Here is a 57,671-nt window from a genome sequence, read left to right as displayed (position 1 = left end):
ATTCAGTGTCGGGGCGAGGAATTAATGTGGCAGAGGAAACACTCAATGGCAGGGACCAAAACTCGCGCTCCCCGACTAAATAGGCAATCGGCTCCCCCTGTTCACGACGGGCCGCCAAGGGTTCCAACACCGCCAACTGCTCGGCGGTAAGGGCTGTTTCACCGAAAGCCAGTAAATAAGTTCGCGCCCGCCCGGTGACAAAACTCAGCAGAATCTCGGCATCGCGCTTCGGACTATCACTTTGGCTAAAACGGGCTGCCGTTAACGACAGCCAGTGCTGATAATCCATTAGTCTTGCTCGGACAACGCAGAGAGCTGATCCGCTTGATATTCCTGCACAATCGGCTGGATCAGCATATCCAATTTACCTTCCATGACTTCATCCAGACGATAGAGTGTCAGGTTGATACGATGGTCAGTCACGCGCCCTTGCGGGAAGTTATAAGTCCGATTACGGTCAGAACGATCGCCAGACCCTAACAAGTTACGGCGCTCGGAGGCCTCGGCCAGTTGGCGTTTTTGCATTTCTGCGGCGCGAATACGGGCGCCCAACACTGACATCGCCTTGGCTTTGTTCTTATGCTGCGAGCGCTCGTCCTGGCATTCCACCACAATTCCGGTTGGAATATGGGTGATCCTAATAGCCGAATCGGTGGTGTTAACGTGCTGACCACCCGCACCTGAAGAACGGAAAGTATCAATACGCAAGTCACCGGCGTTAATTTCTGGCATTTCAGCCTCTGGGATTGCCGGCATCACCGCCACCGTACAAGCGGAGGTATGGATGCGACCCTGCGATTCGGTTTCTGGCACGCGCTGAACACGGTGGCCGCCCGATTCAAATTTTAATTGGCCAAAGACACCGTCACCGGACACCTTGGCAATCACTTCTTTATAACCGCCATGCTCACCTTCACTGGCGCTCATGATCTCTACTTTCCAGCGGCGAGCTTCGGCGTAGCGGCTATACATGCGGAACATGTCACCGGCAAAAATAGCCGCTTCATCACCCCCGGTTCCAGCACGGATTTCCAGGAAGCAATCGCGCTCATCATCTGGGTCTTTGGGCAGCAACAGAACTTGTAGTTGCTGTTCCAGCTCTTCACTGCGAGCTTTAGCTTCTTTCAGTTCGTCCTGCGCCATTTCGCGCATTTCGGGATCTTCGAGCATCATTTCTGCCGCTTCGATATCATCTTGCACACTGCGCCATTCTTTAAAACAGCGAGTGACATCCGTCAATTGCGCATATTCACGTGATAACGCGCGGAAACGGTCTTGGTCGGCAATAACATTGGCATCGCCAAGGTGCGCTAACACTTCTTCGTGGCGCTCTTGTAACGCTTCCAATTTAGCAACAATAGAAGACTTCATCCGTGGTTTTAAACCCTGTAATTAGAGGAAACTAGTGCTGATCCAGCCCAAGGCTGTCGCGTAATAATTGTAACCGCTCCATATCGCCATCACTGGCAGCTTGCTGGAGGGATTTGGTGGGGGCATGAATCAGGCGGTTAGTTAGCTTGTGGGCCAGTTCATTGACCACCTGTTCAACATTAGCACCCTGTTCAATGGCGGCTAATGCTTTTGCCGTCATCTCACTGCGGACCTGTTCAGCTTGTGAGCGGTAATCACGAATAGTTTCAACCGCCCCTTGAGCGCGTAGCCAGGTCATGAAATTCATGCTTTCTTGCTGTACTATCGATTCGGCCTGAACAGCGGCAGCCTGACGTTGCGCCATATTGTGCTGAATAATCGCCTGTAAATCATCAACACTGTATAAATAGGCATTCGACAGTTTACCCACTTCCGGCTCAATATCACGCGGCACCGCGATATCGACAAACAGCATCGGCTGATTGCGGCGGCTTTTCAGTGCCCGCTCCACCATTCCTTTACCAATAATAGGCAATGGGCTGGCGGTGGAACTGATAATAATGTCAGCGTCGGCCAGACGGGCATCAATTTCTGGCAAAGTAATCACCTCAGCCCCAACCTCGGTCGCCAGCGCTTGAGCGCGCTCACGGGTACGGTTCGCGATAATCATATGCTTGACTTGGTGCTCTCGCAGATGGCGAGCGACCAACTCAATGGTTTCACCGGCACCCACCAGCAACACATTCAGTTCAGAGAGTGACTCAAAAATTTGCCGCGCCAATGTACAGGCCGCAAACGCCACTGAAACAGCGCTGGCACCAATTTCAGTTTCGGTGCGTACCCGTTTCGCCACAGAAAATGTTTTTTGGAATAACCGCTCCAATTCCCCAGAGAGCGATTGCTCGCGCTGAGATTCCGCAAAGGCTTTTTTTACCTGCCCCAGAATTTGTGGCTCGCCCAATACCAAGGAGTCCAGCCCACTGGCAACGCGCATCAGATGGCTCACTGCGTCATTGCCATGATGCCAATACAGGCTCTTTTTCACTTCATCCGGGCTGAGTTTATGATAGTTACACAGCCAGGTGATCAGTTGTTCATGCAGGTTTTCTTGCTGTTCTACGCTAAGGTATAACTCAGTTCGGTTACACGTAGACAACACGACACCGCCCTGCACCAACGGTTGTTGGAGCAAGCTAGCGAGTGCCTGATCGATCGATTCCGGTGAAAATGTCACTCGTTCACGTAACGATACAGGTGCGGTTTTGTGGTTAATGCCTAATGCAAGCAGAGTCATGAGAACGGCTTCGAGTAATACTGATGTTAGTATGGATTCTCGTCTGAACCGCATTCTACTTGATGCGCGAGATCAATAAAAGTCACAGTGCAATATCCTAACTATTATCATAAATTATGCTTAAAAATTGGTTATCCGCTGTACAACAATATTGCTTATACCCAATACAAAAGAGAACAAAATATTGACGCTCCGCTTTCAGGTCGCTAGCGTGAACAAAAATGATGTCCTTTATTAAGACGTATCAACCGGATTTGCTTTATCATTGAGTTGCTTTATAAAACGTGCCGCCAGTGAAAAACCTGCGGCCGATAGGATTTATACCCATATGCCTCAGCGTAAAATCAGTTTTTATCGCCTGCTTCCATTAGCTACTCTGCTGTTGGCAGCCTGTAGCACCACGCCGCCATCGGGCCCAGCGACCAGCCCGACATCGCCACAATGGCGTCAGCATGAACAACAATTACAGCAATTGAGCCAATTTCAAACCCGGGGTGCTTTTGCTTATCTTTCAGAAAAACAAAAAGTTTATGCCCGCTTCTTCTGGCAACAAACCGCCCCTGAGCGCTATCGCCTGTTGCTGACCAACCCATTGGGTAGCACTGAATTGGAATTACTGGTGCAGCCGGGAGTAACTCAATTGACTGACAATCAGGGCAAGCGCTATGTCAGTAATGACCCGCAAGAAATGATTCAAAAATTGACTGGAATGTCTATTCCACTGGCAAGTTTACGCCAATGGATTCTGGGGCTACCGGGCGATACTACCGATTTCATCCTCGACGACAAATACCGCCTGAAACAACTGACTTATCAACAGAATGGCGTAACTTGGGTGGTTAATTATCAAGAGTACAATACTCAAGTCACACCCGCATTGCCGAGCCGTATGGAATTGAGTCAGGGCGACCAGCGCATCAAACTGAAGATGGATAACTGGACGGCCAAATAGATGACTCACACCAAGCAACATATTTGGCCTTCGCCCGCAAAATTGAATTTGTTTCTTTATATCACCGGGCGACGTGCTGATGGTTATCATCAATTACAAACGTTGTTCCAGTTTCTCGATTATGGCGACGAACTGACGATTGTGCTGCGGGACGATGAACAAATTCGGTTATTAACCCCGATTCACGGTGTGGAAAACGAGCAAAATCTGATAATCCGCGCGGCGCGGTTACTGCAACAACACCCCGGTGCGACAACAGTACCTCGGGGGGCGGATATTAGCATCGATAAACGTTTGCCAATGGGTGGCGGGTTGGGTGGCGGTTCATCCAATGCCGCGACGGCGTTAGTTGCACTCAATACTCTGTGGCAATGTGGTCTATCTGATAAAGAATTAGCCGCTCTTGGCCTCAAGTTAGGCGCTGATGTGCCCGTTTTTGTTCACGGTCATGCAGCCTTTGCCGAGGGAATTGGTGAAAAGTTGTCCCCCGCCGAACCTGTAGAGAAGTGGTATTTGGTCGTTCACCCCGGTGTAAGCATCCCAACGCCTATTATTTTTTCCGATCCTGAATTAAAAAGAAATACGCCAATTCGCCCACTGGCGGCGCTTCTAAGCGCTCCGTACGCAAATGATTGCGAACCAATCGCAAGAAAACGTTTTCGCGAGGTTGAACAGGCTCTTTCATGGCTGTTAGAATATGCTCCGTCACGCCTTACCGGAACCGGAGCTTGTGTCTTTGCAGAATTTGACACGGAGTCATCGGCCCGGCAGGTGTTAAGTATTGCCCCGGAGTGGTTGCACGGTTTTGTCGCCCGTGGCGTGAATGTTTCGCCATTGCATCGCGCACGCTCTGGGAAATTTGAAAGCGGTGAGTACAGATATACCCGATAGATTTCGAGTTGCAGTTAGGCGGCAACTGAATGAGCCCAAGGAGTTGAGATAACTCAATGACTTGGTTGAGTGAGGGCAGCCAACAACCCTGTATCTTGAAATACGACAGGTATAACGATGTGCAGCAAGGGTCTAGATCACGCACCACTGACCTGAGTTTGTGAAAATACCTGTCTTACTTGTTTGAAAGTCGGTCCATAATGTTTTTTTTGACTTTAAATACCCGTATGTATATTGCAATCAGTATGAATAATCGCCCGTGATTACTGATCTGACAATATCTTCTCTGGACGCATGCCTGAGGTTCTTCTCGTGCCTGATATGAAGCTTTTTGCTGGTAACGCCACCCCGGAACTAGCACAACGTATTGCCAACCGTTTGTACACCAGTCTTGGTGACGCCGCTGTAGGTCGTTTTAGCGACGGCGAAGTGAGCGTGCAAATCAACGAAAATGTACGCGGTGGTGATATTTTCATCATCCAGTCCACCTGCGCACCCACGAACGATAACCTGATGGAACTGGTTGTCATGGTTGATGCCCTGCGTCGCGCCTCCGCAGGCCGTATTACTGCTGTTATTCCTTACTTCGGTTACGCCCGTCAGGATCGCCGTGTGCGCTCCGCTCGTGTACCTATCACTGCCAAAGTTGTTGCCGATTTTCTCTCAAGTGTTGGGGTTGACCGCGTATTGACAGTGGATCTTCATGCTGAACAGATCCAAGGCTTCTTTGATGTTCCGGTTGATAACGTATTTGGTAGCCCAATCCTGCTGGAAGACATGTTGCAGCAGAATCTGGAAAACCCAATTGTTGTCTCACCAGACATTGGTGGCGTTGTTCGCGCCCGAGCCATCGCAAAATTGCTGAACGATACTGATATGGCGATTATCGACAAACGCCGTCCACGCGCTAACGTTTCTCAGGTGATGCATATCATCGGTGATGTCGCTGGTCGTGACTGCGTGTTAGTTGACGATATGATCGATACCGGTGGTACTTTGTGTAAAGCGGCTGAAGCTTTGAAAGAACGCGGTGCCAAGCGTGTATTTGCTTACGCGACTCACCCGATCTTCTCTGGTAATGCGGTTGAAAACATCAAACACTCCGTGATTGACGAAGTGATTGTTTGTGACACTATTCCGTTATCAGCTGAAATTAAAGCATTGAAAAATGTGCGAACTCTGACACTGTCCGGTATGTTGGCTGAAGCCATCCGCCGAATCAGTAATGAAGAGTCGATCTCTGCGATGTTTGAGCATTAATATTCGGTAATGGATATCTCTGCGGCACTATTGGGCCGCAGTTAGCTGTGATGAGTCTCTCTTGGCCATCATCGTGGGGTATCCATAACGGATATATGATGAATGAACTATACCCTAAATTATTCGAGTGGCAGGAAAGCGGCCAACGCACATGCAGCTTGAAGTATGACGAGTATAAAGCAGATAAAGAAAAACCCGTTGAAGCAGATGCAACAACGGGTTTTCTACTTTTGCTCTATAGGTTCTTGATCAATAGGTTCTTGGGGCGTCATTCACTCCTCCTGAACGTCAGCTCAATGTAAAGCTGTGATAACAGGTTACGGTTTGTCATACGTCACGGCCAATACTCAAATTTTATGAGTGGTGCTGGTTATTACGAGTACAGCGTTTATCAAAGTGCTTAACCCACCAATAGCGGTCTGCGACTTCTTCACGCCCGCCAATACGAGCGCCGACCAACCATAACAATGCACCAACAAAAATGCTCATTACTGCACCATGGGCGAAGAATTGTGGTAAGCCGAACTGAGTCACTTCAGCCAAAATTGAGTAACCTACCCCAACGACCATGGTCACTAATCCCAGCCCCATCAGCACATTGCCCAGCCTTGCTGCGGTTTTACGTTTCATAAGCCACCTCCACTTGAGTTGCCAATAAATAATCACTTCGCTAAGTATTCAAAAATACTTGCTTAATGCGATTATTCATGTCCACCTAATAACTCAGTATAGTCAGACGGCCAATGAAAGTGTTGCGCTGACGATCACATCTAAGGAATATATTTCGACAAATCTTTACACTTTCCAGACATTTGGCATCGAAATTGAATTATTCCATAGATTAACTATTCACATATTGAACTATTAATTCCAAATAAATTCATATTGGCAGTTTTGTCATTACGCGCCATGACGGGTAAACTGTCTCACTTTAATTCCTTTAGTAATAGCGAATGACGACGTGAGCAGCATTAAATTAATCGTTGGACTAGCAAATCCGGGCGCTGAATATGCCCAAACTCGCCATAATGCGGGGGCTTGGTATGTGGACTTATTGGCGCAGCGCCATAACCAACAACTGAAAGAAGAGAGCAAATTCTTCGGTTATACCGCACGGTTAAACCTGGCGGGCCAAGATGTGCGCTTACTGGTGCCGTCTACATTTATGAATTTAAGTGGCAAGGCGGTTGCGGCGATGGCTGGGTTTTACCGCATCTTACCGGAAGAAATTTTAGTCGCACATGATGAACTGGATATTCCACCCGGTGTGGCAAAATTGAAGTTGGGAGGGGGTAATGGTGGCCATAATGGCCTGAAAGATATTCAGAGCAGGCTCGGCAATAATCCCAATTTCTATCGTTTACGCATTGGCATCGGCCACCCTGGTGATAAAAGTAAAGTCACCGGTTTTGTTCTCGGTAAACCGCCTGCTAGCGAACAAACCTTAATTGACGACGCGATTGATGAGTCTATTCGCTGTACTGAAGTGCTGTTGAAAGAAGATATCACCAAAGCAATGAATCGCCTGCATTCCTTTAAAGCCACGGCATAGCGGTTCGCCCGTTCCCCGGAAAGCGCCGGTGCACCGGGGAAGTTACTTCCCACTTTATTCGTTTTTATTGCACAACGCATTGATTCCCTGCTGGCCTTCATCGGTCAGGACAACACTGGCAATAATCACTCTAACGCGCCCGAGAAAATGATTACTTTTGCCGTCATATTCATTCGCGATATCTTGTAGTGTGTCGCTGCAAAAAAGCTTCTCCCAATCAGCCGCTTTTTTCTTATTATCAGATAAATCGTGGCTACGCTCGAATTTGTCATTTATGGCAGTGAACGTCAGTTGAACACTATCAAAATCCTCATACAGCGTCTTTTTTTTGTAACCCACATATCTCACGCTTTTACCTGATTGATTTTCTATCTGCACGCCATATTGGTCTACTAACTGGGCAAAAGTTGGCCCCGACGGTTCGGTATCTGCCGTCAGAAACCGCATGCCTAAAATACCTAGCGCACCCCCACATAAAATCACTATCAACCATTTATAAATATTCATTTCCATGGGGATAATCCAAATTCAGTATGCAGACCCTAATGAATTGTTATCGGACATTAATCAGAAAACTTCAGAGAGCAGAAGCGTGATCTCGGGCACAGAGTTAGAAAAATCAAGTACCTATCGTCCATTACGACAAAAGCTATATCCACAACGAAAGAGCATGATCGAGATAAATCGTCATTATGTGTATAATGGCGGCATAAATTTTGATTACATCGGCCAGTTAAATCTAACTGGTTGATTTTTAAGTTATTTAAGGTGATATAAAACATGGGATTCAAATGCGGTATTGTGGGCCTGCCTAACGTTGGTAAATCCACCCTGTTCAACGCGTTGACACAAGCGGGTATCGAAGCAGCTAACTTCCCGTTCTGCACCATTGAACCCAATACGGGCGTGGTGCCAATGCCGGACCCGCGTCTGGATCAACTGGCCGAGATTGTTAAACCTCAGCGCATCTTGCCAACGACCATGGAGTTCGTTGATATTGCCGGTCTGGTCAAAGGGGCGTCCAAAGGCGAAGGTCTGGGTAACCAATTCCTGACTAATATTCGTGAAACTGAAGCTATTGGCCATGTGGTACGTTGCTTTGAAAATGACAATATCATCCATGTTGCTGGCAAAGTTGATCCAGTGGATGATATTGACACCATCAATACTGAATTGGCTCTTTCCGATTTGGAAACTTGCGAACGTGCTATTCATCGTGTGCAAAAGAAAGCCAAAGGCGGCGATAAAGACGCTAAAGCTGAACTGGAGGCATTGGAAAAATGTCTGCCACATTTAGAAAATGCAGGCATGCTGCGTGCGTTGAACCTGACAGCAGAAGATAAAGCGGCAATCCGTTATTTGAGCTTCCTGACACTGAAACCTACGATGTACATTGCTAATGTCAATGAAGATGGTTTCGAAAATAACCCCTATTTGGATCAAGTACGGGCTATCGCTGCGGGTGAAGGTTCTGTTGTGGTGGCCGTTTGTGCTGCCGTTGAATCTGATATCGCTGAGCTGGAAGATGAAGACCGTGCTGAATTTATGGCCGAGTTGGGTATTGAAGAGCCTGGTCTGAACCGGGTGATCCGCGCCGGTTATGAACTGTTGAATCTGCAAACCTACTTCACCGCCGGTGTTAAAGAAGTTCGCGCCTGGACCATTCCTGTAGGTGCTACAGCTCCACAAGCCGCAGGGAAAATTCATACCGACTTTGAAAAAGGCTTTATCCGGGCACAAACTATCGCATTTGACGACTTTATTACCTACAAAGGTGAGCAAGGTGCGAAAGAAGCTGGGAAAATGCGCTCAGAAGGTAAAGAATACATCGTAAAAGATGGCGATGTGATGAACTTCCTGTTCAACGTCTAAACAACTAACTTCTGTTGTCTCATGAGGTTTCGCTAAATCTCATGAGAATCGCAAAAAAACCATAAAATCCACGCAGTTGCGTGGATTTTTCATGTCTTTTTATCAAAATTTGCGACCAGAAATAAGGACAAAGGCAGTATAATGAATACATAAAGATACATTATGCTCGCTGCTACCCAATGCCGTACGATCAAACCTAAACAAAAGCTTACCTGGCACCGTGGATGGCCGTCCCCCACTTTTGCAGCAGGCTTTCAGATTATTAAGTTTCTGGCGAGTCATCAGCCATTAAAATTCAATCACAACAGCGAGGTTACTATGCTTCTGTTGTTCAAAAATAAAAAAGCGGTTTCACAACGCCTGCTCAATTACGGTTTTACCGAGTGTGGGAATGATTATCACTACAGTACTCGTCTGTTAGACGGCCAGTTTGCAATGGTCATAACAGTTTCTAAGCTTGAACACGTTTCAGCAACGTTGACTGATACTGGCTCTAACGAGGAATATGTACTCCATCTTGTGCCGGGAAGTTGTGGGGCTTTTGTCGGCCGCGTGCGGGCAGAATATGGAAAGGTATTGTCTGATATTGCCCAAAAGTGCTTTGAGTCGTACATCTTTAAAAGTGAGCACGCGCAAGCCGTTATTCAATATATCCGTTCAAAATACGGCGATGAGTTAGAATTTTTGTGGGCAAAATTCCCCACTAACGCCATCTGGCGGCGGGCGGATAACGCCAAATGGTACGGTGCATTGTTGCTTATTCCCAAAAATAAATTAGGAGTGGATGACTCTGCTCTCTGTGATGTACTTAACCTCCGGGCCAGCCCTGAAAATGTCGCTGAAATCATTGATAACACGCGATATTTTCGTGCTTATCATATGAATAAAAAACACTGGCTTTCACTTTGTTTAGACGGCTCGCTTTCTCTTGAGGAGCTTTATTTGCGTATTGACCACAGCTACGCACTTGCCGCTAAAAAATAGTTTTAATGGCGGCTCTATACCTCTCTTTATGAACCATCAGACATGGTTTTTTTATACAAATTGCAACCAACTGTTTTGAATAAATATTAATATGTTCCTGCCGATAATAGTTTAATTAAAACCGGAGGAACTATGGAATTACCCTCAAACCGGTATACGGCATTAATTCAACGCTTGCAGATGATTACCACAAACCGATGATTGCCACCTTGCAACCACTGGAAACTTTCGTTATTGAAGCAATATCTGTGGTTAACAAAAAATAATTTCCACGTCATCATCAGGCCTGATAGCCACGGTTATCAGGCTTGTCGTGATTCAAATTCTAAATAATACCCTGGTTCTGGCTTTTGACGCTTAAGGTTCAAATGTTACTATAACCGACTGAGGGAATTTGAAATCACGATAATAAAGGGGACGTTTTGAACACGAAAAGCAGAATACGGTTGTGGCCACGGTTGGCGTTATATGCAATGGTTATCTTGCTATTAGGTGGGTGCTCAAACAAATCAAATCGTGACTATGCCAAGCTACCCAAAGGCAGTTACAACGACAAATCCTATACCGTCAAAAAGGGCGATACTCTCTATTTTATTGCCTGGATCAGTGACAGTGAAGTCAGTGATCTTGCCCGTATCAACAAACTAAAACCCCCTTATCGGTTGGAAGTTGGGCAAAAACTGCAACTTGATAGCTCGACTTCATCTGGCCGTTTGACATCAAATAAACGGAAATCATCGAATACTGCACTGGCTAAATCAACGCCACCGCCCGGAGCAAGCCGTTGCTGGCGTTGGCCTACCAGCGGCCAAGTTATATCCAAGTATTCCACTGCCGATGGCGGCAACAAGGGGATCGATATTGCGGGTAAACGCGGGCAACCAGTTTATGCATCAGCCAAAGGGCGTGTGGTGTACGTCGGGAATCAACTGCGTGGTTATGGCAATCTCATCATGATTAAGCACGGGGAAGATTTCATCACCGCTTACGCCCATAACGACACCATGCTGGTCAATAATGCTCAGGACGTGAAAGCCGGGCAGAAAATAGCCACCATGGGAAGCTCTGGAACAGATACCCTGATGCTGCATTTTCAGATTCGCTACCGGGCAACTGCACTGGACCCACTGCGTTATCTACCACCGCCAGGAACACCGCCTAAGTGCTAGTTAATTAGCGATTTTATTGGGTTTTATGCTTGGCAGATAAACAAAAGGCTCCTTTTCAGGAGCCTTGTTTTTTGACATTAACGTCAATTATTACGCCAGAATTTTCTTCACAAATGCTTTGATTTCTTCAACCTGACAGTTGTCGAAGAAGCACTGCTGGAAGCGTTCGCCGCTAACCGCTGTTTTCACCAATTCTGGGTCGATAGCGCGCAGTGTATCCAGATAGTTTTCTTTCACTACCGCCGCTTTCACTTGGTTCAAGATACCTGCGTTACGCACTTGCGGCTCTTTACGGTCCAGTGGGTAGCCTTCGCCTTTCACTCCGGTAAACGCTTTCTCAAAGATGTAACGCACATTCAGTTCAGCACCCCAGCCAAAACCTTTGGCGTATGGCAGTGACAGCGCATTCCCGTTGTTAATCTGAGCAAACAGGAAAGCATCTGCTGGATCTATGCAATAGCCGCACACAACACCAGGGTGAATATTCAATGACATCATTGCACCCTGACCGGTGCCACAACCCGTTACCACGAAATCGACGGCTTTAGAGTTAAGCAGAATGCTAGCCATAATTCCCAGATGGATATAAGTCAGATGATGGTCATTTTCATCACTCATACCTACGTTGTATACCGGGTACGCTTTTTCCGAAGCTACGGCGTTTAGCTCTTTCAGGATTATCGCGTTTTTAGTTGCCTGACTGTTTTCCATCATCAGTGCAATTTTCATTATGTTCTCTCCGATTAGGTCAATGAAATAGGATCCATTGAATATGTTGTTTAGTTTAATTATAGCGAACATAACATTAGTAAAACAACATTTCAATTTTAATGGAAATTAGTTCTACACACATCACAGATCAGAGGAATCAGGAGATGATGGTCATTGGCTGGCATGCTCGAACTGAGCGTTGTAAGTGAAATACGAGATAATGATGATGCTGATAGTCTGCGAAATTAATGATGACAAAATTGTCGGCGATAAAACGGTCAACCGGTTGAATTTTAATTTCACTCGCCCGATTCAGGACGGCAGAATTACCGCAGGATAATCATATTGTTATCTAAACTAAAGCCGCGCAACTCACCTGCGCAGCTTTTTTATATCCTTAGTGATGCAACAGCTCGTGGACAATATCATCTTTATCTAAAGTTATCGGGTAAAAAGTCGGCCAGTTATCCATTTCTTTAAGCAGTTTTTCTTGTGACTCGTTACCCATGTAAATATGGAAGTGATGGGATTTTTGCGGTTCAATAATGTGGTCACTAAATTGGACATACTTAGGTGCTTTAGAGTGGGTATCTTGGCATTCATATAAATAACGCACCCCCTTCTTACCCGATTCATAGTGCATGATTTTAAAGCCGGAGTAGCGGTATTGGCAGGAGTTCACCGCTTCAGGGGTATGGAAATCAATAGTATTATTTTCAATACCAATCATGGTGATATCTGTAGCGTAGCCCTTTTTATAATATTTTCTGTATTCCTCAACTGTTTTGTTTTTATTCTTTTTCGCTTTATCGATCAAGACTGGATCTAAATCTCCCTTCAATAGATATGGATTAATAGATTGCCAGACTCCATCCCAATCACTGAGCAGTCTGTCTTTAACTTCTTTATCTGTAAAAACACCCTCATTTGCTTTACGTGCAGATTCCGATTGTTGATGTCCGTGGCTATGTTTACCGTGCGCAAATGAATTAAAACTGGTCAATGATATGCAAACACTGAGTGTAATGATGGATAGATGGGTCAATTTTCTGAGCATAAATTACTCCTAACTGATTGCTGATTATGTAATGTTATATTATTACACAACCAGCAATCAATAGGTATTCACGACGAATAACTAGCGTTTTTTGCGATTGCGATGCATATCGATAGCCACAGCACTAACAATAATGATCCCTTTAATAATGTCTTGAATGTATGAATCTACACCAATAAAAGTAAAGCCACTTTTGATCAGGCCCAAAATCACCGCGCCAATGACGGTGCCGGTAATACGCCCCACCCCCCCCATTAGACTACTACCGCCAATCACTGCGGCGGCGATGGCATCCAGCTCATACGACTGACCCATGCTCGATTGCCCACTACTCACTCGAGCCGCCAGAACAACTCCCGCAAGACCTGCCAATCCTCCTGCGATGGTATAAACCAGCACCAGATATTTATTAACATTAATACCTGAAACTTTTGCGGAAATCATATTCCCACCAATGGCATACACGTACTTACCGTAGCGGGTATGTTTCAGAGCAATATGAAAGATAACGGCAATAACCAAGAAAATAATGACCGGCATCGCACCTTGCCCGATAGCCGTAAAATCATCAGAGAGAAAACTCACCGGATTGCCTTTGGTATAATATTGGGCAAGCCCCCGGGCAGAAACCATCATTCCCAATGTTGCAATAAATGGCGGGATCCCCGTGCGGGTAATCAAAAAACCATTAATAAAACCGCATATTATTCCAACCCCGATCCCTGCGGTAATAGGAATAGCCGCAGGTAAATCTAATAAGTGTGGATACATGGGGGAAATACTGTCTGATGTTTGTGCCAGACTGGCGGCGACTACAGCAGTTAATGCAATTAAAGAGCCTGAGGAGAGGTCAATACCGGTAGTGATAATGACTTGAGTTACCCCCACTGCAATAATACCAATAATTGCCACCTGCAAGATAATTAGTAATAATCGATTAGGATTCAATAAAAATGATTGGTCGCGAATAAACCAACCGAGAAGCTCAAAAATCAATGCAATACCAACCATAACAATAAAAATACCCGTATCTTTAGGTAGCTTTTCTTTTAGTCCGACCATGAAAGAATGTTCTTTTATTGAGCTAACCGTCAGTGCTTTGTCAATTTTTACATTATTCATTATCATTACCTTCTTACAATTATTCAGAGGCCAGCGCCATTATTTTCTCTTGGCTGGCATCTTGCTTATCTAATATTCCCGTAATATGGCCCCCATGCATGACCATGACTCTATCACTCATACCGAGAATTTCAGGCAATTCTGAAGAAACCAAAATAACAGCAACACCACGATTCGCTAATTCACTAATTAAACGATAAATTTCTGATTTTGCACCGACATCAATACCACGAGTGGGTTCATCAAGAATAAGTATTTTAGGCTGAGCTAATAACCAACGTGCAATTAAAACTTTTTGCTGATTTCCTCCACTCAGGTTATTAATTATTTGATCCATGGTTGGGGTTTTGATATTTAATTTTTTAATCTGCTCCATGCAGTCTTGCGCCATTTGCCCATGACTAACAAAGCCTCTTTTATTAATATACTCTGAAATATTCACAATACTCATATTTTCGACGACTGACAGCACGAGAAATAATCCTGATTTTTTACGGTCTTCAGTCAAAAAAGCTAATCCATGCTCAATCGCTTTTGATGGTGAACTAATATGGACAGGTAATCCCTCAATAAAAATTTCGCCGCCATCTGCTGGATGCATGCCAAACAGGCTTTCCATCACTTCACTGCGGCCAGCTCCGACCAAACCCGCAACCCCCAGTATTTCACCTCGTTTCACAGAAAATGAAATATCATGGAATAATCCCTCACGCCGTAATGCATTGACTCTTAATACTTCTTCACCGATATTATTATTAAATTTTGGGAACATATGAGTCAGTTCACGCCCCACCATCATGGTAATTAGTGATTGTTTTGTTAGGTTTTCAGTCTTATCCGTGGCAACAAACATGCCATCACGAAAAATACTAACTTCATCTGTAATTTCAAAAACCTCATCCATTTTATGGCTAATATAAATAATACCTTTACCTTGTTCTTTTAACTCTTTAATGATCGTAAAAAGATGGAATACCTCACCTTCTGTTAAGGCTGATGTTGGTTCATCCATAATTAACACATCAGCATCATACGAGACGGCCTTAGCTATTTCGACCATCTGTTGACTGGCAATATTTAATTCGCCAACCATCATGGTGGGTTTTAATTTTATATTAAGATACTGCAATAAATCTCGTGTTTTACTGTTCAGCAAGTCGTGATTAACTAATCCATAGTGAACAGGCTCTCTTCCTAGCCAGATATTTTCTGCAACTGTCATATGTGGGACTAAATTTAGCTCTTGATGGATCATTGCAATCCCTGCATGGAGTGCATCTAAAGTATCCTTAAAAGATACTGTTTCACCTCTTACTTTTATCGAGCCTTCATCTGGATGATATATCCCAATCAAACACTTCATCAATGTAGACTTTCCAGCACCATTCTCTCCCATTAATGCATGGACACTACCTGATTTTATTTTAATGCCCACTTTATTCAGTGCCTTGACGCCAGGAAATTGCTTACTGATGCCCTCAGCTTCGAGAATGTAAGGATACATATCATCATCTCCATACCTTTATTTGGAATGAGTGCCGTATCTATAATTTGACAGAATAAATACGGAATTATCTTTCTATAAAAAAGAATAAGTACACAGGTTATCTTTGCGTATAAACCTAATTTTGGAAAGATATAACCCCACTCCATGAGCGTTATTTGTTGACTGCCTGTCTAAGATAATTCTATTTATTTTTATTCGCGAAATCTTGATAATTATCTTTGGTAATGAGTTGATAAGGGATCATTACGCTACTTTCAACTTTCTGACCAGATGCTAATTTAATCGCAGTATCCACCGCTCCAACTCCTTGCCCTTTAGCATCCTGGAAAATACTTATATTGAGGTCGCCTTTCTTAATAAACTCAAGAGCGTCCGGCGTACCATCAATCCCACCGATCACAACACCTTTTTTCTTCGCTTGTTTTAAGGCAAGAATAGCGCCGATGGCCATTTCATCGTTATTCGAAGCAATCGCATCTATTTGCTGCCCGGAGAGGACCCAATCAGTCGTGACATCAACGGCCTCTTTACGGAAGAATTTCGCAGTTTGTTTATCAATAATATGAATATCTGGGTACTGAGCAGCGACTTTCTCAACACCGCGTGTTCTATCGCGAGTTGCCTCACTTGAGAGTTCGCCCATAAGAATCACAACGTTACCCTTTCCCCCCATCAGTTTTGCAAGTTCTTCCATCTGTAGGCGCCCTGCAAGTTCAGAGTCCGAACCCACATAGGCCATACCTGCCGGCAAAGTTATCTCCGGGCGACGATTCACAAAAACTAATGGAATTTTGGCTTGCTCGGCTAATTTAATCATGGGCTTCACGCCCTGAGTGTCAACCGGGTTTAGGATAATGGCATCAACACCTTGGCTAACAAAATTTTCTACTTGCTGAATTTGTTGAGCAATATCTCCTTTTGCATCTTCAAACTGTCCAGAAACATTACCCTCTTCTTTCATTTTATTTTGCATGGACTGACGCAATATTGTCAGGAAATTGTCATCGAAGTAAGCCATGGAAACACCAATTTTAAGGTCTTTAGCATAGGTGCTCAGTGGCAACATACAGATAGCGAGTGAGGTAATAATGATTTTTTTCAGCTTCATGATCTATACCCTTCAATAATGGAATGCATTAACATATCGATGCCTATTTATTGAAAATAATTTTTTACAAGTACTTAGCTTAATATCGTAAAAAATAGTTATTTTAGACATTTCAATGCGCTTTCCGTGAATGCAACCGCCCCATTCTCGGCTTAATAATCATTAAAAAATAATATAAAACAATAATCTAAAATCCTTTCAACTCTGATTGTCACCCTCTCTTTTCTTTTTTAAACGTTTATTTCATAATTAAGATTATTGAAATTTTTAACACCAAACAACCGAAATTTGTGTTTTGAACCTGGAGAATAACAAAACTATGACAGGGATCTAACAAATGATGATAATTTGAGCTCTGCTGAGGGTAACCATGAGACTCCGCAAGTGGGAAGTCACCAGAATGTCATTTCTGAACAGAAAGGAAGGAAATAAGAAATAGATAAGCAAGGCGAGAAAAATAATGAAAGGAAATAATAGAGTAATGAACACAGTAAAGTCTGTATCATTACTCTGAGGTTTAATTTAAATATAATTATAAAACAATGTATTAGATGCATTTATCACAATAAAGTAATAAATGCATTATCGTTCGGGCAATAGATTCACCCACAATAGGCAGCTGTTGGTCGCCAGGGGTTGTAATTGACCACTTTTGATGGCAGGTAGCCACCAACATCCTTGCGAAGCAGTTAATTCATGTGCTTCGGTGTGGTTAATAAGCCATTTTCCCCTCACCACATAGACCAACCCGCCATGCGATGCCGGAAGTTCTTGCAACGAGCTAATTGACGTCACACTCGCCTGCCAACAACCTCGTCGGGTCATGATATTAAAATCTTGGCTAACTCCGCCGAGTAAATGAGCATGGATAGGAATATCACCAGGGAAAGCAAAAGGTTGCAATGGCGTTGAAAGCGTATGCGCTTCCCAGTCTGGACTGGAGAGAACCACTCCCTCACCAGAGAGCAATGTAATCGACCGGTCAATATCAGGGAATATTGAAAACGGGCCATCTTGTTCAATCGTCGCGATACTGGCACGCCAGGCAAAATCCGCCCCTCCAACAGGCCAACAAGCAATTTCGCGGGTTTCACCACCACCATTTCGCCATCGAGTAACCGGCAGACTAGCAAAATCAAAAACGGTAAAGCTCATCAGACCTCCTGTTGACAGGCTTTTAGTACCGCCAGAAAAGCCTGTGCAGTTTGCTGTTGCATTGGATGATATCTATCCACTATTACCGCGTTGCCCGCCACATAAACATCCCGAATTTGCGATTTATCCCCCGCAAATAACCAGCGATTCAATAAAGAAGCGGATTCTGTGCCATCAATATAAGGATCATCGCCATCCAAAACTAACCAGTCAGCACGATAACCCTCTGCAAGCTGGCTAATATTGCTGCCACAAGCTTGCCGCCCTCCAGCTAAAGCTTGGGAATAAAGTAAATCCGCCACCGCTGGATACTGTTCATTCGTCAGGCGGTTACGGCGTTGATCACGCAAGCGCTGCCCATATTCCAACCACCGTAATTCTTCCACCACATTTAAAGAAACATGGCTATCAGAGCCTATTCCCCAACATCCTTGCTGCTGTAAATAATCTACTGCGGGGAAAATACCATCGCCCAAATTGGCTTCTGTTGTTGGGCATAATCCGGCGACAGCCTGGCTTTTAGCCAACCGAACAAGTTCTGACTCATCCAAATGAGTGGCATGAACCAGGCACCAACGGCTATCGACTTCTAAATTATCATACAACCACGCCACTGGCCGTTGTCCGCTCCAAGCCAGACAGTCGTTAACCTCTTTTTGCTGCTCAGCAATATGAATATGCACTGGTAACTGTTTATCAGAAGCCTGTAAAACCTCCTGCATTTGGTTTAGCTCTACTGCACGCAGTGAATGAAAGCATAGACCCTGATTCTGTAATGGCTGCTTCGCCAACTGTTTACTGATAACTTGCTGTTGCTTGAGATAGCTTTCTGTATTTTGAATGAAGCGCCGCTGCCCTTGTTGAGCGGATTGACCGCCAAAACCCGCATAACTGTATAAAACGGGTAATAGAGTCATTCCAATTCCCACGTCATGCGCAGCCTGGCTAAGTTGTGATGTCATTTCCCCAGGGTCACTGTATGGACTGCCGTCGGTACTGTGATGTAAATAATGGAATTCTGCGACTTGGGTATAGCCACCTTTTAACATTTCAATATACAACTGGCGGGCTATCACACCGATATGCTCCGGTGTCAATCGTTGCACCAATCGATACATCAAATCCCGCCATGTCCAAAAGCTATCCTGTGGATTACCGGCGATCTCAGCTAACCCCGACATCATGCGCTGGAAAGCATGAGAATGGAGATTTGGCATGCCGGGCACTATTGGCCCGGAAAGTATCTGACAACCGGCATCACTGCTGCCCGCCATAATGCGCTGAATGTTCCCCTGTTCATTGACCGTTATCTGTACGTCATTCGCCCATCCATTAGGTAAAAAAGCACGTTTGGTAAAATAAACTGGCATAGCGATATCCCAATATTTTGTTCAGAGTCAAACGCGCCGAGTAGCAGCTGCGTCAATTAATTAAATCACTCACTTGTATAGACATATACACACGCTAAATTCAACCGTAGACTTAGCATATGATTTTCTTATTTGACGAGGTTAACGTCGTGGCAGAACAACTAGCGGCCTTACAATTGAGTGCCGCAATGGACGATACTCCTGCACCAATTTATCAACGGGTTAAACTGGCTATCATGCGCCAAATCAGAACCGGAGTCTGGCAGCCCACCAGCGCGTCCCGTCGGAGAGTGAGCTTGTTGCCGAATTAGGGGTCAGCCGTATGACCATCAACCGAGCGCTACGCGAACTCACCAGTGAAGGTTTTCTAATCCGCATGCAAGGCGTAGGGACCTTTGTTGCTGAAGCAAAGGCGCACAGTGCCTTACTTGAAGTTCATAATATTGCTGATGAAATCGCTGCACGTGGTCACCGCCACAGTAGTAAAATTTTGCAGTTAGAGGCGCGGCCAGCAACACCTGAAGAGGCGATTGCTTTAGGCATACAACCCAGCCAGCAACTGTTCTACTCGCAAATTGTTCATTATGAGAATGACATCCCCATTCAAGTCGAAAATCGTTGCGTCAATCCAAGCACCGCACCCGATTATATGAAGCAGGATTTCAACCTGATAACCCCTTACAGCTACCTCACCCAAGCTGCCCCCTTGACTGAAGGTGAACATATTGTTGAAGCGGTGATCCCAAATCTACTTGAGCGCCAGTTATTGCAATTAGATGAACATGAACCTTGTTTACTGATTCGTCGCCGAACCTGGTATGGAAAAGTAATCGTGACCGCAGCTCAACTGCTTTACCCCGGCTCTCGCTATCAACTCTATGGCCGTTTTACCCCACAAGGTACTGTCACGTCCTGATCAATTTTATTTCTCTTCGAGAACTGCGAAGTGTTACGCAATTGTTTAAATCCCTATCTTGCCGATAATGACTTTATGCGTTAGGTTGTCCATGATTGTATATACAACTTAACACGAAGATCTTGGGGAGTCAGATGGTGTCAACAATTCAGTGCGACAGTTTGTGGTACGGTGCCGATATCGTGACTATGCGTGAAGGGAAATATCACCTGATTTCACAAGGGGCAATAGCGGTTACTGACGATAAAATAGTCTGGATCGGGCCCTATAATGAATTACCCGTGCTCAATGCCTCACGCGAGGTAGTCTACCAAGGCGGCCTGATTACTCCCGGGCTAATTGATTGCCATACCCATTTGGTGTTTGGTGGTGATCGAAGTGCTGAATTCGAACAGCGTCTTAATGGTGTGAGTTATGCTGACATAGCAGCCAATGGTGGCGGTATTGTGTCAACGGTAAGAGCGACGCGAAATACCAGTGAACAGCAATTATTGGAGCAAGCTTTATTTCGTCTAAAACCCCTCCTTGCTGAAGGAGTGACCTGTATTGAAATAAAGTCCGGTTATGGCCTTAGCCTTGAAAGTGAAATGAAAATGCTGCGCGTGGCTCGCCGGTTGGGCCAACTATTGCCAGTGACGGTCAAAACAACCTGTCTGGCAGCTCATGCTCTGCCGCCTGAGTTCGCAGGTCGGGCTGATGATTATATTGATTTTGTTTGTGACTCTATCATTCCTGAAGTTGCAAACCAAAAGTTAGCCGATGCTGTTGATGCTTTTTGTGAACATCTGGCATTCTCCCCCGCACAAGTTGAGCGCGTATTTGTAGCTGCGCAACAAGCCGGTTTACCGGTCAAACTACATGCTGAACAACTTTCTTCCTTAAATGGGAGCACTCTGGCCGCCAAATTTAACGCCATGTCAGCAGATCATCTTGAATATGCCACTGAGTCAGATGTCCAGGCAATGGCTAATGCTGGCACTGTCGCGGTATTGCTGCCGGGGGCTTATTATTTATTGCGAGAAACACAATGCCCTCCGATAGAACTGTTTCGCCAATATAACGTACCTATGGCACTGGCCAGTGATGCCAATCCGGGAACATCCCCCGCACTCTCGCTACGTTTGATGCTCAATATGGCATGCACATTATTCCGTATGACACCGGAAGAAGCGCTAGCGGGTGTCACTTGTCATGCGGCTCAGGCTCTAGGGTTACAAGAGACTCAGGGAACACTGGAGACCGGTAAATTAGCCAATTGGGTTCATTGGCCATTATCACGCCCTGCTGAACTGGCTTACTGGCTCGGCGGTCAATTACCTGTAACTGTTGTTTTTCAAGGAGATGCCCGCCCATGAATTTAACTGATCCGTTAAGTTTTCGAGCAGGGAAACTGCCTTTATTAATCAGTATTCCGCATGCTGGAACACGATTGACGCCCATCGTTGAGGCAGGATTGACCGATGCAGCACGCCCCCTATCAGATACCGACTGGCATATTCCTCGTCTTTATGACTTCGCCCTTAATATGGGGGCCAGTATAGTAATAGGTCATTATTCCCGTTTAGTGGTTGATCTGAACCGCGCTGAAGATGATCAGCCGCTGTACACCACAGCAACCACTGGTTTGTTCCCCGAAACACTGTTCGATGGTCGCCCTTGTTTTATGCCGGGTAAAACACCGTCCCCGGAGGAGCGTCAATCCTACCTACTACATATTTGGCGCCCTTACCACCAGCAACTTCAACTCGAACTGGCGCGGCTTAAAGCTAAATTTGGCTATGTATTACTACTTGATGCTCACTCGATTGCCTCAGTTATCCCAAGGTTATTTGATGGGCAGCTACCTGATTTGAATTTCGGAACCAACCGTGGGGCCAGCTGCGCGCCCTCATTAAGTAAACAATTAATACAATGCTGCGAACACCAAACTGCATTTAGTCATATATTAAATGGTCGTTTTAAAGGCGGTTATATTACTAGAGCATATGGTTTACCGCAGACCCACCAACACGCAGTACAACTTGAGTTATCACAGCTAAATTATATGTCTGAAACTGAGCCTTACCCCTACTTACCAGAACCAGCGAGCCACTTACAGCCGTTACTCCAGCAATTGGTCAATACCATGCTGACTTGGGGTGAACAACACTACCAAAACTGATTTGCTCACATACTTTCGCGCCAACAATACCTGCCATACTTCAAGCGGTATGTATATTGACCATGCAGGTTACTGGCCCATCCCCCTGGGCCTAACCTCATTGAGGTCGCGGCAATGAGTATTAAATCAGCTCACGGAATATTTTTGTTATATAAATCAATAAAATATGTAAATTTATCGGGATTAATGAGCTGCATCCCTGATGCCTTATTCTGCAAGCATAGATAGAATTTAAAGCGGATCTGATCGATTTATCTCTTACTTAGCGCCTTCTTGTAGCTCGAATTAATTCAGGTATCTCTGAATATTTTAAATGCAAAAAAGGCGGGAATAACCCCGCCTTTTTAATTCACCTATTTCCGACACAGAAAAGGGTAATATTACTGCTTAAATTAACTTAGAAACGGTAAGTCAAGTTAACTGCAACAGTATTGTCTGTGCCCAGACCCAGTGGGTTGTTTTCATTCAGCAAGTTAATCTGGTAGTCAACATAGGTAAACATGTTTTTATTGATGTAGTAAGTTACACCGATTTCAGCATATTTCAGCAAGTCGGCATCACCCACAACCGCCAAATCTTTACCTTTAGACTGAACATAAGCGATAGACGGGCGAATACCATTTTCGAATTGATATTGAGCTACCAATTCTACGTTCTGGGTTTTATTCGCGATCAGCGCTTTATATGGCGTCATGTTCAACGTTTCGCCGTACATTGCTGCCAGGTAAACTTGGTTTGCATCATACTTCAGAGCTGTAGCCCAAGCTTGGGCTTTATCGCCGGTAGCACTGTTAGCCAGATTTTTCTGGCCCAGAGTACGGTTAGAGTTAGAGTATGCTGCTGCGAAACCAACGCCACTGCCTTCGATATCTTGATAATCAACAGACAAACCGAAACCGTCGCCATTAGCTTTCTGAATTGCGCGCTCATTCTTAGCGGTGTCGCCATCGTCATTGCGGCCCTGATACTGAGCTGCAACATTCAGACCTTTTACCAGACCGAAGAAGTCAGAGTTGCGGTAAGTTGCCAAACCGGTTGAACGGCCAGTCATGTAGTTGTCGGTATAAGCGATTGAGTCGCCACCGAACTCTGGCAACATGTCGGTATAAGCCAGTGCATCGTACACTACACCATAGTTACGGCCGTAATCAAAAGAGCCGAATTCAGCAAATTTCAAACCAGCAAAACCTAAACGGGTTTTATTGCCTTTATCACCCTGAGATTCTGCATTTTTTGCAGCAACATTATATTCCCACTGGCCGAAACCGGTCAGTTGGCTATTGATTTGTGTTTCACCCTTAAAGCCAAAACGCACATAAGTATCATCAGCATTATTATGGCTGGAGAAAAGGTATTTAGCGGCTACGCGGCCATAAAGATCCAACTTGTTGCCATCTTTATTATAAATTTCCGCTGCATTTGAAAGAGTAGGAATCATACTCAAGGTGACCGCTAAGGCCAGAACACTGCGCTTCATCATTATTTTTCCTTTAAATTTTAATAAAATTAACCTGCGGGCTAAATTAATGTTTTAGCCTCATCGAAGTTAACTTTTAATTTTTTATTGTGACCTGTCTTTGTAAAGCGAAGAAACATTATCACTAAGCACGAAAAGTTAAAACGGTAAAATTGAAGATATATAGGTATAGATAGGTAATAAATTGTAACAAGATGTTTTTTATGGAACTTACCATAACCCATTGATTAAATGTGTTTTTAAGTAATTATATATAACCAAAATGGTGCGATAGCACCATTTGAGTGCAAAGTCATTTCAATTTGTTTCTTTTTTGTTCTTTTGAGTGATTAGATTTGTAAAATGGAATAGATATCACACTTCTATTCCACTTTTTATATATCCAAAGCAATTTATCGACTATTTAAAATACAATTAATAAAGGCTTGAATATCCTATTTGGTGCAACAAAGAAAAAACCAAACATAAATTACTATGATAGGTTTATAAAAAGTATGGGTTTAGGATATTTGCTAATTAGATGGATTTTAATAAATGACAGGTTATTTATGTCAAATAGAATAAGATATTTTCTTATTTAATGAATAAAAAACGGGATAGTGATGATAATAATTGTCTTTTTTGAATATCAAAAACGACATATCACTTTAAATTTAGCTTAAGTTGAACGCCCGTAAGTGATATTACCCTGAGTAACTATCGAGGGCGGTATTAGTAATATGCCCTTATTTATGTTTTTTGTAATTCACTCTCATCCATTTGCACCAACATGATCCCAGCACGTAATCCCAGCGCAACCCCTGGATTTGGGAACAAGATCCACTCGTATTCATGTTCAACGCAATAATGTTCATTAAGCTGTTCTGCCAGCAATGTCCCTTGTGTGTAGCGAGTGAAATTCACTGTGTCATCCGCCACCCACAGTTTAAAATCTGCATGCTGCCTAAGCAGTGATTGCACCACACGATAGAATATTATGGTTCCGGTAGAGCGCTCCGGTAGTTGCTCTCCACTGGCTAATGCACGCAAACCGGCAGTGATAGAACTAAATTGTTCAAGATGATTTTCGCCAAAGGGTAGCGCTTTACCTAATTCCAGCGTGCAACTTGCCGCCTGACAAAATTCACTACTGAAGTGGGCGAACGTTCCCCCTGCGGCGGTGTGCATGACTAATGCCTCTAACTCACTATCTTTTAACCAACCCAACATGGCTGCTGAATACGGCGTGGTTTGATAAGGTAATAAACCAAATCGAGTATGATGAGAGCCACGAATCGCCGTGTGTAAATCATAATGGAGCCGTGTGGAGGGTAACTCAGCAGCAAAAAACTCCGCCATTCTTTGTTCGAGAATCTCAGCCCGTCGAGCCTCATCAGTAGGTAAGTCATTTTGATGACGCCCGCCAAACATGCGATTGATATCAGCGGTGAGATAACGCTTTCCGGTTCTGATAGCCGGTGGATTGCCAAATATCACTAACAGACGTATTGCCAACGTCAATTTACCAGCTAATAAGTCTGATACTAATTGGTTTAGAATTTCAATTGGCGCTGTTTCATTTCCGTGAATACCGGCCGATAGCACGACGGATTGTGTATAGCTCCCGATGGGGGTAAGCATCAATACCCCCTCATCCAGCCAGTGCCATTTAAGATTGAGTGTTTCACCGTCTGTCACTGGCGGTGGGTTCCCCGAGAGGGTGACCGAGAGAAAATCTAGCATTATCATTCCTTTCGTCTACTGCTGCGTTTTATGGCGCATGCCGCTGGATGGTTGATTTGTTGGCTAATAGCCTTGTTTTTATTAATGATTCTGGAACGGATATATTGAGCCAAGGTTAAGTATCTTCGTCAGTTCGTCCAATGCTTGTCGCCCCTCTTGCAATAACTGCGGGTCTGCTAAGTCCTTAAACTGCAAACGATCGCGATAATGCTGATCGATCCAATTATTCAGTGCAACAAAGAGTGCTGGGGTCATCATCACTCTGCTATTCACCGCAGCTAACTCTGTTTCATTTAGTACGACGCGCAAACGCAAACAGGCGGGCCCACCGCCATTGCGCATACTTTCGCGTAGGTCAAAGACCCTGACTTCATCGATTGGGCCGCCACTGTTTATTAGTTCAGATAGATATCCCCACACCGCCGGGCTTTCTTGTGATTCTTGTGGAATGACTAGCAGCATCTTGCCATTGGGTTTATTCAATAACTGGCTGTTAAACAGATAGGTCGATACCGCTTGTCCAACAGAAACCTGTGCAGCGGGCACTTCAATGGTGATCAGTTGCTGCTCAATTCGCGCCATCTTGCGCCGCAAACTATCCATTACCTGAATATCGGGTACGAATGCGTGTTGATGGTGGAATAACACGTTTTGATTACTGACCGCGATAACGTCGTTGTGAAATACGCCTTGATCGATAACCGCTGGATTTTGCTGAATAAAAACAGCCCGGTCAGGGTCTAATAAATGTAAACGCGCTACGGCCTCGCTGGCCTCTAATGTTTGCCGGGCAGGATATCGGCTGGGCGCGGCTCCACTCTCAAACCCTTGACGACCATAAACAAAGACCTGAATTGCTGGGTGGTCATACTCTCCCCCCAAACGGTTATGGTTGGCCGCGCCTTCATCGCCAAATAACTCGACCGAAGGCAAGGCGTCGTGGTGAACAAAATGACGATGGTTATTGAAAACGCTTTTTAGTATTGCTGATGTGGTATTGACCTCAATAGCCCGATGAAATTTATTGTTCAAGTTTGCGACAGTAAAATGAACCCGTCCGTCAGCACTATCAGCGGAGGGCGAGACGGTTGCCGCATTCGCCGTCCACATTGATGATGCGGAACTCACCGCCGACAGTAGGCGCGGCGATTTGCGGGCGACTTCACTCAAGACTTGTTCATCTGAACCACTGAATCCTAGTTGGCGTAAAAAACCTATCGCGGGGCGTTCCTGCGGTGGCAATATGCCCTGCTTGTAGCCTAAATCAGCCAACGTTTTCATTTTCAGCAAACCCTGTTTTGCCGCTAGCCTCGGGTTGGAGAGTGCATTTTGATGTTTGGCGGAGGCTTCATTGCCAAAAGATAATCCCGCATAGTGATGGGTCAGCCCAACCAATCCATCGAAGTTCACTTCATATCCGGCCATGGTATTCTCCGCTCGCGCCTATGGGCTATCAGGTCATTAAGTTAATCAGGTAAATCGAAAGAAATTCCTGGCGACAAGGTGGCTGGCAGCGTCAGGCTGTCGCTCTCGAGTGACGCCATCGGCCAGGCACAATAATCAGCGGCGTAAAATGCACTTGGCCGATGATTCCCTGAAGCCCCGACGCCACCAAACGGAGCCGCGCTAGAGGCTCCCGTCAAAGGTTTATTCCAGTTAACAATCCCCGCACGCGCCTCCAGCAGCAGTTGCTCAAACTGTTGTCTGTCTTCTGAAACCAAGCCGATGGCTAAGCCGAATCGGGTTTGATTCGCAATTTTTAGCGCCTCACTAAAATCGGTATAGCGAATCACACTTACCAACGGACCAAAATACTCTTCATCAGGAACATCATTTATGCCGGTGATATCAATAATACCCGGCGTCAAAACGGCGCTTTGGCTATCAGGGCGAGTCATGGTTAATAAGGCTGCCCCCCCTAACGCCAATAAATGCTGCTGAGCCGCCAGCATTTTTTCAGCCGCCTGAGAGGAGATAACCGCCCCCATAAAGGGAGCCGGTTGACTATCCCAGTGCCCAATACGCAGCGCTTTAGCCACCGCGATGAAACGTCGTAAAAATGCATCACCTTGCTCACCGCGTTTAACTAATAAGCGGCGCGAGCAGGTACAGCGCTGGCCGGCGGAGATAAACGCAGACTGAATCGCGAGGTTGACCGCGGCATCACGGTCTTTCACTTGCTCAATAATAAGAGCATTATTACCGCCCATCTCCAGCGCCAAAATTTTCTCCGGTTGACCGGCCAGTTGCCGATGCAGGTGGTAACCAGTATTGGCGCTGCCGGTAAACAGCAAGCCATCAATATCAGGTTGAGCCGCCAGTGCTTCGCCGGTTTCACGCCCACCTTGCACTAAGTTGAGCACGCCATCAGGAATACCTGCCGATTGCCATAATTTGACGGTTTCCTCTGCTGTCACCGGGGTCAGTTCACTGGGTTTAAACACCAGAGTGTTACCCGCCAGTAAAGCAGGGACAATATGCCCATTCGGTAAATGTCCGGGAAAGTTATAAGGGCCAAATACCGCCAACACGCCATGTGGCCGGTGACGTAGTACGGAAACACCATCCGCCATCGGTGTTTGGCTGCTGCCGGTGCGGGTTTGATAGGCTTGCAATGAAATAGCCACTTTGCCCACCATGGCCTGTACTTCCGTCAGGGTTTCCCAGTGTGGTTTACTGGTTTCCAGGCTAATAGTGCGTGCCAATTGCTGTTTATGTTGTTCAAGTAATGCAGCAAAACGCTGAACAATGGCCACCCGCTGTTCCAGTGGCGTCCGTGCCCAAGCCGGGAAAGCATCGCGCGCCGCACCGCAGGCGGCGGCAACATCGGTGCGGTCAGCGGCACGCGCTTGCCATAATAATTGCTGATCCATAGGGTCATGTTTGTCGAAATGCGCACCTTTGCCAGTGCGCCATTCACCCTGAATAAACAGTGCTGGATGGGTCATTTTCTTGTCTCCGGAGCAAAAAGGCTAATTATCCGAACTGAATCACCGGCGATGACCCCCAGTGCCGCTGCATTTTCAGTGGTTAAATGCAGCAATTCGTCTGATAGATGGGTATGAATCAATATGGCGCGGAAATATTGGTAACTGTCATTGGTCACTAAATAGGCGGTGCCCGTCGAGTCAATATCACTATCATCAATAACCACTTTTCGCTGACTGCAATCCCGCACTGCCCGCACCTCATCAATGCTGGCTTCCAATGTCGGGCCGCCATCAAAGATATCGACATACCCTTGATATTGCAGGCCTTCAGTCTCCAGAACTGCCCGCGCTGGCGCAGTGTGCGGGTGCACCTGGCCTATCACTGCACGCGCTTCTTCTGCCAGAAAATCCACATACAACGGGTGTTTTGGCATCAATTCGGCAATAAAGGCTTTTTGCCCCGTCCCACTCAGATAATCCGCTTTAGCAAATTCGATAGCGAAAAAGTGGCGGCCAACATTTTCCCAAAATGGCGAACGGCCTTGTTCATCAGTGTAACCGCGCATCTCGGCAATCACTTTGCGGGAGAAATACTGACGAAAGGCGGCAATAAACAGAAAGCGAACTTTTGATAAGAAAGGGCCGTTTTTATCCTTACGATATTCAGGATCGAGAAACAGTGTACAAAGCTCGCTATAGCCGGTGTGATCATTGCTCAAAAATAGAGTTGGGACCGATTTATACACATTAAGCGTTTTGGAAGCATGAACCAGAGTTCCCACACGGAAGTTATACCAAGGGTCATTCATTCCTACGGCCACTTCAATGGCGCTGACCCCCACCACTTTTTCCCGCTCAGTATCTTCCAACACAAACAGGTAACCCTGTTCACCTACCGCCAAAGAACCTTGCCAGGTATTCAATGCACGCTCGATTCTCGCTTCGAGATGCTGTTCATTTTGTGGCAGTGAGGTCATGCCAACACCGGTTTTTCCAGCCAACTCAAAGATATCGGCTAAATCACGGCGCTCTACCGGGCGAACTCTCATCATATTCAAGGTCCTTGCTGACAGCATAAGTGTTACGGCTTAACCTTACGACAGACCTGCTCAATACCCAGAGCAAGTCGGGCCAAGCCCTCTTTAATATCGTGTCGTGAAATAATCAGTGACGGGGCAAAACGCACGACATCAGGGCCAGCAATCAAGGCGATTAGCCCATGTTGAGCGGCAGCCTGAATGATCTCTTTGGACTTACCGGCGTAATCATTGTTGAGCACACAGCCAATCAATAAGCCACGTCCACGGATTTCGGCGAAAACTTTGTGGCGTGCATTAATGTCTGCCAAGCCCTCTAAAAACCACTGATGCCTTTCTTTCACACCCGCCAGGACCTCCGGTGTGTTGATGAGGGATAAAACAGTTCCCGCAACTGCACACGCTAATGGGTTGCCGCCGTAAGTTGTCCCGTGGCTGCCAACATTCAGGGCGCTGGCATATTGGGTGGTGGTCAACATCGCGGCAATAGGGAACCCGCCGCCGAGAGCTTTAGCACTGGTCAGGACATCAGGCGTGACGCCATAATGCATATAGGCATACAACTCGCCGGTGCGACCGACCCCGGTTTGTACTTCATCAAAAATCAATAAGGCATTATGGCGATCGCACAACGCGCGCAAACCATGGAGAAACTCGGTTTCTGCGGGTAACACCCCGCCCTCGCCCTGAATTGGCTCGACAATCACGGCACAGGTTTGGTCATTGATCAGGGCCTCAGCAGAGGCCAGATCGTTGAAAATACCGTGGCTAATTCCACCCGGTAGCGGAGCAAAATCCTGTGAGTATTTCGGCTGGCCACCCGCCGAAACGGTAAACAGTGTCCGGCCGTGAAATGCGTTTCTAAAGGCAACAATCTGATTCTTTTCCCCTTGCTGCCCCGGTTTATTGGCAAAATTATCCAATGCATATTTGCGCGCCAGTTTTAGCGCCGCCTCATTGGCTTCAGCTCCTGAGTTACAAAAAAACACTTTCTCAGCGAAGGTGGCATCAATCAGTTGCTTCGCCAAGCGCAGTACCGGTTCATTGGTATAACCATTGCCTAAATGCCAGACTTTATCTGCTTGTTCAATCAATGCAGCTTTCACGGCAGGATGCCCATGCCCCAAGGCATTGACTGCAATACCACCGGCAAAATCGAGATAAGATTTACCCTGTTGATCCCACAACATCGCGCCCTCACCACGCACCACAATAAAATCGGCCGGGGCATAGGTCGGGACTATCCATTCATCAAAAGACTGTCGGGTCACTGGGATTGGCTGTTCCATAAAGGCCTCTTTAATCAGCGTAAATAGGGGTGAGAACTTGTCGTGAGGAACCACTCTGCCGTCCAACAAAATCTCTTGTTCTGTAAATAATGAAGAATGAAATATATTCACCTGATATAAAGTGTAGAGCAGCTTTCGTGCCATACCGATTACAATGTGAATAAAATGTTTAATTCCCATTAAAACAAATATTTAAAATGCATAATTATGCAGATAGCCAGCATTCATACTGTCTTTTAGCGGATAAATTGACCTATTTGAGCGGTTTTGCTCGAAATTATATGCATTCAATGCCAATTTTGATTTTTGCCCTGCCAGATCACACTTTGGCAACATAAAATCAACAAAGAATATTCTTAGCGCCCTATAAATGAGCATTGAGCGCATCAATTCAGTGCATTTCTGCTGTTGAAAAAGTAGGTATGATGTGTGGCATTAAGCCGTTTATGCATAACGCGTTTATTTATCACAGCAGTGAAAGTAAAAAGAAGACGGTCATTTCAGCAGAAGATCATGCGGCTATAGCGCCATTTTCTGGCGCCGCCAGCTTGATTGTATTGAGAAGCAGAATATTGCGGATCAGTAGCAGGTTTTGAGGAAAGACTGCCGGGCTAATAAGAGCTATCGTCAGCACGGGTCAGTTGAGTTATCAACATAGCTAAAATGCGAATGGCCTTTTCACTTTGATCTGACCAGGCAAATGAAGCATTCAGACGAAAACAGTGATCAAATTGCTTGCCTGTAGTAAACATTCGTCCCGGCGCAATACTAACCCCCTGCGCCAGTGCTCGCTGGTATAACTCACTGGCATTGAAAGGCGGTTCCAGTTCCAACCATAAGAAATATCCCCCTGCGGGGTGACTGATTTTGACATTTTTGGGAAAGTGTTCAACCACCGCCTGGCGCAGCGCGTTGAGCCGCTGTTCCATAATGCGGCGCAAGCGGCGCAGGTGAGTATCGTATCCCCCTTGGCTGAGATAATCTGCAATAGCTAACTGAGTCGGAACACTGGCGGAAACCGTACTCATCAATTGCAGATGTTGCACCCGCTGCGCGTGTTCGCCCGCCGCGACCCACCCCACGCGAAACCCCGGAGCCAGACATTTAGAAAAAGAGGAACAATGCAGAATTTGCCGGTGTTGATCAAGAGCTTTGGCCGGTAAGGGGCGCTCAGCGCCGAAATACAATTCGCCATAAACATCATCTTCAATCAGCGAAATATTATGTTGTTGCAACAACCCCACCAGCCGTTTTTTCTGTGGCCAAGACATGGTACAGCCCAGCGGATTCTGGAAATGCGTCATTAACCAACAGGCTTTGATGGGGTACTGATTGATGACCTGCTCCAACGCATCGAGATCCATTCCCTGCTGGGGATGTGTCGTAATGGCGATAGCTTTTAAGCGCAAACGCTCGATAGCCTGCAATGCACCATAAAATGCTGGCGATTCAATCACTACCCAATCTCCGGGTTGCGTGACCGCCTGTAAACTCAAGCTAAGCGACTCCATCGCACCGGCGGTAATCACAATTTCCTCCGGTGAAACATTCATCCCACTGGCGGCATAACGCTGAGCAATATTGCGCCGTAAACTTTCATTGCCCGGCGGCAAGTTCGTCATTGAGCTCTGGGGTGATATTTTGCGCGCGACGCCGGCCAGCGCACGTGACAAGCGGGGTTGAAGCAATAAGCTGGGGTCTGGAAATGCGGAACCCAACGGCATAATGGCCGGATCTTTTCCCGCCTGTAGCACATCGAAAATAAAGGTATTAATGTCTACCTGCTCATCCAGATGCAGTTTTTTGCCGCGCTGTGGCTGGGGCAATTGGGTTGGGCGCGAAGCAACATAATACCCCGATTGCGGGCGCGCCACGATCCACCCCTGACTTTCGAGTAACTGATAAGACTGCACCACAGTCATTAAACTTAACCCCGATTGCTTACAACTTTCCCGCAATGAAGGCAGTTTGTCACCCGCTTGCCAGACCTTGGATTGTATTTGCGCCCGAATTTGTTGCGCTAATTGTTCATATCGCGTCATAAGCCAACTGTTATAGGTAAGATTGAATTAATTGTCACTATTATAGCCACTTTAACTTATGGTTAACTAACTGCCAAGTTTACACCCGAAATAATCGCCCGCTGCGTCTCTCCCGAATAATCAATATGGCGCGATTTATTTTATAGATTGATGAGGCAGTACCATGTTTACAGCGAGGTCGCTATGTTTGGCTTAACCGCTCTCGAGTTGGCCAGAATCCAATTCGCTTTCACCATTTCGTTCCATATCATCTTCCCAGCCATCACTATTGGGCTGGCCAGTTTTCTGGCGGTTCTCGAAGGTTTATGGCTAAAAACCAAAAATGAGGATTACCGCGATCTTTACCATTTCTGGTCAAAAATCTTTGCCGTCAACTTTGGTATGGGCGTGGTTTCTGGTCTGGTTATGGCCTACCAGTTTGGCACCAACTGGAGCTTTTTCTCTGAATTTGCGGGCAGTATTACCGGTCCGCTGCTGACGTATGAAGTCCTTACGGCTTTCTTCCTCGAAGCCGGTTTCCTCGGTGTGATGTTATTTGGCTGGAATCGTGTTGGCCCCGGTTTGCATTTCTTTGCCACCTGCATGGTGGCATTGGGAACCCTCATGTCGACCTTCTGGATATTAGCGTCCAATAGCTGGATGCAGACGCCCCAAGGCTTTGAAGTGATTAATGGGCAAGTGGTACCGGTTGACTGGCTAAAAGTGATATTCAACCCCTCTTTCCCCTACCGCTTGCTGCACATGTCAACCGCCGCTTTTCTGGCCTCGGCATTCTTTGTCGGTGCTTCTGCCGCCTGGCATTTACTGCGCAAACGCGATACACCCGCGATGCGAAAAATGCTGTCAATGGCAATGTGGATGGCCTTGATTGTCGCCCCACTTCAAGCCGTTATTGGTGATGCCCATGGCCTGAATACGCTGGAATATCAACCGGCTAAAATTGCAGCCATTGAAGGCCACTGGGAAAATAAACCCGGTGAACCTACGCCACTGATCCTGTTTGGCTGGCCGGACATGAAGCAAGAAAAAACCCATTTTGCACTGGAAATCCCCTATTTAGGCAGCCTTATTCTGACTCACAGCCTGGAAAAACAGATCCCAGCGCTGAAATCTTTCCCACCAGAAGATCGCCCTAACTCAACCATTGTTTTTTGGTCTTTCCGCATTATGGTTGGGTTAGGCATGTTAATGATTTTGGCCGGTTTTTGGAGTTTATGGCTCCGTTGGCGTGGTGGTTTGTATCAATCGCGCCCCTTCCTTTATTTTGTGCTGTGGATGGGGCCATCAGGGTTGATTGCTATTCTGGCGGGCTGGTTTACCACCGAAGTGGGCCGCCAGCCGTGGATTGTTTATGGTTTACAGCGCACCAGTGACGCCGTGTCATCCCATGGTGAGATACATATGAGCATTAGCCTGCTGATATTCATTCTGGTGTATGGCTCCGTCTTTGGTGTGGGCTACGCCTATATGATGCGGCTCATCCGCAAAGGGCCAAAAGCGCATGAAGGTCATCAACAAGATAAAGGTGGCCCCGGTCAACACGCTACGCCAGCCCGCCCTCTGTCAGCAGTCCGTGAACCGCTTAATGCTGATGGTGATTTATTGACAGCTGACCCTAGCCAGAATAGGAGCTCATGATGGGTATTGATCTTCCATTGATTTGGTTTGTCATTATTGTCTTCAGCACCATGATGTACGTGGTGATGGATGGCTTTGATTTAGGGATTGGCATTCTGTTCCCGCTGGTTAAAAACAGCCGGGATCGGGACTTAATGATGAACAGCGTCGCCCCGGTGTGGGATGGCAATGAAACCTGGCTGGTACTGGGCGGCGCAGCGCTATTGGGGGCTTTCCCACTGGCTTACGCGGTTATTCTCGATGCCTTGGCTATTCCGCTGACTTTAATGCTGCTGGGGCTAATTTTCCGTGGTGTTGCATTTGAGTTTCGTTTTAAAGCCAGTCAGGAAAAACAGCATATCTGGGATAAAGCCTTTATTGGCGGTTCGCTGATTGCCACTTTCACACAAGGCATGGTAGTCGGTGCATTTATTCGCGGCTTCCCGGTCACCGGGCGCAGCTACAGTGGCGGGCCATTTGATTGGTTTACCCCTTTTGCCCTGTTCTGCGGCTTGGGTCTGGTCATTGCGTATGCTCTGCTTGGCTGTACCTGGCTCATCATGAAAACCGACGGCCATGTGCAGCAAGTAATGAATAAACTGGCACGGCCGCTGACACTGATGATGTTGCTTATTATTGCCATTATCAGCGTGTGGACCCCCCTGAGCCACCCACAAATTGCAGCGCGTTGGTTCAGCTTACCCAATCTTTTCTGGTTCCTGCCAGTGCCATTATTGGTGCTATTGGCCAGCTGGGCTTTACTGCGCGCCGTCAAGCATCGCGGGCATTATGCCCCGTTCCTGTTGACCTTGTTGTTAGTGTTTTTGGGCTACAGCGGGTTAGGTATCAGCATTTGGCCTTATCTTATTCCGCCATCAATAACTTTATGGCAAGCAGCCGCCCCACCACAAAGTTTGGGATTCATGCTGGTCGGCGCACTGTTTATTATCCCAATCATTCTGGTTTATACCTTCTGGAGCTACTATGTATTCCGAGGGAAAATCAATCACGAACAGGGTTATCACTGAATGATTAAATCACCATCATCTTCCCAGCCAATTGAGTCCGTGAAATCTCCATGGTGGAAGAAAGTCGGTTGGATGTTGTTTATCTGGTGCGGCAGTGTGCTGGCTTTATTGGCAGTTTCCATGCTGTTCCGTATGATGATGACTGCCGCCGGTATGAAATCCCACTAACGCTAACATTGCGGGATTAAACACGGCAAGGTTGCCACGCTTATGGGTCAAAGGAATACCACTTTATGAAACGTTACCTAATTCCATTAGTTAATCAGATTGCTTTACTGATGATACTACTGGGCATGTTGGGGTTGGCGGGCATGACGATTTCGTCATGGATGGCTCAAAGCATTCAAGGTAATGCGCACGCTATTAATAAAGCGGGTTCTCTGCGTATGCAAAGCTACCGGCTCCTTTCCATGGTGCCGCTAGATAAGGGAGATTTGCCCTATCTGGCGGCGCTGGAGCAAGATAAAACCAGCGGTGATCTACAGCTCGCACTCCAGCGGGAGGGCTTAACCCAGCAATATCAGCAAATCGAACGTTACTGGCAAACCACCTTAAAACCACAACTGCTGCAAGCTAAACAACCCGATGATGTTGCTACCAATGTGGCCGATTTTGTTCACCAACTAGATGCATTGGTGCTTGCTATTGACCATAAAACTGAGCAACGTCTATTGCTAGTGACCATGATTCAGTTAGTTTTTATTGTGCTGACTCTGGGGCTGATGATCGCCACTATTTATTATCTCCGTCGCCGTTTATTGCGCCCATGGATGCAATTGATCTCAATGGCGAATGCTATCGGACGCGGTGATTTCAGCCAGCGCTTCACTCAGCCCTATCAGCGAGACGAAATGGGGATGCTAGGAACGGCATTAAACCGCATGTCACAGGAACTTTCTTTAATATACAGTGACCTGGAGCAGCGCGTTGCCCAGAAAACGGCTGATTTACAACAGAAAAACCAAGTTTTGGCTTTCCTTTATCATAGCAGCCGCCAGTTGCATACCCACCAGCCGCTCAGCGAACGTTTGGTGCCCGTGATTGAGCAATTACAAACCCTGACACCACTGGAAAATGTACAAATTTGTCTGTATGAAAATCACCTTTACCGCTCGCAACTGACTGATACTTTAGATGGTGAATATTTACCACCACAAAATCGCCCAACACAATTAACCATTAGCGGTTCATCTATTGTTACGGATCGTGCAGTATCACGAGAATCTCTGAGTTGGAGTTTGTCCGATAAGCTGGGTCAATATGGTTTATTACTGGCAAAGCTCCCTTCAGAAGCGCCGCTCAATTCAGATCAGCAACAATTGGTGAATATGTTAGTCGAGCAATTGACCAGCACACTGGCACTGGAAAGTCAGGCCAGACATCAGCAGCAATTACTGCTGATGGAGGAGCGTTCCGCTATTGCCCGCGAACTGCATGACTCCATCGCTCAGTCACTTTCTTGTCTGAAAATACAAATTAGCTGTTTGCAAATTCAGGTTCCGGACTTACCAGAACCCAGTAAGTTATTGATTCAGCAAATGCGCGATGAACTGAATACCGCCTATCGCCAACTGCGTGAGTTACTCACCACTTTCCGTTTGAAACTCAATGCAGCGACATTACAGGCCGCACTTCAAACGTTGGTCAATGAATTCAGCGAGCGCAGCAACTTGCCTATTACACTCGATTTCAACTTAACGTCGGATGCGGTTCCTAACCATCAAGCCATTCATATGGTTAATATCGCGCGGGAAGCACTGAATAATATTTATAAACATGCCCACGCCAGTCAGGCCGCCGTCAACGTCATGAGCGAGCAAAATGATGTCGTCATGTCAATTATCGACAATGGTTGTGGGATTGGCCAAGCCAGTAAGCGGCCAAATCATTACGGTCTAATGATTATGCAGGATAGAGCCGCCAGCCTGAATGGGCATTGTAATATTCGCCAACGGGAGTCAGGCGGGACAGAAGTCCGAGTGCGATTTACCCCAAACAATAATGATCTTGACTGACTATTTTGTCAGAATCGTCAGGCCATTTTACTCATGGACTAAATTTCGTAATCAAGCACCACTTCATCTACCGCTTCCGCCAGCACTTTCTCTTTAATGTCATGCAGAGAAAGTGTTGGATTGCACAGCTGGATAAAGAACCAGATAAAGTTACGTTGTAACTGCCCCCGTTTTAACCCTAACCATACCGTATTAGCATCAAACAGATGCTCAGCATTGAGCCGCACCAGACCTTTGTCACGGTGTGCTTCATAAGACATATCTGCCAGAATACCTACCCCCATGCCCAGCTCGACATAGGTTTTAATGACATCAGAATCCTGTGCGCTGAGGGCTATATCGGGGGTTAATCCTGCATTTTTAAACGCATTATCCAGACGTGAACGCCCAGTGATCCCTTGTCGGTAGGTAATTAATGGCAAGGTGCTCAAGGTTTCCAGAGTAATGTTCGATTCTTGTGTTAATGGGTGATTTTCTGGCACCACAATCGCGTGGTGCCAGCGATAATAAGGAAACACCGCGACGGATTCATCACTCATCAATAATTCAGTGGCAATGCCAATATCAGCCTCACCGGATTGCAACATCGCGGCAATTTCTTGCGGATTTCCCTGGCTAATCACTAACTTGACCTGCGGATACAACAAGCGAAACTCTTTAATCACCCGCGGTAAGCTATAACGCGCTTGCGTATGTGTGGTCGCTATATGTAGCTGCCCGCTATCATTATTGCTAAATACATCTGCCAGGCGGCGTATTTGGTTGGCATCATTTAACATACGTTCCGCGACGGTCAGTAACTCTTTGCCCGGCTCAGTCATCCCTAACAGCCGTTTTCCGCGTCGGATAAAAATCTCAATGCCCAATTCTTCTTCTAACTCGCGGATATGCCGGCTGACACCGGACTGCGAAGTAAATAATGTATTCGCGACTTCTGTCAGATTGTAATTGCAACGGGCTGATTCCCGAATAATTTTAAGCTGTTGGAAATTCATACTAAGCCCCTTTCATTTCATTCTGATTGATATACCCAAAGAATCTGGCGTTACAGATAGGCGGTGAGTGAACATCACCCATAATGCTGCGGCGGCTTCAAAGTCCGAGGGGTAGAAATAGATTTACGGGGGATAGGCATGACAAACAAATACAAAAAAACCGTTGCTTATGTTTTTTTGTACTAAGCAAAGTGAATGGCAACCGTGAAAAGGTGTCTTTAGACACGAATTTGAGAAATAGCCTTATTTTTCAAAAAAATAAAGATTTATACAATATGACAAATTTGACTCAGCCTGATGCTCAAAAATAAAATCGGCTATAATAAATAACTTTTTAATATAGCGCCTTGCCCTGCACCCGCAGCAATCAATGCCGCCTTGCGCGTTTCTTCTATTGTTCTTATGCGACTTGTGTTTATAAAAATTACTTTCATGCAAATAATTATCATTAAGATTTATTGGTGATATAGTTCATTCCTTATAAAACACCATAAAATCAGAAGGAGAGACTGTGACCACAAAATCAAGCACAGCAACCTCAGCCCCCCCTAAATATCGTCCAACCCCTCCGCGGCTGGTGCAGGTAAAAAAGGTGGCCGACACTTCCCCACATTTGCGGCGGATCACCTTCCACAGCCCAACACTGCATAACTACCCAGGAGATTGTGCTGGAGCGCATCTGAAAGTCTTCCTGCCATTAGCCCATCAAACACAGCCGGAATTACCGGTTCTTGGCGAGAAAGGCCCGCAATGGCCGGCAGCAGATGTGCGCCCCATTGTTCGAACCTATTCTGTCCGCGCCATCCGTCCTGAGCTTTGTGAGATAGACATTGAATTTGCCCTTCATGACCATCGCGGCCCAGCAGTAGATTTTGCTCGTAATGCTAAAGTGGGGGATTGGATGGGGATAACTAACCCCGGTGGGCCTGAAACCATGCTACCTGCGGCGACATACAGTTATCTGGTTGGGGACCCTTCCTCACTGCCCGCCATCGCCGCATTGCTGGAAACGCTACCTGCCAATGCGCAAGGACATGCCATTATTCGTGTCGATACTCCGCAAGATGTCCTTAATCTGGTGAAACCGGCGGGTGTTGAACTGAGCTGGGTCATTGGCGGTACCGAGAAAACCGATGATGTTGTCACCCAGTTCTGCGCACTGGATTTGCCGATGGAAGAAGCGACATTTTGGCTGGCGGGTGAAGACCGGATGGTCGTGCAGCTACGCCGTTACCTGCGCCGTGAAAAAAGCTGTGATCGCCAACAACTCTATGCGGTTCCTTATTGGCGTGAAGGTCTGAATGAAGAGAATTATCATCACAAACGCCATGAAGTAATGGACAATATTGACGACTAGATCTCATTAATATCTGTAAAATCAATGGACATTACTTTGTCGTGTCCATTTTTCTGGTTCTTTTTTTGCCTTTCCCCGTTAAAACCTTGTAAATTTCCTGCGACAATTCCCTGTTATTTGTTAGTCTTAAAGCTACTTAGCCTGCAATACGGCACTTAATTATCGTTAAATGGCTCTAATGCCCATTTAGCGCAGTAAAGTTATTAGGAGCGTGCTCGAAATGAAGTCGCAAAATGATCCTGGCCGATCTAAATCTCGCCATCACGAATATTCTCTTCTTCTGCCTATTTTTGCGCTGGTTATCCTTAATATTTGGGGAGATACCAGCAATTTTGCGGCCATTATCGTTATCAACCTGATTGCACTGGTCGGTATTCTGAGCAGTGCTTTCAGTGTCGTTCGTCATGCTGACGTTCTGGCACACCGTTTGGGCGAACCTTATGGCTCATTAATCCTCAGCCTATCCGTAGTGGTGCTGGAGGTCAGTTTGATCTCGGCGATGATGGCAACAGGCGACGCTGCCCCCGCATTGATGCGCGATACACTCTATTCCATTATCATGATTGTTATCGGGGGATTGGTCGGGGTGTCCTTGCTGCTCGGTGGGCGTAAATTTGCTACCCAACATGTCAATTTGGTCGGTATTAAACAGTATCTGATGGCTATATTCCCATTAGCTATCATTGTGTTGGTATTGCCCAGCACTCTGCCAGACGGCAGTTTTAGTGTGGCACAATCACTGGTTGTCGCGGCAATTTCAGCCGCGATGTACGGCGTTTTCCTGCTGATTCAAACCAAAACTCACCAAAGTTTGTTTGTCTACGAGCATGAAGACGAAGGTGATGACCCGAGTGACCCTCACCATGGTAAACCTTCATCTCACAGTAGCCTGTGGCACACATTGTGGTTGTTAGTTCATTTGGTGGCGGTCATCGCGGTGACCAAATTTGATGCTAACCCATTGGAAGCACTGCTGACCGAGTTAAATGCACCGGCTAAATTTACCGGCTTCCTGATTGCCTTGCTTATCCTGTCACCAGAAGGGTTGGGAGCATTAAAAGCGGTACTGGCGAATCAGGTACAGCGGGCGATGAACCTGTTCTTCGGTTCGGTGCTGGCCACCATTTCACTGACCGTGCCGGCGGTAACCTTAATTGCGGTACTGACCGGGCAAGAGCTGAACTTTGGTCTGGAAGCACCGCATATCGTGGTGATGGTCAGTGTCTTGATTCTGTCGCAAATCTCATTTTCTACCGGTAGAACCAACGTACTTAACGGCACCGCGCATTTGGCGCTGTTTGCCGCTTATATGATGACTATCATGCTGTAGCAGCCATTGTTGGTAGATATATCTCCGAAAGGGGATAAGCAAAGGGCAAGTGCTTATCGCACCTGCCCTTTTTTATCGGGTCATCTATTCATAATCTTGAGTTATGAATAGGCATTCAAAGTGTGCTGGCAGAGCGCAGAGCGGACACAATCCTGCTTATCAAAGCGGATGATGCCAATCATTTCATCCTCAGCAAAGCGCTCCAGTGCGTCGCTGAGACCTGATTTCACGCCACGCGGCAGGTCACATTGGGTGATATCACCATTAACGATGACCGTGACATTTTCACCGAGACGGGTCAGAAACATCTTCATTTGGCTGGCGGTCACATTTTGTGCCTCATCGAGGATCACCACCGCATTCTCAAAGGTACGCCCGCGCATATAGGCGAAAGGCGCAATTTCAACTTTACCGATTTCCGGCCGTAAACAATATTGCATGAAAGAAGATCCGAGTCGGCGCAGCAGAATGTCATACACCGGGCGGAAGTAAGGCGCGAATTTTTCAGAAATATCACCAGGCAGAAAGCCCAAATCCTCATCTGCCTGTAACACTGGCCGCGTCACTATTATCCGATCAACTTCTTTATGAATTAATGCTTCAGCGGCCTTGGCCGCGCTGATAAAGGTTTTACCACACCCCGCTTCACCGGTGGCGAAGATGAGTAGTTTACTTTCTATGGCTGATAAGTAATGACCTTGAGCTTCTGTACGCGCCTGAATAACGGAGGTATCACGGCTGTCCCGCGCCATACCTATTGATTCAACACCGCCCATTTGCACTAACGATGTCACGTTTTCTTCCTCACGCTGGCGATGGCTACGTGAATCACGTCTAATGACGCGTTTAGCTTCACGACGAGCTTTGATCACTGCTTTCTGTCTTCCCATAGTGGCACCTTTCAGTTTGATTCAACTACCGCCGAGCAAAAATTACCCGCGCGATGATGTTTCACATTCAGATCAGGTTTTGGCTTCCTTTGCAGCCAATAATAGCCAATGAAAATGCGAATAAAGTTAGCACCCCAGCCCAATAGCCGGATGAAAACAAAATCGCAAGGGAGTGATGACGTGATATTGATACTGAAAACAAGGATGACGAAAATGCGAGAATTTTAGAGTCGGAGGGAAAGCCCTCGTAACAACGAGTTGCTTGATTGAAACTTTGGTTTTGTCTTAACAGCCCAATCATGGACTCTACCATTAGCGATCCCCGCAGTGATAAACAACAGCCTAAACTATAATCAGCTTAAACAGTGCACCGTGTGAAAAATACCGCCAGATGATTACAGTATAATGACACTCGTAAAATTCGCGATATCAAAATGTAAAAAAATATAACACTTTCATTTGCTCATTTTTTACTCTCATTACTTTTTATATCACGCGATACTATTAACTCTCCCTTAGTTGCCAGCATTAAACCGGCTTTGTTATTTCGCCCTTACTTTTTTTGTTTATTTTTTAAGCAAGGACGATAATTAAAAATAACCCAAATAGACAATAAGATAGCGTTAATCTTAATTAGTTTGGTAACCACTAGCGGCTGATTCGTAAATCCTGCAAACGTGTCTTTTGCTTGCCTTCATTATCAAAGTTATCTTTCGCCAACCAATCATTAAATGCCTGCTTAATGAGCGGCCATTCACGGTCAGTGATCGAGTACCAATTAGTATCTCTATTACGCCCTTTGGTCACAATTGCCTGCCGAAATTGCCCTTCATACTGAAAACCAAATCGTATTGCCGCGGCATTTGAAGGCCCATTCAATGAATCACATTTCCACTCACAGCGGCGATAACCTAATTTGTCGAAGACATAATGTAATAGCAAATAGATAGCTTCAGTGCCGGCTGAATGACGTTTTAAACGCGGTGACCAATTCACTGAACCAATCTCAATCACACCATTTTTTTCATCAATTCGCTGTAGGCCAACCGTCCCCAAAGCTGCACCAGATTGCGCCTCTACGACTGTATAGTGGAAAGCATCTTGAGCATTAATTAATGTTTGCAGATATTGCTGAAAATCCGCTTCACTTTCTGGCCGCTCACAATAAAAATAGGTCCAATCACTCGTATCGGCGGCCATGTGGTAGGCCTGATACAAAGATATTTCATGTTTATCTGAATCCACGGGAACCAAGTGGCAAAAATTCCCCGGTAAATCGTCTGATTGAGGTCGCAGTGCAGATTGCCAATGCGGCAACTCTGCCCCAATAATTTGTCCGAAATGATTTTGATTCACTGTATGCTCCGGTTGTCACGTCACTGTCAGAAGAATATCAAAAGGTTATCACTGCCATAATGTCTAAGAAATCATAGCAATATATGAGCCAAAGGGGTAAATGAAAGCGGAGTTTTATAGAGTCAACCAAGGGGAGTAACATAAAATAAGTTCTGAATACCCGATATAATTTAGCAATCAGGTATTCAGAGAAAAATAACTCTTAGCCTCGGCGTAAATTAACCACCGGCGCAACGGTGGGCAGTTGTAGCCCTTCTTTGACTTCCAACAGTTGCCCGTGTTCATCGTTATACAATGTGAGACAAGAGCCCGCTTTTAATTGCGCAATAATCTCACTCGACATTTCCATGCTATTCGCCAGTTCTTCATCATCCAAATGAGGCCGATGCCCACGGCGCTCAACTTGAAAACGCACTTGGTTATATTTGGCCCAGACAATTAGCACGATGGCATTAAATGCGGCAATGGCTGCATACAAGACTAATGTCGTCAGGCCGGCCAGAATATACATTCTGAATGGAGCCGGCCCCATATTCGGGGCTCGATGGATCATATCCAGAAAACCCTTTACAAACAGGAAGATAAAACCAAACCAAGCTAAAGCCGTAATAATAATGTCAATCAAGCGCGGGATAAGCCGTTGCTCGGTATGAATCAGAAGTGTACTCATGGTTTAACCCTCCCGATGCCGCGGTCTGGGCTTATCCAGCGCGCACGTTTACGTTTGGTATTCAGCATGACTTTTGGGAACGAGACCACGGTGGTGAACAAGCTCAGCATCCAGTACACCATCGGATACCAGATGATCCAAAACAGTGAACTGCCCAATTTAGGTTCATAGCGCCGTTCAATCACCAAACTGATAGCAAACTGCAACAGACAAGTTAGCGCCAATACCATCCCGGTAAATGCAGGCGGGAAGATCGTTTGCACATGAATTCCCGGCGGCAATGTTATCACCGTCCCCAGCAGGAACAGGATGATGCTGAACAGATAAGTAAAGGCCCAAGTGATTGACAGTGAATATTCCAGGAACAATAGCCACATCCGGCGATTACGCCAGCGCCATAACTTGAACATATTCTTCAGGAAAACTTCCGCCCCACCCTGTGCCCAACGCAGGCGTTGTTTCCACAAACCACGTAAAGTTTCTGGCATTAAAATCCAGCACAAGCCCCGGGGTTCAAAGAACACGGACCAATGCCTTATCTGAAGTTTCCAACTGATATCAATGTCTTCAGTGATCATGTCTGGGCTCCAGTAGCCCACATCTGCCAATGCTCTGCGACGAAAAGCCGCTACCACACCGGAAACCGTGAAAACTTGCCCATAAACGCGTTGAGTTCGTTTAATCAACCCAATGATAGAAGAAAATTCCCCCACCTGAACTCGGCCAATCAAGGTGGAGCGCGTGCGGATACGCGGGTTCCCCGTCACGGCACCCGTCCGTGGATTGGCAATCATCGGCGCAACCAGATAAGGCACGGCATGCTTGTCTAGCAAGGCGTCACCATCAATACACACCAGATACTCACTGCGCGCGGCAGCGGTTCCCATCCGTAAGGCAATGGCTTTGCCTTGATTATGGGCCAAGTGAATAACACGCAGACGAGGGTCTTCGACCAACATGGCATCCAGCACTTGTGCCGTGTTATCGCTGGAACCATCATTGATAGCAATGACTTCAATATTGGTATAACTCTGTGCCAATGCCGCGTGGATAGTTTCCCGTGCATTCTCCCCTTCGTTAAAGCAAGGAATGAGAATGGAGACCAACGGATTGCCTTTCAGCTCCGGGGGGGGAACATCATCGCCCCACGCCCAATGTCTTTCTCGACGAAACCAGAAATAGACCCCGCCCGTTATCCAGATACCGGACATAAAGAGCGGATAGAAGAAGACAAAATTCAGCAACACGTCGCCGGTAAAGAGCAAGATCATGCCCGCAGGGATACTCAGCACCAGGCATAAGATGAGTAATGCAATAATTCTATCGATCATATAAAGGGTACCAGGCAGAAGATAGCACAGGGCGGACATCTTTTAGCGGTGGTTCGCCAGTGATAAAGTTATCCGGATAGTAACCAAAATTTTGCGCGCCATTTAACTGCAACTGGCGCATCCATCCCGCCAGTATTGGGCCGCTGATGGCATTGTTGCCCTCAGGTTTGGTCCAGTCCTTTGATTGCAGTTCAAATACAGTTTTATCCAGGGCACCGGGGCGCTGCGCAACTTTATTGACCAATTGCGCGAGCCACTCATTAGACTGGGCTAAGGGCACCTTCTCCATTAACGGCATTGCCATCGGGGCAACCCAATCATAGTTCGCCAGAAAATCATCAAGATTCTGCGCAAACCATGCTTCGCTTTCCGGTTCTAAAATCGGCATCGCGAACATATTACGGGCTGATTTGACTTGCGGGCCACGGACATCACGTACCTGCCGCGTTAGCTCATTGGTGAAATCAATCAGATATTGACTCTTATAACGCGTCCAGCGCTGCATCGTCTCAGGATCTTGGCGGATAGTGGCAATAGATCCTGGGAAGCCGGCTTTTTCATAAGCCCGAATGGCGTCCGGTGAAGCATCTTCAAAATCAGACATCACGGCATCATCGTGATAGAGCACGCCGTCAATCGGGGCGCTATAAGCCATATCACGATAAATATCTATAATGCGCTGCCGGACTTCTGGGTTGAACGGCGATAAGCGGCGATATTGGTCTGGATCGATACTGGTTTTACCGGTTTTCGGATCAATTCGCGTCACTCGGGGCAATGATGAATCCATCTCGAACGCCAACACCGGCATCCAGGCATAGACTTTGACATCTGGCCGTGAAGCCAATTGCCATGCAACCCGGTTAAATAGGTCTTGGCGCATCGGTATCCAACGGTTAGGGAAATAAACCTGCCGAATATTGCCATCCCCTTTGGGATCAGAAAAAGCTTGTAAAAACACCGTGGTAACACGCAAGTCAGCAATGCGTTGCACCAATTTGTCGAGGTTCTGCCGCTCCTGCTCTGGGTCGGGATCATAGAGATAATCCAAATCAACATGCGCCACCCGCATGATGTCTTTTTCCTGCACCGAGGTGATGGTCAGGGCAAAATCTTTTAATGACGGGTTATTACTGATCAAAATACGCGGGATATTCATCAGGTCATTGACGTTGCCAATGCCCGGCTCTAACGTCATCGCCAATTGATAACCCTGCTGACGCAGAATATTTAATACTGTGCCATTCGCCGCGCCATAGGGCCAAACCCATACACGCGGTTGTTTGCCGGTCGCTTTTATAATGCGCTCGGTTATCAAAGCAACATCTTTTTCCATCCGCTGCTTAAAAGCGGCTTCTGTTTCATAGGTTTTTGTTTTTGCATCATAAATCAGGTTGGCGGCGGCTGGCTCAGTATTACCTTGCGGGTTAGCCAGCGCCCCATAGTGGGATGCATAAGTATGTGCGCCAATTTCCACCAGCCCTGATTGAGACATTTCAGTTATCTGTTTCCAGGTGGCGAAACGATCACGCGGCGTGCTTAATCCCCCAAAATCGACATTTTTATTGGCCGGTGTATCCAGCCAGATCCCTACTGGCGCGAGCACGCCATGCCAGTTATAGGCTTTTAATAAGGGGTAAACACGGCGATAAAAACTGCTATAGCCATCATCGAAAGTGAGGAGAACCGCTTTATTCGGTAACGCGGGGCCGCCATTACGCGCCGCCAGGATCTGATCAACAGAAACGACGTTGTAACGGTTATCACGTAGCCAGGCAAATTGCTCGTTCAATGCGCTGGTACGAGCGGCTAAATAGCGTTGGTCAGCTTCATCATCTTCAATGTCATGATAAGCCACCACCACAAAGGTATTTTTTTGCCACGGCCTTTCGCTTTGCGGTAAGGCACGTTGAGCCGGAGGAACAAAAACCGGCTTCTGTGCATAACAGACCGAGGCCAGCGTTATCATTCCTACTATCAATATTCGAATAAAAAATAGTATCTTCGCCATAGCGACTTTCCCTTAGAAACGGTAATTCAAATCGAAAGCAAGTGAGAGGTCATGCTCGCGGGCACCATCATAGGGCCGCTTGTCATAGGTCACGGCTACGCCGGTATCAACCACATCATTCCATTGAACTCGCTGCCCATAACTTGCCGTGGTAACTAAACCATTACCGTAATTTTTCTCCCAGTAGCCCCCTACACCCATCTGCACTTGCTGGCTCCAGATAGTTTTATAATGGCGATACATAATATGATTCAGGGTCACCGCAGGGAGATAAGTGAAATCCCGTTTCGGGTTGTAATAAATCACATCTTCTTTGGTGTTAGTGCTTGCCGCCAATCCTAAATTGAAATCTGCCGTCAAATAGGGGCCAGTCCAAATGCGCTGACGGCCATTAAGTTCATATTCCCAGCGGTTATTCCCATCGGAGAAACGTGACGGCGTCACGCTTAGTTCTGCATCACGGCGATCATCCGCTTTCCAGAACACATAAGCCGAGGCACTGTTGGCCGAGATATTGTTTTTCATCGCACGCAGCGGGGTATCCTTGGCCAATCTTTCGACCTGACCGCCGACCCGCCAATGATCATTAAAATCGTACCAAGTTGATAAACGCGCGCCGGTCTTATTACCAAAACCGTAATTTTGATTATTCACTTCACCTTCAACCCAGATATCACGCGAGGTCCACTCCCCCCGAGGCGGGTGACGCGGTTGATCCCAGTGCCCTCTTCAAATTGTCCATTGTTATAGCTCCCCCCGCCAAAAACGCGCCAGTTTTCAGCGATAGGACGGCTATACAACAGCGTTTCAAAACCATAATCTTTATTGCCACTCACGGGGCTATTGGAGGAAATGGTGCGGTTGCCACTCACACGCAGTTCATACATATTATGAACTTTGCGTTGCCGGTCTAATTCCTGCGACGGAACATCCTCTGGAGAGCGGGCAATCACATCATCAGTTAACAATTCCATCTGATGCCATTCTTGCAAATCCATCGCTGTTTCCGCTTGAGCGCGCTCCAAAATAAGGCTGCGCGGTTCTAATGACTCGACGGCTTTCAATTCTTGTTCTGCTTTACGTGGCCAATCACGGGCCAGATACACACTGGCCAAGGCAATTCTTAAATCCTGATTCGCCGGTGCGGTACTGGACAACTCTGTCAGTTTTTTTTGTGCTGCGGGCAAATCATTGAGTGCCACTAAAGATTGGACATAGAGAGTTTGTGCTTCAACCCAATCAACATTCGGTTCTTTACCTTTCAGGCCGTAAAGCCCTATTTGATAAGGTGTTTGCTCACTAAAATTTTTAGCAAACTGATGTGCTCTATCCAACTGCTCACTTTCATTCAGCGCATAATAGAGATCGTCGGCATCAATCACATCGTCACTATTACGGAATGTTTTGCCGTCGGCGTAATACAGGCTGGTCAGAATGGTGGCGGCTTTTTCCGGCATCCGGCGATCAATATAAGCAGAAGCCGCCCAGCGCCGGGCATAATCAGGCATTTTGTAGCCCTCCGCTTCCATGCTTTCATATTCTTTAATCAGTTCTTCGGTATGGCGGCGAACTAATAATGCTCCGAGCCTATCAATACGCGCCCGCTGATAATCTTCCTGTGCTTCAGGTTCTTTGCTCCACCGAGCTAATAAATCCTGATAATCCGCCAATGCTTTATCCGCGATATAAAAACGCTCAGCTTCGCTACGGGTTGGCAACACCGCCATGCGAACCTGTTCCGCAGCGGCATCCCTCTCAAGTTGCCGATATTGCCCCGCGGTGACTAATTTGGGATTTTCTTTAGCAAGCTGTAATGCAGGGTCCGCAATACGATTTCTTTGCAGAATCTCGAGGTGATTTTTTAATACTTCTTCAGATTCAGGCGCTAATCGCACCGCCTCACTAGAAGCCTGTAATGCATCATAATTACGATTGGTGGCCCGGTTCAGATAAGACAGGGTCATATAGTTTTGCGCTGAAGGGTTGCGGTCAGCTAACTCCGTTGCCTGTTGTAACGCCGCACCACCACGGCCTGAATCCGCCTGTGTCATGATCATGCCGGTGATAAGATCAGGGTTAGTGGGGTCTTTCTTTAAACTGCTTTGCCACAGTGCCAGAGCTTGATCCCAACGTTTTTCATTACGATAAGCACGGGCCGCAGAAGCCAGGCCACGTGAGGAGAGATTGATTGAAGAATGGTATCTTTCATAAACGTCTATAACTTCCTGATCGCGCCCGGCCCACCCTGCAATTTGCAGCCAATCATCAACTTGACCGCTATTAAGTGGCCCTGCTTTAGATTCTTTTTGTAAATAATCAAGAACCGGTGCGGTATCCCCTGCTCTGGCTTTGATGATTAATGAATCATACTGTGTATCTGCCAAAACGGGATTAACCGAAAAGCCGGAAATTAATAGCGCTAATAAAGTCATTCTGTGCCGGTGCAACGGGCGCAGCAGTGTTGTAAATGCGTTATACATTATATAACCCTTAAGCCAGCAACTTGTTTGATTTTCAAGAAAAGCAACTTCACGAACGTCTATTTTTCATTATGGAATCATGATGAAATGAAGCCCTTGGAATGTATTACAGCATGTTACATAGGATAGTTGAAAGAAAATACTATTGCCGAGTTATTACAGAACATTGTTATTCCAGAGATTAATAGAGGTGAAAATGGAATATAGACGTTATTTCAGATCGCTTTAAGATTATTCTTAGATAAATATGCTTCAAAAAGGCAAAATTTAAAGACTAAATATTTTTACTAAGTCAATCCCACGACACAGTGTTCTAAAAAAAAAGATGACAAGGTGTGTTTTTCTGGTGATTTAGGGAGGGGATTGTAGTTTTCAAAGTTAACAATCTAAAATATCCTTTATATATTCAAACACATAACTCGAATAGTCATAAGTGAGGGAAATCATCACTCATGTTATAATAAAAAAAATAATAGTTTCACTTATTAATGGCGTTAATAGCACTTCATCGTTAGGAGGATTAAATCAAAAACTCACTTTAACTATATATTTAATATGAGAATTTTCTTGTTTTATATATTTTAAATCATCTCGCAATCAGTGATGAAATAGACCCAATAAAAAGATAAAAGGGTCTATTTTAGAACTGAATTTAATTCAGATAAAATGAGACATTGTGTACAAATTAATTATAACGACACAAATCACGATTCAATTTACTTAAAAACTCAAAACCATTATTGGTAATGAGAATCATATCTTCCAGCATAATCGAACCAATGCCGATGCCGTAATAAGGTGTTTCGAGGCTTAGCACCATTCCAGGGCGAAATGTTTCCGTTGCCAATGTGCTGACAAAAGGCGCTTCTTCAAGCCCCAAAAAAACACCATCTCCATGACCAAGGTGGCCGCGGTTATAATGGGGCAAACCAGACGCTTTAATAACAGCCATGGTGCTGTCAAATACATCTTTTAACTTAACGCCAGGTGCCACCATTGATAGCATATGCTCATGCCCGGTTCTTATGGTGTTGTATATCTGCTGCGTAAGCGCATCCGGCTCCCCCAGCACAAATGTTCTGGCAAGATCAGCACCATAACCCGCCACATCTACCCCGCAATCAAACTTAATTAAGTCCCCGAGCTTTGCCAGGGTCTCATCAGCGAACATTTTAGGTGAGAAATTATCGCCGACAGAAATAAGATTAAAGCGAGAGAAATTGGTCTCGGGGAAAGTCATGACCGCGGCTTTAAATGCAGCGGTCAATTCTGCTGCAGTACAACCCTCGCGGATATGTTTAGCGGCGCTGGCGATACCGAACTCCGTAATTTCCGCACTTTTGCGCAGGTGTTTAATCTCCCACGAGCTTTTGACCATGCGGATTTCATTGAACAGCGGTGTTGAATCAACCCACTTTAATCCCGGCGCCACTTTATCTAACACATTTTTACCGCCGTTAGACATAGCCTGTAATTCAATTGCAATGGTCTTATCTAACACACCCGCACTCGCAAGAGCGTCTTTCACTAAACCAAAAACAGCTTCAACCGGCGGACCGATAGGCCGTTCGCGCTTTTTCTGATGATTAAGTGGGTTCCGCGGGTCATCAACATCGACCCATACCGGGAAGGTTTTCAGCACCATGTTAGGCATATCAAAGTGGGTGCTAGCGGCTTCAAACTCATTCATGATGATGTAAGATGGAATGCTTTCATCACGAAACATAATGGCGACAGCTGCACCGGTATGCCGGAAGGTATACATAAAGAAACTGGCGAAGCCAGTCAGGTAATAGAAATTATCGCAGACGGTGACCACCAGAGCGTCAAGCCCTTCGCGCTCCATCACTACACGGGCGTTACGACTGACCGCATCTAAATGGGCAATTTTTTCTTTATTCACCGAAATATCCTTCAAGGCTTACTTTATTTGTAAGCTGAATCATATACCGGTTATGAGCGAGATTCTAACGGGCAATCATGACAACTACCGACACCCGGCAGTTTATTCCGTTGGCAACAAGTGCGGCGCTCCATCCCCCCATTTTTTGGAATAACAGTGCGATAGAGCGGATTATCTCGCCCATCTGGCAAGCTTGAAGTGAGAAAAAGATTTTCAATAATAGTGTCATAGCCCTCAATAGGGCCCAGCTTATTCGCAAACTCGCGTAGATACCAAAAAATCAAATAACCCACATTATTCCATATCAACCGGATATTAGCTTTTGGCTGGCGCTCTATTCTCGCCATAACCAGAATAATATGATGATCGAGTAATAAATAGAGCCGTTCCAGTAAAGAGGACGGTGATTTATCTAGCCAACGATGGCTATCTAACCAACTATGTTGGTAGTAGATAATTTCGGGCCGTCCTGTAGGGTGAAATTTTACGCGAACGTTTTCTGGGCGGGTATCTATTACTCTGGGTAATGCCAGCAACATCAAGATCATCGGCGGGATCACCAGACCGAAATACCATTGTCCCCATAACGAATGCAGCGCTTTATGATGCGGATTAAGCTCGGTACCGTCGTAGTAATGGTTCTCATAGTGTTGCATCAATATGGGTAAGTTATTTTCTGTCGCCCACTGTTCTAACACTAAACTTTCTTCTGGTATTTCAATAGCATCGACATAAAACAATTCGGAGAATTGCACGAAAGTGCGGGCAAACAAACTGGCGACTTCATCAGAAATCGCCGTTGTTGAAGGATAAATTACCTCAGCTGTATTCGACACAATCCATACTCCACGGGGCTCATATGGATGACATTATTACATTCAGTGATAATGATTATCAATGAAGTTAATTAATAATTCTCAACAGCATTAAATACTAAAATACCGCGCAATTCTGGTCATAATCGAAATGAGTTTTGCCATTCATCGTTAGTGATTAATCAACCCGATAACTCACCGACAGAATTCCTTTCTTCTCCGAAATTGACTGCACAGTGACCTCACCCAGCGCGCCCAATGACCTAACGTGAGTACCGCCACAAGCGTAAGCCGGCAGTTCGCCAAAACCAACTTCGCGGAAATCAGCCCGAACAGAAATATGACGCGGTAAATCTTGCTGAATAAGCTGTTCCAAGGTTGACTGAACAGCTTCAATATCAATCACCTGTGGATTTTGTGACCGTTTAAATGACACTTTACCCTCCCCCGGCCAGTGGTGCGCTTTCACCGGGAGCCAACCATAACTTTCACCAATATTACCAATCAGATGCCCGGCTGAATGCAGGCGGGTATTTAATAGGCGGCGTTCACTGTCCACAGCAGCGCGATAAGTTCCCGGAGCAATCGGCCGAGCCATGTAATGAATTAATTGCCCCTGCTGTAGAACAACCCGCAATACATTATTATCGCCTATATGGCCTGTATCTGAAGGTTGCCCACCGCCTTGTGGGTGGAAAATCGTGGCCTGCAATATCACGGCAAACTCCTCGCCATCAGGTGTGCAGCTCAGCACATCAACATCCATAGCCAGTGTATCGTTTTCAAAAAATATACGGGTCGTCATCATCATTATCCTTTTATCATTTCCATTATGATTATATTGATGTCAGTCTGGCGTGATAATCCGTCACATACTCAAAGGACTGTTGCGCTGTGAGCACAAATCTTCCGCTGGCATTGCTAAGTGAAATGGCTATTTTTGTTAAAGTGGTCGAAACCGGCAGTTTTTCAGCTGTCGCCCGCCAATTAGGAGTTTCACCTTCAGCCATTAGCCGCAGTGTCAGCCGGCTCGAGAAAGCTCTGGCAACCCGTTTATTGCAACGAACCACCCGTAAATTGCGTTTGAGTGAAAGTGGCGAGGAGGTTTTTAAACGCTGCAATGCCATGCTCTGTGCCGCCAACTCGGTCATGGAGGTCAGTGGTCAATACAATCAGGAACCGGAAGGGCTTATCCGCATTAGTGTGCCAAAAGCAGTGGGTCGTTTTGTCATTCACCCCCATATATTCGAATTTTTACGCCGCTACAGTAAAATAGATGTGGAGTTAAGATTAGACGACCGCTATGTCGATTTGATTGATGATAATGTGGATTTGGCGATTCGGATTACTGACCAGCCACCATCAGGAATGATCGGGCGGCAATTAATGAACATTGAGCATTTACTGTGTGCAACACCTGAATATCTTGCCGCGCACGGAGTGCCACTGCATCCCCATGATTTAGTACAACATAGTTGTATTTACCTGGGCGAAACACCGGGGGATGCGCGTTGGAAATTCCGCCAAGGGACTAAGACTGTCACCGTCGCAGCCAAAGGCCGCTATGCGGCAAACCACACGGGAGTCAGGCTGGATGCAGTATTGCAGCATATGGGCATCGGCAGTTTACCCTATTTTACCGCCAGAACCGCTTTGCAACAGGGGCTGGTAGTGCAAGTATTACCCGACTGGCGTTTTATCAGTTCATACAGCGGCGGCTTATGGTTGCTCTACCCACCAACGCGCTATTTACCGCCCAAACTTCGCGTATTTATTGATTATATCGTCGGTCGTTTACGTGATGAACCCCACTTACCGCCCCGCTAAATATCACGAGGCAGTCAATATTTCGTGCTGCATAAATTCCGAGCGGCGTAATGAGTTTTTTCGCGCCAGCATGGTCGCAAAACGCAGTTTTATCCGGTTACCTTGCTCATCAGTCTTATGTAGCTGCCCAACATCTTCATTGTATTTAATGATGTCCCAATCTTTATAGTAATGACTTAACTCACCCGATTTTAAGGTGAAAGAGAAAGGTACAGTACATGGGAAATCATCAGTCGACATGGCAGAGATAATCAGGTTATAGCCACCGGGTAAGGTACACTCTTGCATATTATTGATAATATGCGGGATTCTCTCTGGCTGTAGGAACATTAACACCACTGTCGAGAGAATAAAATCGTAGCGAGAATCCAGACTGGTTTCATTGATATTATAAGTACTGGCCGCTATGTTTTGCAGTTCTTCCTGCTCAATGATTTGTTGTAACCGACTGATACTTTCACCATTTTTATCCACAGCGGTCACATCAAAACCTAATAAATTCAGATACAACGAATTACGTCCGGAACCACAGCCTAAATCGAGTGCTTTACCCGGTTTGACCGTTTTTATCGCTTCAATCACTTCAGAATGTGTCGGGGTTAAATTATATTTCTTATGATAAAAATCTTCCGGCGGGCAATAAAAACTGAGTTGGCATTGCAAATCATCTGAACAGGCGGCAATACGATGCCAGACTTGTGGCTCAATAAAAGGGGGTTGATGCTCACAAGAAAATGAGTGCCTTTCCAGTGTGTTACCCGCTTCATCAAGGATTAAAAAGTCCATCTCTCCACTCAGAATTGTCAGCTTGGCCCACGTCCCGGCTTTAGTATTATGCTTTTCACGAAACATCGCAGGTATGCCAGCATTGTCCCATACCGGTAATTTTTTATAGCAAAGCAAGGCTGATGTATTTCCCATGCTGTTATTCCTCAGATAATTTAAAGATGCATTTTATATGCAACATATAATACAGCATAAAACCGATTAAATGAAGTTTTCCATGCAGGCAAGTTCACCGCAAGGTTTCAGCCTGTCTCGCTCATAAAGTCAAGGAAATATGGCGAAAAAACAGACTGTTGACAAAGTTGATTGAAGGGAAAAGGCTCGGTTGGGGTCGTCGTCGTGTAAGCGACTGAAGCGCCCCTAGGGACAATCGCCCTTTCACACTCCTGACTTGCTGCTGGGTTTATCATCAAGCTCAAAAATAGCTTTATGGGATTTTGGACTTAGCCTCTTTTAAACTCTCGATATGGTCTGCTAATTTTTGGATATCATCGTCAGTCAAATGTGCCTTGGCCTTATTGCCCCTACCGACAATTTTGCCGTCACGCCGAGCGGTTAGGCCATCGACAATTTCATCACGGGACAGCGATATCAATGGCGGCGCTTTATCCAGCCCTTTTCTATCCGCCAAACGCCCATGACAACTTGAACACGTTTGTTTATAGATATGTTCACCGTCAGTCGCGGCCTGGGCGGTGGCACTCAGCACCACTATGCATGCAGCCAGCAGTAAGATTTTCATTATGCCCCCGCCGCCCATTGCTGGAACAATGTGACCAGATCTTTTTCGTTACGTGCGCCCTGATGTAATTCAGTAACTTTACCGCTACGGTCAATCATAAAAGAGGTTGGTGTGCCAATGACCTGATAGCGCTCCTGCGTAATACCCAGCTGATCACGAATAACGGGGTAACTGATATTACGCTGCGCCAATACTGAACCAATATCTACCTGCTCTGAGTCAGTATTAATCGCCACCACCACGATATCCTGCTGATATTGCTGGCTCAGTTTATCCAAAGCGGCCATCTCAGCCAGACAGCCACCACAGTTTGCTGACCAAAAATTGAGGTAAATCTGTTTGCCTTTCCATTGTTCGAGTGCAACAGGTTTGCCTTGCAGATCATAAGCTGCCAATGGGGGCGCGGCTGCTCCCACAGCCACTTCCTCTTGCTTACACGCGCTCAGCAGTAACAGTAAAGCGCATAAACTCACTGTTTTGATTTGATTACGCCACATGATGCCGACTCTCTTCCTTAAGATATTTACCGTGTTGGAGCCGGATTATCCGGTCAGCAACACACCCTAAATCCGGGTTGTGGGTGACCATAACAATGGTTCTACCTTGCTGATGAATATGATTTAGCAAATCTAATACCCGCTGTTCATTCTCCTCATCAAGGTTACCGGTAGGTTCATCAGCAAAAATAATGGGTGGCTGATTGACCAATGCGCGCGCGATACAGACCCGCTGCTGTTCACCGCCAGAAAGTTGGCTAGGTAAATGGCTCATACGTGGCGTCATCCCCACCTGTTCTAAAACCTGTCGAGCGGCGGCTTCATCCACCACACTGTGATAATGCTGCGCCAACATAATATTCTCCAGCGCAGTCAGGTAAGGAATAAGGTGGAATTGCTGGAAAACCAACCCAATCTTATCTGCACGGAATTTCCTGCGGCCTTCTTCATCAAGACCCGCAGCATCAATGCCATCAAGCAATACCTGCCCCTCACTCACGGTATCCAGGCACGTTAGAATATTCATCAACGTAGTTTTGCCTGACCCCGATGCCCCCATAATCGCTACAAACTCGCCACGATTAATGCGGATGTTAATGTCTTCCAACGCCGTCACCTGCCCAAAACGTTTGTATAAATGCCGTGTTTCAATAACCGCATCCGTGGCGTACTCAGGCTGCCCCCGTGTCTGTGGCGATGTCATTTGCTACTCTCCTTTCAAGACTTTAGCGGGTTCAATATGAATGGCCCGGCGAGTGGGAACAATTGCCGCCACTGCGGCCACTAACAGTGACAATATTAGCGTTAGCGGCAATACCGGCGCACGCAAAGCAATAGCCGCGCTGAAGACTGTTTGCCCCAACACCTGCGCCAATACATAACCTAGCAATGCGCCACAGACAGCTGCCGCCAGCGAGATAATCAATGTTTCAGTCAACATCTGGCGAATAATATCGCCGCCGCTGGCACCCAGCGCTTTTTGCAAAGCGAACTCTTTCGAACGCTCGCCCACAATTGCCATTAACGTGGTGTTGACGCACAGCGATGACAGAATGAGGATAACCACAGAGAC

51 protein-coding genes and 2 pseudogenes (2 of these 53 cut by a window edge) are annotated in these 57,671 nt (G+C 46.2%); 18 read left to right on the top strand and 35 right to left on the bottom strand.

Going from position 1 to position 57,671, the window contains the following annotated elements; all coding sequences use genetic code 11:
- The 3 genes in view from prmC to hemA are tightly spaced (at most 31 nt apart) and all read right to left on the bottom strand, a layout consistent with a single transcriptional unit that may run on beyond the window.
- Positions 1 to 289, bottom strand: the 5' end (the start) of a protein-coding gene (gene prmC / locus DX162_RS15305) for a peptide chain release factor N(5)-glutamine methyltransferase (protein WP_032819894.1). It extends 542 nt beyond the left edge of the window; the window shows 289 of its 831 coding nt (coding positions 1-289); its start codon is at positions 287 to 289; its stop codon lies off the left edge, out of view.
- Entirely contained in the window at positions 289 to 1,371 is a 1,083-nt protein-coding gene (prfA, locus tag DX162_RS15300; RefSeq protein WP_004390734.1) for a peptide chain release factor 1, read from the bottom strand. The genes prmC and prfA overlap by 1 nt, the downstream gene beginning before the upstream one ends.
- Positions 1,372 to 1,402: 31 nt before the next feature.
- Positions 1,403 to 2,665, bottom strand: a complete 1,263-nt coding sequence (gene hemA / locus DX162_RS15295) for a glutamyl-tRNA reductase (RefSeq protein WP_004390735.1) — start codon at positions 2,663 to 2,665, stop codon at positions 1,403 to 1,405.
- A 328-nt stretch (positions 2,666 to 2,993) separates the two neighbouring features.
- On the opposite strand from hemA, the gene lolB reads away from it, so the two are divergent.
- The 3 genes from lolB (at position 2,994) to prs (ending at position 5,768) form a co-directional block, all read left to right on the top strand.
- Positions 2,994 to 3,617 (top strand): lipoprotein insertase outer membrane protein LolB, encoded by a 624-nt coding sequence (gene lolB, locus DX162_RS15290; RefSeq protein ID WP_032819895.1) that lies wholly within the window; start codon positions 2,994 to 2,996, stop codon positions 3,615 to 3,617.
- Complete coding sequence (gene ispE, locus DX162_RS15285) at positions 3,618 to 4,508, top strand: 4-(cytidine 5'-diphospho)-2-C-methyl-D-erythritol kinase (RefSeq protein WP_004390738.1); 891 nt, start codon at positions 3,618 to 3,620, stop codon at positions 4,506 to 4,508. It abuts the gene before it with no gap.
- Positions 4,509 to 4,820: 312 nt separating this feature from the next.
- Complete coding sequence (gene prs / locus DX162_RS15280; protein ID WP_004390739.1) at positions 4,821 to 5,768, top strand: ribose-phosphate diphosphokinase; 948 nt, start codon at positions 4,821 to 4,823, stop codon at positions 5,766 to 5,768.
- A gap of 354 nt (positions 5,769 to 6,122) precedes the next feature.
- On the opposite strand, the gene ychH is transcribed toward prs, so the two are convergent.
- A complete protein-coding gene (gene ychH / locus DX162_RS15270) occupies positions 6,123 to 6,398 on the bottom strand; it encodes a stress-induced protein YchH (protein ID WP_004390740.1) in 276 nt (91 codons plus the stop codon).
- A gap of 331 nt (positions 6,399 to 6,729) precedes the next feature.
- Between ychH and pth the strand changes: the two genes are divergently transcribed.
- Positions 6,730 to 7,320, top strand: a complete 591-nt coding sequence (gene pth, locus DX162_RS15265; RefSeq protein WP_004390742.1) for an aminoacyl-tRNA hydrolase — start codon at positions 6,730 to 6,732, stop codon at positions 7,318 to 7,320.
- A gap of 54 nt (positions 7,321 to 7,374) precedes the next feature.
- On the opposite strand, the gene DX162_RS15260 is transcribed toward pth, so the two are convergent.
- Positions 7,375 to 7,833, bottom strand: coding sequence for a hypothetical protein (locus DX162_RS15260; protein WP_004390744.1), 459 nt, complete (start codon positions 7,831 to 7,833; stop codon positions 7,375 to 7,377).
- Between the two features lie 267 nt (positions 7,834 to 8,100).
- Between DX162_RS15260 and ychF the strand changes: the two genes are divergently transcribed.
- The 3 genes from ychF (at position 8,101) to actS (ending at position 11,345) form a co-directional block, all read left to right on the top strand.
- Positions 8,101 to 9,192 (top strand): redox-regulated ATPase YchF, encoded by a 1,092-nt coding sequence (gene ychF, locus DX162_RS15255; protein WP_004390746.1) that lies wholly within the window; start codon positions 8,101 to 8,103, stop codon positions 9,190 to 9,192.
- Positions 9,193 to 9,354: 162 nt separating this feature from the next.
- A complete protein-coding gene (locus DX162_RS15250; protein ID WP_227744176.1) occupies positions 9,355 to 10,176 on the top strand; it encodes an MmcQ/YjbR family DNA-binding protein in 822 nt (273 codons plus the stop codon).
- A gap of 440 nt (positions 10,177 to 10,616) precedes the next feature.
- Entirely contained in the window at positions 10,617 to 11,345 is a 729-nt protein-coding gene (actS, locus tag DX162_RS15245; RefSeq protein ID WP_032819926.1) for an amidase activator ActS, read from the top strand.
- A gap of 90 nt (positions 11,346 to 11,435) precedes the next feature.
- Here actS and DX162_RS15240 read toward each other — a convergent pair whose 3' ends face one another.
- Positions 11,436 to 12,074, bottom strand: coding sequence for an RpiB/LacA/LacB family sugar-phosphate isomerase (locus tag DX162_RS15240; RefSeq protein WP_004390749.1), 639 nt, complete (start codon positions 12,072 to 12,074; stop codon positions 11,436 to 11,438).
- Between the two features lie 187 nt (positions 12,075 to 12,261).
- On the opposite strand from DX162_RS15240, the gene DX162_RS22770 reads away from it, so the two are divergent.
- Positions 12,262 to 12,396: a hypothetical protein gene (locus tag DX162_RS22770; protein WP_265331451.1), complete on the top strand. Its 135-nt coding sequence runs from the start codon at positions 12,262 to 12,264 to the stop codon at positions 12,394 to 12,396.
- A gap of 57 nt (positions 12,397 to 12,453) precedes the next feature.
- Here the strand turns inward: DX162_RS22770 and zinT are convergent, their stop codons facing one another.
- From zinT to DX162_RS15210, 6 genes are all read right to left on the bottom strand, one after another.
- On the bottom strand, positions 12,454 to 13,113 hold the full coding sequence (gene zinT / locus DX162_RS15235) for a metal-binding protein ZinT (RefSeq protein ID WP_032819897.1): 660 nt from the start codon (positions 13,111 to 13,113) through the stop codon (positions 12,454 to 12,456).
- Positions 13,114 to 13,194: 81 nt separating this feature from the next.
- Positions 13,195 to 14,235, bottom strand: a complete 1,041-nt coding sequence (locus tag DX162_RS15230) for an ABC transporter permease (protein ID WP_032819898.1) — start codon at positions 14,233 to 14,235, stop codon at positions 13,195 to 13,197.
- Positions 14,236 to 14,254: 19 nt separating this feature from the next.
- Positions 14,255 to 15,739 carry a sugar ABC transporter ATP-binding protein gene (locus tag DX162_RS15225; RefSeq protein WP_004390753.1) on the bottom strand — a complete coding sequence of 495 codons (1,485 nt, stop codon included), beginning with the start codon at positions 15,737 to 15,739 and terminating at the stop codon, positions 14,255 to 14,257.
- A 184-nt stretch (positions 15,740 to 15,923) separates the two neighbouring features.
- Positions 15,924 to 16,850 (bottom strand): sugar ABC transporter substrate-binding protein, encoded by a 927-nt coding sequence (locus DX162_RS15220; RefSeq protein ID WP_004390754.1) that lies wholly within the window; start codon positions 16,848 to 16,850, stop codon positions 15,924 to 15,926.
- Between the two features lie 582 nt (positions 16,851 to 17,432).
- A complete protein-coding gene (locus DX162_RS15215; protein WP_032819899.1) occupies positions 17,433 to 18,005 on the bottom strand; it encodes a HutD/Ves family protein in 573 nt (190 codons plus the stop codon).
- A complete protein-coding gene (locus tag DX162_RS15210) occupies positions 18,005 to 19,375 on the bottom strand; it encodes a formimidoylglutamate deiminase (RefSeq protein WP_004390755.1) in 1,371 nt (456 codons plus the stop codon). The genes DX162_RS15215 and DX162_RS15210 overlap by 1 nt, the downstream gene beginning before the upstream one ends.
- A gap of 149 nt (positions 19,376 to 19,524) precedes the next feature.
- On the opposite strand from DX162_RS15210, the pseudogene hutC reads away from it, so the two are divergent.
- The 3 genes and pseudogenes from hutC (at position 19,525) to hutG (ending at position 22,452) form a co-directional block, all read left to right on the top strand.
- A pseudogene (gene hutC, locus DX162_RS15205) lies at positions 19,525 to 20,291 on the top strand (histidine utilization repressor).
- A 134-nt stretch (positions 20,292 to 20,425) separates the two neighbouring features.
- Positions 20,426 to 21,646, top strand: coding sequence for an imidazolonepropionase (hutI, locus tag DX162_RS15200; RefSeq protein ID WP_004390758.1), 1,221 nt, complete (start codon positions 20,426 to 20,428; stop codon positions 21,644 to 21,646).
- Positions 21,643 to 22,452, top strand: a complete 810-nt coding sequence (gene hutG, locus DX162_RS15195; RefSeq protein ID WP_032819900.1) for an N-formylglutamate deformylase — start codon at positions 21,643 to 21,645, stop codon at positions 22,450 to 22,452. Before hutI ends, hutG begins: the two co-directional genes overlap by 4 nt.
- A 397-nt stretch (positions 22,453 to 22,849) precedes the next feature.
- Here hutG and DX162_RS15190 read toward each other — a convergent pair whose 3' ends face one another.
- The 7 genes from DX162_RS15190 to DX162_RS15160 all read right to left on the bottom strand — a co-directional run bounded on the left by DX162_RS15190 (position 22,850) and on the right by DX162_RS15160 (position 32,949).
- Complete coding sequence (locus tag DX162_RS15190) at positions 22,850 to 23,932, bottom strand: porin (RefSeq protein ID WP_004390760.1); 1,083 nt, start codon at positions 23,930 to 23,932, stop codon at positions 22,850 to 22,852.
- A gap of 726 nt (positions 23,933 to 24,658) precedes the next feature.
- Positions 24,659 to 25,651, bottom strand: a complete 993-nt coding sequence (astE, locus tag DX162_RS15185) for a succinylglutamate desuccinylase (RefSeq protein ID WP_032819901.1) — start codon at positions 25,649 to 25,651, stop codon at positions 24,659 to 24,661.
- 81 nt (positions 25,652 to 25,732) lie between these two features.
- Entirely contained in the window at positions 25,733 to 27,076 is a 1,344-nt protein-coding gene (gene astB, locus DX162_RS15180; RefSeq protein WP_004390762.1) for an N-succinylarginine dihydrolase, read from the bottom strand.
- Positions 27,077 to 27,117: 41 nt separating this feature from the next.
- A complete protein-coding gene (astD, locus tag DX162_RS15175) occupies positions 27,118 to 28,599 on the bottom strand; it encodes a succinylglutamate-semialdehyde dehydrogenase (RefSeq protein WP_032819902.1) in 1,482 nt (493 codons plus the stop codon).
- Positions 28,596 to 29,633, bottom strand: a complete 1,038-nt coding sequence (gene astA, locus DX162_RS15170; RefSeq protein WP_004390764.1) for an arginine N-succinyltransferase — start codon at positions 29,631 to 29,633, stop codon at positions 28,596 to 28,598. The genes astD and astA overlap by 4 nt, the downstream gene beginning before the upstream one ends.
- Before the next feature lie 29 nt (positions 29,634 to 29,662).
- Entirely contained in the window at positions 29,663 to 30,907 is a 1,245-nt protein-coding gene (locus DX162_RS15165) for an aspartate aminotransferase family protein (RefSeq protein WP_032819927.1), read from the bottom strand.
- Between the two features lie 611 nt (positions 30,908 to 31,518).
- Positions 31,519 to 32,949 carry an aminotransferase-like domain-containing protein gene (locus tag DX162_RS15160; RefSeq protein WP_004390767.1) on the bottom strand — a complete coding sequence of 477 codons (1,431 nt, stop codon included), beginning with the start codon at positions 32,947 to 32,949 and terminating at the stop codon, positions 31,519 to 31,521.
- A 183-nt stretch (positions 32,950 to 33,132) separates the two neighbouring features.
- Here DX162_RS15160 and DX162_RS15155 point away from each other — a divergent pair, with 183 nt between their 5' ends.
- The 4 genes from DX162_RS15155 to narX all read left to right on the top strand — a co-directional run bounded on the left by DX162_RS15155 (position 33,133) and on the right by narX (position 37,609).
- On the top strand, positions 33,133 to 34,587 hold the full coding sequence (locus DX162_RS15155) for a cytochrome ubiquinol oxidase subunit I (protein WP_004390768.1): 1,455 nt from the start codon (positions 33,133 to 33,135) through the stop codon (positions 34,585 to 34,587).
- On the top strand, positions 34,587 to 35,594 hold the full coding sequence (gene cydB / locus DX162_RS15150) for a cytochrome d ubiquinol oxidase subunit II (protein ID WP_032819904.1): 1,008 nt from the start codon (positions 34,587 to 34,589) through the stop codon (positions 35,592 to 35,594). The genes DX162_RS15155 and cydB overlap by 1 nt, the downstream gene beginning before the upstream one ends.
- Complete coding sequence (locus DX162_RS15145; protein WP_071777617.1) at positions 35,595 to 35,762, top strand: DUF2474 domain-containing protein; 168 nt, start codon at positions 35,595 to 35,597, stop codon at positions 35,760 to 35,762. It abuts the gene before it with no gap.
- Positions 35,763 to 35,827: 65 nt separating this feature from the next.
- On the top strand, positions 35,828 to 37,609 hold the full coding sequence (narX, locus tag DX162_RS15140; protein WP_004390770.1) for a nitrate/nitrite two-component system sensor histidine kinase NarX: 1,782 nt from the start codon (positions 35,828 to 35,830) through the stop codon (positions 37,607 to 37,609).
- A 38-nt stretch (positions 37,610 to 37,647) separates the two neighbouring features.
- Here the strand turns inward: narX and cbl are convergent, their stop codons facing one another.
- The gene (gene cbl / locus DX162_RS15135) at positions 37,648 to 38,604 is read right to left on the bottom strand and encodes an HTH-type transcriptional regulator Cbl (protein WP_004390771.1); all 957 of its coding nucleotides are present in this window, start codon (positions 38,602 to 38,604) and stop codon (positions 37,648 to 37,650) included.
- A gap of 511 nt (positions 38,605 to 39,115) precedes the next feature.
- Between cbl and DX162_RS15130 the strand changes: the two genes are divergently transcribed.
- Both DX162_RS15130 and chaA read left to right on the top strand, forming a co-directional pair.
- Positions 39,116 to 39,961: a siderophore-interacting protein gene (locus tag DX162_RS15130; RefSeq protein WP_032819905.1), complete on the top strand. Its 846-nt coding sequence runs from the start codon at positions 39,116 to 39,118 to the stop codon at positions 39,959 to 39,961.
- A 220-nt stretch (positions 39,962 to 40,181) separates the two neighbouring features.
- Positions 40,182 to 41,291 carry a sodium-potassium/proton antiporter ChaA gene (gene chaA / locus DX162_RS15125; protein ID WP_004390774.1) on the top strand — a complete coding sequence of 370 codons (1,110 nt, stop codon included), beginning with the start codon at positions 40,182 to 40,184 and terminating at the stop codon, positions 41,289 to 41,291.
- A gap of 101 nt (positions 41,292 to 41,392) precedes the next feature.
- Here chaA and phoH read toward each other — a convergent pair whose 3' ends face one another.
- The 10 genes and pseudogenes from phoH to DX162_RS15080 all read right to left on the bottom strand — a co-directional run bounded on the left by phoH (position 41,393) and on the right by DX162_RS15080 (position 53,552).
- Complete coding sequence (phoH, locus tag DX162_RS15120; protein WP_005169005.1) at positions 41,393 to 42,181, bottom strand: phosphate starvation-inducible protein PhoH; 789 nt, start codon at positions 42,179 to 42,181, stop codon at positions 41,393 to 41,395.
- A 67-nt stretch (positions 42,182 to 42,248) separates the two neighbouring features.
- Positions 42,249 to 42,494 (bottom strand): hypothetical protein, encoded by a 246-nt coding sequence (locus DX162_RS22855; RefSeq protein WP_032819906.1) that lies wholly within the window; start codon positions 42,492 to 42,494, stop codon positions 42,249 to 42,251.
- Positions 42,495 to 42,829: 335 nt separating this feature from the next.
- The gene (locus DX162_RS15115; protein WP_032819907.1) at positions 42,830 to 43,537 is read right to left on the bottom strand and encodes a GNAT family N-acetyltransferase; all 708 of its coding nucleotides are present in this window, start codon (positions 43,535 to 43,537) and stop codon (positions 42,830 to 42,832) included.
- A 202-nt stretch (positions 43,538 to 43,739) separates the two neighbouring features.
- Positions 43,740 to 44,207, bottom strand: coding sequence for a poly-beta-1,6-N-acetyl-D-glucosamine biosynthesis protein PgaD (gene pgaD / locus DX162_RS15110; protein WP_032819908.1), 468 nt, complete (start codon positions 44,205 to 44,207; stop codon positions 43,740 to 43,742).
- A complete protein-coding gene (gene pgaC, locus DX162_RS15105; RefSeq protein ID WP_115155870.1) occupies positions 44,204 to 45,538 on the bottom strand; it encodes a poly-beta-1,6-N-acetyl-D-glucosamine synthase in 1,335 nt (444 codons plus the stop codon). The genes pgaD and pgaC overlap by 4 nt, the downstream gene beginning before the upstream one ends.
- A complete protein-coding gene (gene pgaB, locus DX162_RS15100) occupies positions 45,528 to 47,549 on the bottom strand; it encodes a poly-beta-1,6-N-acetyl-D-glucosamine N-deacetylase PgaB (protein ID WP_098080824.1) in 2,022 nt (673 codons plus the stop codon). Before pgaB ends, pgaC begins: the two co-directional genes overlap by 11 nt.
- Before the next feature lie 12 nt (positions 47,550 to 47,561).
- Positions 47,562 to 50,029, bottom strand: a pseudogene (gene pgaA, locus DX162_RS15095) (poly-beta-1,6 N-acetyl-D-glucosamine export porin PgaA).
- A 685-nt stretch (positions 50,030 to 50,714) separates the two neighbouring features.
- On the bottom strand, positions 50,715 to 51,932 hold the full coding sequence (locus DX162_RS15090) for a M24 family metallopeptidase (protein ID WP_098080823.1): 1,218 nt from the start codon (positions 51,930 to 51,932) through the stop codon (positions 50,715 to 50,717).
- A gap of 50 nt (positions 51,933 to 51,982) precedes the next feature.
- Positions 51,983 to 52,768 (bottom strand): siderophore-iron reductase FhuF, encoded by a 786-nt coding sequence (gene fhuF / locus DX162_RS15085; RefSeq protein WP_004390785.1) that lies wholly within the window; start codon positions 52,766 to 52,768, stop codon positions 51,983 to 51,985.
- A 157-nt stretch (positions 52,769 to 52,925) separates the two neighbouring features.
- Entirely contained in the window at positions 52,926 to 53,552 is a 627-nt protein-coding gene (locus tag DX162_RS15080) for an alanyl-tRNA editing protein (protein ID WP_115155869.1), read from the bottom strand.
- 89 nt (positions 53,553 to 53,641) lie between these two features.
- Here DX162_RS15080 and DX162_RS15075 point away from each other — a divergent pair, with 89 nt between their 5' ends.
- Entirely contained in the window at positions 53,642 to 54,574 is a 933-nt protein-coding gene (locus tag DX162_RS15075; protein WP_004390787.1) for a LysR family transcriptional regulator, read from the top strand.
- 3 nt (positions 54,575 to 54,577) lie between these two features.
- On the opposite strand, the gene tehB is transcribed toward DX162_RS15075, so the two are convergent.
- The 5 genes from tehB to DX162_RS15050 form a co-directional block, all read right to left on the bottom strand.
- Complete coding sequence (gene tehB, locus DX162_RS15070; RefSeq protein ID WP_004390788.1) at positions 54,578 to 55,495, bottom strand: SAM-dependent methyltransferase TehB; 918 nt, start codon at positions 55,493 to 55,495, stop codon at positions 54,578 to 54,580.
- A gap of 292 nt (positions 55,496 to 55,787) precedes the next feature.
- The gene (locus DX162_RS15065) at positions 55,788 to 56,102 is read right to left on the bottom strand and encodes a c-type cytochrome (protein WP_032819910.1); all 315 of its coding nucleotides are present in this window, start codon (positions 56,100 to 56,102) and stop codon (positions 55,788 to 55,790) included.
- On the bottom strand, positions 56,102 to 56,599 hold the full coding sequence (locus DX162_RS15060; RefSeq protein ID WP_032819911.1) for a TlpA family protein disulfide reductase: 498 nt from the start codon (positions 56,597 to 56,599) through the stop codon (positions 56,102 to 56,104). The genes DX162_RS15065 and DX162_RS15060 overlap by 1 nt, the downstream gene beginning before the upstream one ends.
- On the bottom strand, positions 56,589 to 57,302 hold the full coding sequence (locus DX162_RS15055; protein WP_004390790.1) for an ABC transporter ATP-binding protein: 714 nt from the start codon (positions 57,300 to 57,302) through the stop codon (positions 56,589 to 56,591). The genes DX162_RS15060 and DX162_RS15055 overlap by 11 nt, the downstream gene beginning before the upstream one ends.
- A 3-nt stretch (positions 57,303 to 57,305) precedes the next feature.
- Positions 57,306 to 57,671: the end of an ABC transporter permease gene (locus DX162_RS15050; protein ID WP_004390791.1), read on the bottom strand. It continues 747 nt past the right edge of the window; only the last 366 of its 1,113 coding nucleotides appear in the window; its start codon lies off the right edge, out of view — the gene reads right to left on this strand; it ends in the stop codon at positions 57,306 to 57,308.

The organism is Yersinia kristensenii (assembly GCF_900460525.1).
Classification (GTDB): Bacteria; Pseudomonadota; Gammaproteobacteria; order Enterobacterales; family Enterobacteriaceae; genus Yersinia; species Yersinia kristensenii.
This window is presented reverse-complemented; position numbering and strand designations above follow the sequence as displayed.

Bases quoted from the DNA above. Each gene is read 5' to 3' on its own strand.
- prfA (WP_004390734.1), bottom strand. From the start codon at position 1,371: ATGAAGTCTTCTATTGTTGCTAAATTGGAAGCGTTACAAGAGCGCCAC.
- hemA (WP_004390735.1), bottom strand. From the start codon at position 2,665: ATGACTCTGCTTGCATTAGGCATTAACCACAAAACCGCACCTGTATCG.
- lolB (WP_032819895.1), top strand. From the start codon at position 2,994: ATGCCTCAGCGTAAAATCAGTTTTTATCGCCTGCTTCCATTAGCTACT.
- ispE (WP_004390738.1), top strand. From the start codon at position 3,618: ATGACTCACACCAAGCAACATATTTGGCCTTCGCCCGCAAAATTGAAT.
- ychH (WP_004390740.1), bottom strand. From the start codon at position 6,398: ATGAAACGTAAAACCGCAGCAAGGCTGGGCAATGTGCTGATGGGGCTG.
- DX162_RS15260 (WP_004390744.1), bottom strand. From the start codon at position 7,833: ATGGAAATGAATATTTATAAATGGTTGATAGTGATTTTATGTGGGGGT.
- ychF (WP_004390746.1), top strand. From the start codon at position 8,101: ATGGGATTCAAATGCGGTATTGTGGGCCTGCCTAACGTTGGTAAATCC.
- DX162_RS15250 (WP_227744176.1), top strand. From the start codon at position 9,355: ATGCTCGCTGCTACCCAATGCCGTACGATCAAACCTAAACAAAAGCTT.
- DX162_RS15240 (WP_004390749.1), bottom strand. From the start codon at position 12,074: ATGAAAATTGCACTGATGATGGAAAACAGTCAGGCAACTAAAAACGCG.
- zinT (WP_032819897.1), bottom strand. From the start codon at position 13,113: ATGCTCAGAAAATTGACCCATCTATCCATCATTACACTCAGTGTTTGC.
- DX162_RS15230 (WP_032819898.1), bottom strand. From the start codon at position 14,235: ATGAATAATGTAAAAATTGACAAAGCACTGACGGTTAGCTCAATAAAA.
- DX162_RS15225 (WP_004390753.1), bottom strand. From the start codon at position 15,739: ATGTATCCTTACATTCTCGAAGCTGAGGGCATCAGTAAGCAATTTCCT.
- DX162_RS15220 (WP_004390754.1), bottom strand. From the start codon at position 16,850: ATGAAGCTGAAAAAAATCATTATTACCTCACTCGCTATCTGTATGTTG.
- DX162_RS15215 (WP_032819899.1), bottom strand. From the start codon at position 18,005: ATGAGCTTTACCGTTTTTGATTTTGCTAGTCTGCCGGTTACTCGATGG.
- DX162_RS15210 (WP_004390755.1), bottom strand. From the start codon at position 19,375: ATGCCAGTTTATTTTACCAAACGTGCTTTTTTACCTAATGGATGGGCG.
- hutI (WP_004390758.1), top strand. From the start codon at position 20,426: ATGGTGTCAACAATTCAGTGCGACAGTTTGTGGTACGGTGCCGATATC.
- hutG (WP_032819900.1), top strand. From the start codon at position 21,643: ATGAATTTAACTGATCCGTTAAGTTTTCGAGCAGGGAAACTGCCTTTA.
- DX162_RS15190 (WP_004390760.1), bottom strand. From the start codon at position 23,932: ATGATGAAGCGCAGTGTTCTGGCCTTAGCGGTCACCTTGAGTATGATT.
- astE (WP_032819901.1), bottom strand. From the start codon at position 25,651: ATGCTAGATTTTCTCTCGGTCACCCTCTCGGGGAACCCACCGCCAGTG.
- astB (WP_004390762.1), bottom strand. From the start codon at position 27,076: ATGGCCGGATATGAAGTGAACTTCGATGGATTGGTTGGGCTGACCCAT.
- astD (WP_032819902.1), bottom strand. From the start codon at position 28,599: ATGACCCATCCAGCACTGTTTATTCAGGGTGAATGGCGCACTGGCAAA.
- astA (WP_004390764.1), bottom strand. From the start codon at position 29,633: ATGATGAGAGTTCGCCCGGTAGAGCGCCGTGATTTAGCCGATATCTTT.
- DX162_RS15165 (WP_032819927.1), bottom strand. From the start codon at position 30,907: ATGGAACAGCCAATCCCAGTGACCCGACAGTCTTTTGATGAATGGATA.
- DX162_RS15160 (WP_004390767.1), bottom strand. From the start codon at position 32,949: ATGACGCGATATGAACAATTAGCGCAACAAATTCGGGCGCAAATACAA.
- DX162_RS15155 (WP_004390768.1), top strand. From the start codon at position 33,133: ATGTTTGGCTTAACCGCTCTCGAGTTGGCCAGAATCCAATTCGCTTTC.
- cydB (WP_032819904.1), top strand. From the start codon at position 34,587: ATGGGTATTGATCTTCCATTGATTTGGTTTGTCATTATTGTCTTCAGC.
- DX162_RS15145 (WP_071777617.1), top strand. From the start codon at position 35,595: ATGATTAAATCACCATCATCTTCCCAGCCAATTGAGTCCGTGAAATCT.
- narX (WP_004390770.1), top strand. From the start codon at position 35,828: ATGAAACGTTACCTAATTCCATTAGTTAATCAGATTGCTTTACTGATG.
- cbl (WP_004390771.1), bottom strand. From the start codon at position 38,604: ATGAATTTCCAACAGCTTAAAATTATTCGGGAATCAGCCCGTTGCAAT.
- chaA (WP_004390774.1), top strand. From the start codon at position 40,182: ATGAAGTCGCAAAATGATCCTGGCCGATCTAAATCTCGCCATCACGAA.
- phoH (WP_005169005.1), bottom strand. From the start codon at position 42,181: ATGGGAAGACAGAAAGCAGTGATCAAAGCTCGTCGTGAAGCTAAACGC.
- DX162_RS22855 (WP_032819906.1), bottom strand. From the start codon at position 42,494: ATGGTAGAGTCCATGATTGGGCTGTTAAGACAAAACCAAAGTTTCAAT.
- pgaD (WP_032819908.1), bottom strand. From the start codon at position 44,207: ATGAGTACACTTCTGATTCATACCGAGCAACGGCTTATCCCGCGCTTG.
- pgaC (WP_115155870.1), bottom strand. From the start codon at position 45,538: ATGATCGATAGAATTATTGCATTACTCATCTTATGCCTGGTGCTGAGT.
- pgaB (WP_098080824.1), bottom strand. From the start codon at position 47,549: ATGGCGAAGATACTATTTTTTATTCGAATATTGATAGTAGGAATGATA.
- DX162_RS15080 (WP_115155869.1), bottom strand. From the start codon at position 53,552: ATGACGACCCGTATATTTTTTGAAAACGATACACTGGCTATGGATGTT.
- tehB (WP_004390788.1), bottom strand. From the start codon at position 55,495: ATGGGAAATACATCAGCCTTGCTTTGCTATAAAAAATTACCGGTATGG.
- DX162_RS15065 (WP_032819910.1), bottom strand. From the start codon at position 56,102: ATGAAAATCTTACTGCTGGCTGCATGCATAGTGGTGCTGAGTGCCACC.
- DX162_RS15060 (WP_032819911.1), bottom strand. From the start codon at position 56,599: ATGTGGCGTAATCAAATCAAAACAGTGAGTTTATGCGCTTTACTGTTA.
- DX162_RS15055 (WP_004390790.1), bottom strand. From the start codon at position 57,302: ATGACATCGCCACAGACACGGGGGCAGCCTGAGTACGCCACGGATGCG.